At 67.6% G+C, this 54375-nt stretch carries 56 protein-coding genes (1 of these 56 only partly in view); 31 read left to right on the forward strand and 25 right to left on the reverse strand.

The window, feature by feature from the left end:
- Positions 1 to 370: 370 nt before the first annotated feature.
- Both ACSFBL_RS29290 and chrA read right to left on the reverse strand, forming a co-directional pair.
- Positions 371 to 721 (reverse strand): VOC family protein, encoded by a 351-nt coding sequence (locus tag ACSFBL_RS29290; protein ID WP_435519450.1) that lies wholly within the window; start codon positions 719 to 721, stop codon positions 371 to 373.
- A 116-nt stretch (positions 722 to 837) separates the two neighbouring features.
- On the reverse strand, positions 838 to 2163 hold the full coding sequence (gene chrA, locus ACSFBL_RS29295) for a chromate efflux transporter (protein WP_435519451.1): 1326 nt from the start codon (positions 2161 to 2163) through the stop codon (positions 838 to 840).
- 104 nt (positions 2164 to 2267) lie between these two features.
- On the opposite strand from chrA, the gene ACSFBL_RS29300 reads away from it, so the two are divergent.
- The 3 genes from ACSFBL_RS29300 to ACSFBL_RS29310 are packed head-to-tail and all read left to right on the forward strand — an operon-like array spanning position 2268 to position 5729.
- Positions 2268 to 3227, forward strand: a complete 960-nt coding sequence (locus ACSFBL_RS29300) for a LysR family transcriptional regulator (protein ID WP_435519330.1) — start codon at positions 2268 to 2270, stop codon at positions 3225 to 3227.
- Positions 3224 to 3682 (forward strand): DUF2214 family protein, encoded by a 459-nt coding sequence (locus ACSFBL_RS29305; protein WP_435519331.1) that lies wholly within the window; start codon positions 3224 to 3226, stop codon positions 3680 to 3682. Before ACSFBL_RS29300 ends, ACSFBL_RS29305 begins: the two co-directional genes overlap by 4 nt.
- A 7-nt stretch (positions 3683 to 3689) precedes the next feature.
- A complete protein-coding gene (locus ACSFBL_RS29310) occupies positions 3690 to 5729 on the forward strand; it encodes a fused MFS/spermidine synthase (RefSeq protein ID WP_435519332.1) in 2040 nt (679 codons plus the stop codon).
- Positions 5730 to 5946: 217 nt separating this feature from the next.
- Here ACSFBL_RS29310 and ACSFBL_RS29315 read toward each other — a convergent pair whose 3' ends face one another.
- Positions 5947 to 6204: a hypothetical protein gene (locus ACSFBL_RS29315; RefSeq protein WP_435519333.1), complete on the reverse strand. Its 258-nt coding sequence runs from the start codon at positions 6202 to 6204 to the stop codon at positions 5947 to 5949.
- 130 nt (positions 6205 to 6334) lie between these two features.
- Here ACSFBL_RS29315 and argS point away from each other — a divergent pair, with 130 nt between their 5' ends.
- The 6 genes from argS (at position 6335) to ACSFBL_RS29345 (ending at position 12800) form a co-directional block, all read left to right on the forward strand.
- Entirely contained in the window at positions 6335 to 8008 is a 1674-nt protein-coding gene (gene argS / locus ACSFBL_RS29320) for an arginine--tRNA ligase (RefSeq protein WP_435519334.1), read from the forward strand.
- 14 nt (positions 8009 to 8022) lie between these two features.
- Positions 8023 to 8754, forward strand: a complete 732-nt coding sequence (locus ACSFBL_RS29325) for an SPOR domain-containing protein (RefSeq protein WP_435519335.1) — start codon at positions 8023 to 8025, stop codon at positions 8752 to 8754.
- Positions 8755 to 8836: 82 nt separating this feature from the next.
- Positions 8837 to 9484 (forward strand): thiol:disulfide interchange protein DsbA/DsbL, encoded by a 648-nt coding sequence (locus ACSFBL_RS29330; protein WP_435519336.1) that lies wholly within the window; start codon positions 8837 to 8839, stop codon positions 9482 to 9484.
- 127 nt (positions 9485 to 9611) lie between these two features.
- Positions 9612 to 10301: a lipopolysaccharide transport periplasmic protein LptA gene (lptA, locus tag ACSFBL_RS29335; RefSeq protein ID WP_435519337.1), complete on the forward strand. Its 690-nt coding sequence runs from the start codon at positions 9612 to 9614 to the stop codon at positions 10299 to 10301.
- A gap of 14 nt (positions 10302 to 10315) precedes the next feature.
- Entirely contained in the window at positions 10316 to 11092 is a 777-nt protein-coding gene (gene lptB, locus ACSFBL_RS29340; protein WP_435519338.1) for an LPS export ABC transporter ATP-binding protein, read from the forward strand.
- A 121-nt stretch (positions 11093 to 11213) separates the two neighbouring features.
- A complete protein-coding gene (locus ACSFBL_RS29345; RefSeq protein ID WP_435519339.1) occupies positions 11214 to 12800 on the forward strand; it encodes an RNA polymerase factor sigma-54 in 1587 nt (528 codons plus the stop codon).
- 21 nt (positions 12801 to 12821) lie between these two features.
- On the opposite strand, the gene ACSFBL_RS29350 is transcribed toward ACSFBL_RS29345, so the two are convergent.
- Both ACSFBL_RS29350 and ACSFBL_RS29355 read right to left on the reverse strand, forming a co-directional pair.
- Positions 12822 to 14777: a CHAT domain-containing protein gene (locus ACSFBL_RS29350; protein WP_435519340.1), complete on the reverse strand. Its 1956-nt coding sequence runs from the start codon at positions 14775 to 14777 to the stop codon at positions 12822 to 12824.
- Position 14778: 1 nt separating this feature from the next.
- Positions 14779 to 16260: a metallophosphoesterase gene (locus tag ACSFBL_RS29355; protein ID WP_435519341.1), complete on the reverse strand. Its 1482-nt coding sequence runs from the start codon at positions 16258 to 16260 to the stop codon at positions 14779 to 14781.
- 143 nt (positions 16261 to 16403) lie between these two features.
- Between ACSFBL_RS29355 and ACSFBL_RS29360 the strand changes: the two genes are divergently transcribed.
- Together ACSFBL_RS29360 and ACSFBL_RS29365 are read left to right on the forward strand one after the other, a co-directional pair.
- On the forward strand, positions 16404 to 17801 hold the full coding sequence (locus ACSFBL_RS29360; protein WP_435519342.1) for a toll/interleukin-1 receptor domain-containing protein: 1398 nt from the start codon (positions 16404 to 16406) through the stop codon (positions 17799 to 17801).
- A gap of 90 nt (positions 17802 to 17891) precedes the next feature.
- Positions 17892 to 21737: an nSTAND1 domain-containing NTPase gene (locus tag ACSFBL_RS29365; RefSeq protein ID WP_435519343.1), complete on the forward strand. Its 3846-nt coding sequence runs from the start codon at positions 17892 to 17894 to the stop codon at positions 21735 to 21737.
- Positions 21738 to 21780: 43 nt separating this feature from the next.
- Here ACSFBL_RS29365 and ACSFBL_RS29370 read toward each other — a convergent pair whose 3' ends face one another.
- The gene (locus tag ACSFBL_RS29370) at positions 21781 to 23547 is read right to left on the reverse strand and encodes a sensor histidine kinase (protein ID WP_435519344.1); all 1767 of its coding nucleotides are present in this window, start codon (positions 23545 to 23547) and stop codon (positions 21781 to 21783) included.
- Between the two features lie 52 nt (positions 23548 to 23599).
- Between ACSFBL_RS29370 and ACSFBL_RS29375 the strand changes: the two genes are divergently transcribed.
- Positions 23600 to 24856, forward strand: a complete 1257-nt coding sequence (locus tag ACSFBL_RS29375; protein ID WP_435519345.1) for a THUMP domain-containing class I SAM-dependent RNA methyltransferase — start codon at positions 23600 to 23602, stop codon at positions 24854 to 24856.
- Positions 24857 to 24872: 16 nt separating this feature from the next.
- On the opposite strand, the gene ACSFBL_RS29380 is transcribed toward ACSFBL_RS29375, so the two are convergent.
- The gene (locus tag ACSFBL_RS29380) at positions 24873 to 25904 is read right to left on the reverse strand and encodes a methionine synthase (RefSeq protein WP_435519346.1); all 1032 of its coding nucleotides are present in this window, start codon (positions 25902 to 25904) and stop codon (positions 24873 to 24875) included.
- A gap of 117 nt (positions 25905 to 26021) precedes the next feature.
- Between ACSFBL_RS29380 and ACSFBL_RS29385 the strand changes: the two genes are divergently transcribed.
- From ACSFBL_RS29385 to ACSFBL_RS29395, 3 genes are all read left to right on the forward strand, one after another.
- On the forward strand, positions 26022 to 26726 hold the full coding sequence (locus tag ACSFBL_RS29385; protein ID WP_435519347.1) for a glutathione S-transferase N-terminal domain-containing protein: 705 nt from the start codon (positions 26022 to 26024) through the stop codon (positions 26724 to 26726).
- 21 nt (positions 26727 to 26747) lie between these two features.
- Positions 26748 to 27149: a putative toxin-antitoxin system toxin component, PIN family gene (locus ACSFBL_RS29390; RefSeq protein ID WP_435519348.1), complete on the forward strand. Its 402-nt coding sequence runs from the start codon at positions 26748 to 26750 to the stop codon at positions 27147 to 27149.
- A gap of 193 nt (positions 27150 to 27342) precedes the next feature.
- Positions 27343 to 27861 carry a Dps family protein gene (locus tag ACSFBL_RS29395; RefSeq protein ID WP_435519349.1) on the forward strand — a complete coding sequence of 173 codons (519 nt, stop codon included), beginning with the start codon at positions 27343 to 27345 and terminating at the stop codon, positions 27859 to 27861.
- Here the strand turns inward: ACSFBL_RS29395 and ACSFBL_RS29400 are convergent.
- Both ACSFBL_RS29400 and ACSFBL_RS29405 read right to left on the reverse strand, forming a co-directional pair.
- Positions 27858 to 28766 (reverse strand): BUD32 family EKC/KEOPS complex subunit, encoded by a 909-nt coding sequence (locus ACSFBL_RS29400; protein WP_435519350.1) that lies wholly within the window; start codon positions 28764 to 28766, stop codon positions 27858 to 27860. The two genes, ACSFBL_RS29395 and ACSFBL_RS29400, sit on opposite strands and share 4 nt — an antisense overlap.
- A complete protein-coding gene (locus tag ACSFBL_RS29405; RefSeq protein WP_435519351.1) occupies positions 28763 to 30418 on the reverse strand; it encodes an FMN-binding glutamate synthase family protein in 1656 nt (551 codons plus the stop codon). Before ACSFBL_RS29405 ends, ACSFBL_RS29400 begins: the two co-directional genes overlap by 4 nt.
- A 64-nt stretch (positions 30419 to 30482) precedes the next feature.
- On the opposite strand from ACSFBL_RS29405, the gene ACSFBL_RS29410 reads away from it, so the two are divergent.
- Positions 30483 to 31268, forward strand: a complete 786-nt coding sequence (locus tag ACSFBL_RS29410) for a UPF0149 family protein (RefSeq protein ID WP_435519352.1) — start codon at positions 30483 to 30485, stop codon at positions 31266 to 31268.
- Positions 31269 to 31284: 16 nt separating this feature from the next.
- Here ACSFBL_RS29410 and ACSFBL_RS29415 read toward each other — a convergent pair whose 3' ends face one another.
- Positions 31285 to 31797, reverse strand: a complete 513-nt coding sequence (locus ACSFBL_RS29415) for a hypothetical protein (protein WP_435519353.1) — start codon at positions 31795 to 31797, stop codon at positions 31285 to 31287.
- 141 nt (positions 31798 to 31938) lie between these two features.
- Between ACSFBL_RS29415 and ACSFBL_RS29420 the strand changes: the two genes are divergently transcribed.
- The 3 genes from ACSFBL_RS29420 to ACSFBL_RS29430 all read left to right on the forward strand — a co-directional run bounded on the left by ACSFBL_RS29420 (position 31939) and on the right by ACSFBL_RS29430 (position 33531).
- Positions 31939 to 32163, forward strand: a complete 225-nt coding sequence (locus ACSFBL_RS29420) for a hypothetical protein (protein WP_435519354.1) — start codon at positions 31939 to 31941, stop codon at positions 32161 to 32163.
- Positions 32164 to 32368: 205 nt separating this feature from the next.
- Positions 32369 to 32632 carry a hypothetical protein gene (locus ACSFBL_RS29425; RefSeq protein ID WP_435519355.1) on the forward strand — a complete coding sequence of 88 codons (264 nt, stop codon included), beginning with the start codon at positions 32369 to 32371 and terminating at the stop codon, positions 32630 to 32632.
- Positions 32629 to 33531: a zeta toxin family protein gene (locus ACSFBL_RS29430; RefSeq protein ID WP_435519356.1), complete on the forward strand. Its 903-nt coding sequence runs from the start codon at positions 32629 to 32631 to the stop codon at positions 33529 to 33531. Before ACSFBL_RS29425 ends, ACSFBL_RS29430 begins: the two co-directional genes overlap by 4 nt.
- On the opposite strand, the gene nthB is transcribed toward ACSFBL_RS29430, so the two are convergent.
- The 9 genes from nthB to ACSFBL_RS29475 form a co-directional block, all read right to left on the reverse strand.
- On the reverse strand, positions 33510 to 34127 hold the full coding sequence (nthB, locus tag ACSFBL_RS29435) for a nitrile hydratase subunit beta (protein WP_435519357.1): 618 nt from the start codon (positions 34125 to 34127) through the stop codon (positions 33510 to 33512). The genes ACSFBL_RS29430 and nthB overlap by 22 nt on opposite strands.
- Positions 34128 to 34142: 15 nt before the next feature.
- Complete coding sequence (gene nthA / locus ACSFBL_RS29440; RefSeq protein ID WP_435519358.1) at positions 34143 to 34739, reverse strand: nitrile hydratase subunit alpha; 597 nt, start codon at positions 34737 to 34739, stop codon at positions 34143 to 34145.
- Positions 34740 to 34753: 14 nt separating this feature from the next.
- Positions 34754 to 35521 (reverse strand): class II aldolase/adducin family protein, encoded by a 768-nt coding sequence (locus ACSFBL_RS29445; RefSeq protein ID WP_435519359.1) that lies wholly within the window; start codon positions 35519 to 35521, stop codon positions 34754 to 34756.
- Positions 35522 to 35619: 98 nt separating this feature from the next.
- Positions 35620 to 36420: a class D beta-lactamase gene (gene blaOXA / locus ACSFBL_RS29450; protein ID WP_435519360.1), complete on the reverse strand. Its 801-nt coding sequence runs from the start codon at positions 36418 to 36420 to the stop codon at positions 35620 to 35622.
- Between the two features lie 29 nt (positions 36421 to 36449).
- On the reverse strand, positions 36450 to 36758 hold the full coding sequence (locus ACSFBL_RS29455) for a GNAT family N-acetyltransferase (protein ID WP_435519361.1): 309 nt from the start codon (positions 36756 to 36758) through the stop codon (positions 36450 to 36452).
- Between the two features lie 17 nt (positions 36759 to 36775).
- The gene (locus ACSFBL_RS29460; RefSeq protein WP_435519362.1) at positions 36776 to 37261 is read right to left on the reverse strand and encodes a nuclear transport factor 2 family protein; all 486 of its coding nucleotides are present in this window, start codon (positions 37259 to 37261) and stop codon (positions 36776 to 36778) included.
- A gap of 51 nt (positions 37262 to 37312) precedes the next feature.
- On the reverse strand, positions 37313 to 37825 hold the full coding sequence (locus tag ACSFBL_RS29465) for a CinA family protein (protein WP_435519363.1): 513 nt from the start codon (positions 37823 to 37825) through the stop codon (positions 37313 to 37315).
- Between the two features lie 5 nt (positions 37826 to 37830).
- Positions 37831 to 38391 (reverse strand): phosphatidylglycerophosphatase A family protein, encoded by a 561-nt coding sequence (locus ACSFBL_RS29470; protein ID WP_435519364.1) that lies wholly within the window; start codon positions 38389 to 38391, stop codon positions 37831 to 37833.
- A 66-nt stretch (positions 38392 to 38457) separates the two neighbouring features.
- Positions 38458 to 38718 carry a hypothetical protein gene (locus ACSFBL_RS29475; protein ID WP_435519365.1) on the reverse strand — a complete coding sequence of 87 codons (261 nt, stop codon included), beginning with the start codon at positions 38716 to 38718 and terminating at the stop codon, positions 38458 to 38460.
- Between the two features lie 126 nt (positions 38719 to 38844).
- Between ACSFBL_RS29475 and ACSFBL_RS29480 the strand changes: the two genes are divergently transcribed.
- Both ACSFBL_RS29480 and ACSFBL_RS29485 read left to right on the forward strand, forming a co-directional pair.
- On the forward strand, positions 38845 to 39465 hold the full coding sequence (locus ACSFBL_RS29480; RefSeq protein WP_435519366.1) for a response regulator: 621 nt from the start codon (positions 38845 to 38847) through the stop codon (positions 39463 to 39465).
- On the forward strand, positions 39465 to 41273 hold the full coding sequence (locus ACSFBL_RS29485; protein WP_435519367.1) for an ATP-binding response regulator: 1809 nt from the start codon (positions 39465 to 39467) through the stop codon (positions 41271 to 41273). The genes ACSFBL_RS29480 and ACSFBL_RS29485 overlap by 1 nt, the downstream gene beginning before the upstream one ends.
- On the opposite strand, the gene thiL is transcribed toward ACSFBL_RS29485, so the two are convergent.
- The 4 genes from thiL to apaG form a co-directional block, all read right to left on the reverse strand.
- Entirely contained in the window at positions 41270 to 42259 is a 990-nt protein-coding gene (gene thiL / locus ACSFBL_RS29490; RefSeq protein WP_435519368.1) for a thiamine-phosphate kinase, read from the reverse strand. The genes ACSFBL_RS29485 and thiL overlap by 4 nt on opposite strands.
- A 7-nt stretch (positions 42260 to 42266) precedes the next feature.
- Positions 42267 to 43391, reverse strand: a complete 1125-nt coding sequence (locus tag ACSFBL_RS29495) for a YbdK family carboxylate-amine ligase (protein ID WP_435519452.1) — start codon at positions 43389 to 43391, stop codon at positions 42267 to 42269.
- Positions 43392 to 43536: 145 nt separating this feature from the next.
- Positions 43537 to 44805 (reverse strand): cation:proton antiporter, encoded by a 1269-nt coding sequence (locus tag ACSFBL_RS29500; protein WP_435519369.1) that lies wholly within the window; start codon positions 44803 to 44805, stop codon positions 43537 to 43539.
- An 85-nt stretch (positions 44806 to 44890) separates the two neighbouring features.
- Positions 44891 to 45289, reverse strand: coding sequence for a Co2+/Mg2+ efflux protein ApaG (gene apaG / locus ACSFBL_RS29505; RefSeq protein WP_435519370.1), 399 nt, complete (start codon positions 45287 to 45289; stop codon positions 44891 to 44893).
- Positions 45290 to 45451: 162 nt separating this feature from the next.
- On the opposite strand from apaG, the gene rpe reads away from it, so the two are divergent.
- Entirely contained in the window at positions 45452 to 46147 is a 696-nt protein-coding gene (rpe, locus tag ACSFBL_RS29510; protein WP_435519371.1) for a ribulose-phosphate 3-epimerase, read from the forward strand.
- Here the strand turns inward: rpe and ACSFBL_RS29515 are convergent.
- Positions 46137 to 46400 carry a hypothetical protein gene (locus ACSFBL_RS29515; RefSeq protein WP_435519372.1) on the reverse strand — a complete coding sequence of 88 codons (264 nt, stop codon included), beginning with the start codon at positions 46398 to 46400 and terminating at the stop codon, positions 46137 to 46139. The two genes, rpe and ACSFBL_RS29515, sit on opposite strands and share 11 nt — an antisense overlap.
- Before the next feature lie 93 nt (positions 46401 to 46493).
- On the opposite strand from ACSFBL_RS29515, the gene ACSFBL_RS29520 reads away from it, so the two are divergent.
- On the forward strand, positions 46494 to 47492 hold the full coding sequence (locus tag ACSFBL_RS29520) for a M14 family metallopeptidase (RefSeq protein ID WP_435519373.1): 999 nt from the start codon (positions 46494 to 46496) through the stop codon (positions 47490 to 47492).
- A gap of 22 nt (positions 47493 to 47514) precedes the next feature.
- Here the strand turns inward: ACSFBL_RS29520 and ACSFBL_RS29525 are convergent, their stop codons facing one another.
- A complete protein-coding gene (locus tag ACSFBL_RS29525; RefSeq protein ID WP_435519374.1) occupies positions 47515 to 48153 on the reverse strand; it encodes an ABC transporter ATP-binding protein in 639 nt (212 codons plus the stop codon).
- Positions 48154 to 48275: 122 nt separating this feature from the next.
- Here ACSFBL_RS29525 and ACSFBL_RS29530 point away from each other — a divergent pair, with 122 nt between their 5' ends.
- The 8 genes from ACSFBL_RS29530 to ACSFBL_RS29565 form a co-directional block, all read left to right on the forward strand.
- On the forward strand, positions 48276 to 48656 hold the full coding sequence (locus ACSFBL_RS29530) for a DUF6632 domain-containing protein (protein ID WP_435519375.1): 381 nt from the start codon (positions 48276 to 48278) through the stop codon (positions 48654 to 48656).
- 287 nt (positions 48657 to 48943) lie between these two features.
- Positions 48944 to 49261: a hypothetical protein gene (locus ACSFBL_RS29535; protein ID WP_435519376.1), complete on the forward strand. Its 318-nt coding sequence runs from the start codon at positions 48944 to 48946 to the stop codon at positions 49259 to 49261.
- A gap of 211 nt (positions 49262 to 49472) precedes the next feature.
- Positions 49473 to 51212, forward strand: coding sequence for a winged helix-turn-helix domain-containing protein (locus ACSFBL_RS29540; RefSeq protein ID WP_435519377.1), 1740 nt, complete (start codon positions 49473 to 49475; stop codon positions 51210 to 51212).
- Positions 51209 to 52210 (forward strand): dienelactone hydrolase family protein, encoded by a 1002-nt coding sequence (locus tag ACSFBL_RS29545; protein ID WP_435519378.1) that lies wholly within the window; start codon positions 51209 to 51211, stop codon positions 52208 to 52210. Before ACSFBL_RS29540 ends, ACSFBL_RS29545 begins: the two co-directional genes overlap by 4 nt.
- 161 nt (positions 52211 to 52371) lie before the next feature.
- Positions 52372 to 52797 carry a hypothetical protein gene (locus ACSFBL_RS29550; RefSeq protein WP_435519379.1) on the forward strand — a complete coding sequence of 142 codons (426 nt, stop codon included), beginning with the start codon at positions 52372 to 52374 and terminating at the stop codon, positions 52795 to 52797.
- A gap of 39 nt (positions 52798 to 52836) precedes the next feature.
- Positions 52837 to 53307 carry a hypothetical protein gene (locus ACSFBL_RS29555; RefSeq protein WP_435519380.1) on the forward strand — a complete coding sequence of 157 codons (471 nt, stop codon included), beginning with the start codon at positions 52837 to 52839 and terminating at the stop codon, positions 53305 to 53307.
- A 136-nt stretch (positions 53308 to 53443) separates the two neighbouring features.
- Complete coding sequence (locus tag ACSFBL_RS29560; protein WP_435519381.1) at positions 53444 to 53719, forward strand: hypothetical protein; 276 nt, start codon at positions 53444 to 53446, stop codon at positions 53717 to 53719.
- 84 nt (positions 53720 to 53803) lie between these two features.
- Positions 53804 to 54375, forward strand: partial view of a hypothetical protein gene (locus ACSFBL_RS29565; protein WP_435519382.1) — the 5' portion only. The gene runs 349 nt beyond the window's last position; the window shows 572 of its 921 coding nt (coding positions 1-572); the start codon lies at positions 53804 to 53806; its stop codon lies beyond the right edge, outside the window.

Below are 54375 nucleotides of genomic sequence, written 5' to 3' on the forward strand. Positions count from 1 at the left end.
GGGGTCTGCAGGAGCAGTTCATACTCGAAGAGGCTGTTGAGGCCTTCGCAACCTGAGAGGCGAACGGGCTCGAGCGCGGGTGCGCCGAGAAAGACAGGAACGGCGGCGCTGCTGATGCTCAGCGTATGGGACATTCTTTTCACTTCCCTGAAAAAGTCGGTTGTCGATCGCCCGTGACAGTGGCGAGAACCCGGCGGCGCGAGGCCCCGACGTTCGCGGGGGAGCATATCTGATCAGATGAGGAGCGATTCCCTTCCTTCTGGAGGAGGGGCGCGAGCTCGAACTCGCGATGCTGGCGACCGGCGCGTCGCTCAACGTCCTCTCTGAAAGGGGGTGGAGAGCGACACGAAGTGCGCGAGCCTGGGGGTGGTCAAAGGTCTTCGTGCAGGCAGAGGATGTTGCCTTCGGTGTCCTCGAACCACGCGGCCTTTTCGGAGCCGAGTACGCACACATGCTCGACGGTCTTCAGCCCGGGCAGGTCGTAGTCGGCGAAGCGCACGCCACGCTGTTCCAGCGCACGCACGGCCTCCCCGATACGGTCCACACGGAAACTCAGCGCCGTGTGCTCGGCCTTGGTGCCTTCTGGCTTCGGGAACAGGGCGAGCTCGGTCCCGCCGCACTGGTAGATGAATTTGCCATCGGGCTTCGCGCCGAGCGGCTCCAGGCCAAGCGCCTCTTCATAGAAGCGTCGGGCGCGGGGGAGATCCTTCACAGGCAGCATGCAGGTGACGTGGCTGGAGGCAAGTGGGTTCACGACGGTGCTCCGAACAATCCCGACGCTTCCGTTGTAGGCCGTCCGCGGGCGGCCCGCCATGCGCAGGATTGCGTATGCCGCCGTCAGCGCAGCAGGGTGACAGCGAGCCCCGCAGCGCCGCACGCGCCAAGGAGTGGCATCACGCCGACCTTGAAGCGGAACAGCGCCACGGCGGCCGCCACGGCAATGACGGCCGAGACCGCATCGAAGCGTCCTCCGAACCCCTGCGGCCACAGCACGTGGTACGCGAAGAACAGCGCGAGATTCAGGATCACGCCGACAACGGCCGCCGTGATCGCGGACAGCGGCGCGGTGAATCCGAGCTTGCCGTGGGTGGCCTCGACCAATGGTCCGCCGGCAAGGATGAAGACGAACGACGGCAGGAAGGTGAAGAAGGTCACCACCGTCGCCGCGAGCGCGCCGCCAAGGAAGCGTGCGTCCGGCCCGAGCACCTGCTGCAGCCATCCCCCGACGAAGCCGACGAAGGCCACCACCATGATGAGGGGCCCTGGCGTCGTTTCGCCGAGCGCGAGGCCGTCGATCATCTGGGCGCCCGAGAGCCAGTGGTGCTGTTCGACGGCGCCCTGGTAGACGTAGGGCAACACGGCATAAGCGCCGCCGAATGTCAGCAGTGCCGCCTTGGTGAAGAACCAGCCCATCTGCGTCAGCGTGCCCTGCACACCTTGGCTTGCGATCAGGATCGCCATCGGGACTGCCCAAAGTGCGAGGCCGACTGCCAGCAGCTTCGCCAGGCGAGGGCGCGAAAAGCGCGCGTGTGCCGGCGTCGGCGTGTCGTCGTCGATGAGCGAGGGGCCGAAGCTTCTCTGAGCAGGGCCGTTGCCGCCGCCCAGCGCAAACACCCCTGGCGCATGGCGCGCGCCAAAATGGCCGACCAGCGCCGCGGCAAGGACGATGGCCGGAAAGGGCGCGCCGAAGGCAAAGATCGCGATGAAGGCGGCGGCGGCAATGCTCCACATCCACGCGTTCCTCAGGGCGCGCGTGCCGATGCGATGTGCCGCATGCAGCACGAGCGCGGTGACGGCCGGCTTGACGCCGTAGAAGATGCCCGACACCACCGGCACGTCTCCGAATCGAAGGTAGATCCACGACAGGGCGATCAGGACGAAGAGCGAAGGCAGCACGAAGAGCACACCCGCGACGATGCCGCCCCGGGTGCGGTGCATCAACCAGCCGATGTAGGTGGCAAGCTGCTGCGCCTCCGGGCCCGGCAGCAGCATGCAGTAGTTCAGTGCGTGCAGGAAGCGCCGCTCGCTGATCCAGCGCCTGCGCTCGACCAACTCGGTGTGCATGATCGCGATCTGTCCGGCCGGTCCGCCGAAGCTGATGAAGCCCAGCCTGAGCCAGAAACGCAAGGCGTCCTGGAAGCTGACGCTGGCCGGTGGGGCCATCGAATCGGCGAGAGGTTCTGCTTGGACGGTCAAGGCTGGCTCATCGTGGATCGGCGGGGCGAGCACCGCGGATTTCGAGTATGCGCTACGCATAATCCCCGGCCATGGACCGCCTGAAGCAACTCGAATCCTTCGTCGCGATCGCCACGCGCGGCAGCCTCACGGCGGCCGCCAAGGCGGAGGGCGTGGCGCCGGCGATCATCGGCCGGCGGCTGGACGCGCTCGAAGAGCGGCTGGGCGTCAAGCTGCTCCTGCGCACCACGCGCCGCCTCTCGCTCACGCATGAGGGCAGCGCGTTCCTCGAGGATTGCCAGCGCCTGCTGGTCGAGCTGGCGAATGCCGAGGCCAGCGTGAGCGCGGGCGGTGTGAAGGCCAGCGGCCATCTGCGCGTGACCGCTCCGGCAGGCTTCGGCCGGCGGCACGTGGCGCCGCTGGTGCCGCGCTTTCACGAGTTGCATCCCGAAGTCACGATCTCGCTGAACCTGAGCGATCGGCTGGTCGACATGGCGGGCGAGAGCTTCGACTGCGCGGTGCGCGTCGGCGACCTGCCCGACTCGTCGCTAGTGAGCCTGCGGCTGGCCGACAACCGGCGCCGCTGTGTCGCGACGCCGGAGTTCGTCCGCCGGCACGGCGCGCCGCGCCACCCTGGCGAGCTGTCGCGCTTTGCCTGCCTCAGCCTGTCGAGCGATGCCTCGCAGACCCGTGGCTGGGCCTTTCGCGTACCGACTGGCGACGGCGAGCACGAGGTGATTCACCTCAAGCCCACCGGACCGCTCGACTGCTCCGACGGGCAGGTGCTGCACGACTGGTGCCTGGCCGGCCATGGCATCGCCTGGCGCAGCACCTGGGAGGTCGAGGCCGAGATCGACGCCGGCCTGCTGGTGCCGCTGCTCGACGAGTTCGCCGCGCCGCCGAACGGCATCTACGCCGTGTTTCCCCAGCGCAAGCATCTGCCCTTGCGGGTGCGGCTCTGGCTCGATTTCCTGAAGGCTCAGTACGCGCGCCCCGAGTTTTGGGGCGGCACAATCCTTGCGCTCCCGACCACAGAGGAATCTCCACGATGACGCTCGAAGCGATCCTTGCCTATCTGCATCTCCTGGCCATTCTCACGATGGTCGTCTTCGTCGCGAGCGAGGCCGCGCTGTGCCGCGTGGAGTGGCTCAACGCGGCGGTGGTCGAGCGGCTGGCGAAGGTCGACATGGTCTACGGCATCGCCGCGGTCGCGGTGCTCGCCACCGGCGTGGCGCGCACCTGGTGGGGCATGAAGGGCACGGCCTGGTACTGGACGAATCCTCTCTTGCACGTGAAGCTCACGCTCTTCATCATCGTGGGCGTGATCTCGATCTTTCCGACGCTCACCTACTCCCGCTGGCGCAAGGCGCTGCGTTTGAGCGGCTCCCTGCCGGCGGAGGCCGAGATCCGCAAGACGCGGAAGCTGGTGATGATTCAAGCCCACCTGATCGCACTGATACCGCTGGTCGCCGTTTTCCTCGCGCGCGGCTTCGGCGCGAGGAGCTAGCGCTCCCATGCGGCCGGCAATCATCAAGGCGCTGTTTGCCGGCACCATCTTCACCAGCGCCTTCCTGCTCTTTCTCGTCCAGCCGCTGATCGCCAAGCAGATCCTGCCGTGGTTCGGCGGATCGGCGGCGGTGTGGTCGATCTGCATGGTCTTCTTCCAGGTCGTCCTGCTCGCGGGCTACGCATATTCGGACTGGACCACCCGCCGGCTCGGCGCGCGTACACAAGCGCGGCTGCACATCGGCCTGCTGCTGGCGAGCCTGGCCTTCCTGCCGATCGTGACCAGCGCGCGCTGGAAGCCCACCGGCGCCGAAGACCCGACGCTGTGGATCCTCGGGCTGCTGCTCGGAACGATCGGCCTGCCGTATTTCCTGCTGTCGACCACCGGGCCGCTGGTCCAGTCGTGGGTCGCACGCACGCCCTGGGGCGCGCAGGTGTACCGCTACTTCTCGTTGTCCAACTTCGCCTCGCTGGCCTCGCTGCTGAGCTACCCGGTGTTGATCGAGCCGCGCAGCACGGTGGTGCAGCAGGCCTGGGGCTGGTCGCTGGCCTATGGCGTGTTCGCGGCGCTGTGCGCCGGCACCACGCTGTACGTGGCGCGGCACTGGGCAACGCCCGCACGACCGACGGCGAGCAAGACAAGCGTCGACGAGACGCCGACGGCGGCCAGGCCCGGCGTCGGCAATCACCTGATGTGGCTCGCCCTGCCCGCGCTCGGCTCATGGCTGCTGCTCGCCATCACGAACCACATCACGCAGAACGTCGCGGCCATTCCCTTCTTGTGGGTGCTGCCGCTGTCGGTCTACCTGCTGACTTTCGTGCTGACCTTCGAGAGCGATCGCTGGTATCGCCGCGCGGTCTTCGTGCCCCTCGCGGCGGTGATGCTGGCGCTGTGCGCGTTCGGTCTGCAGAACAACCTGGGTACCAATCTGCGGACGGCGCTGCCGATCTACGTCGTCGGCCTGTTCGCGCTCTGCATGTTCCTGCATGGGGAGATGTCACTGCTGCGGCCCGGCAGCGCGTACCTGACGCGCTTCTACCTGATGCTGTCGCTCGGCGGCGCCCTGGGCGGGGTGAGCGTGGGTCTGGTCGCGCCGCATGTGCTGCCCGCGTATTACGAACTCGGCGTCGGCCTCACGCTGTGCGCGCTGATTGCGGCGGTGCTCTGGCGGCAGCGTCGCATCGGCATGGCGGCCTCGCTCGCCTTGGCGGGCGCCTGTGCGTGGTTCCTCGTCCTGCAGGTGGAAGGCGATGCGACGGGCGCGCGACGCATGCAGCGTAACTTCTACGGCACGCTGGTCACGCTCGACATGCTGCGGGGCGATGCGAAGGACCGCGTGCGCCAGATGTACCACGGCTCGGTCAAGCACGGCGAGCAGTACCTGGCGCCCGACCGCCGGCGCGAACCCACCACGTACTACGGGCCCAGCTCCGGCGTCGGACTGGCCATCGCGTCAGCGCCCGTCACATCGCGACGGGTCGGCCTCATCGGCCTGGGAGCAGGCACGCTGGCGACGTACGGCCGTCGCGGCGACGTCTACCGCGTCTACGAGATCAACCCGGAAGTGTTCGATCTGGCCGACAGCGAATTCAGCTTCCTCGCCGACAGCCCCGCCCGCATCGAACGCGTGCTCGGCGACGCACGCCTGGCACTGGAGCGCGAACCGCCGCAGGCCTTCGACGTGCTGGCCGTCGATGCGTTCTCAGGCGATTCGGTCCCGATCCATCTCATCACGAGCGAGGCGATGGACGTCTACCTGCGGCACCTGCGTCCGGAAGGCATCATCGCCTTCCACGTCACCAATCGATTCCTGGCGCTGGCCCCCGTCGTCGAAAAGATCGCCCTCGCCAAGGGCCTTCACGTCGCGCTCATCCACGACGAGCCGACCGCCGAGGGCCTTCGCAACACCGACTGGGTCCTCGTCGCCCGCGACCCAACCAGATTGACCAGCGGCGCCATCAGTCAGGCCAGCACCCGAATCGACCAGATCGCCGGCCTCGAGCCCTGGACCGACGACTACAACAACCTTTTCGGCGTCCTCAAATAGCAATGAGCCGGCGCCAGCCCGGCGCGTCTGTGAAACACCGCGGAACCGGCTCCGCCGGGCCGCAGGTGTTGCCCCCGGCAGGGGGTAGGCGGCTACACGAAGTGAGCAAGCCTGGGGGCGAGCCCAGAAACATCGCGGAACCGGCTCCGCCGGGCCGCAGGTGTTGCCCCCGGTAGGGGGTGGGCGGCTACACGAAGTGAGCAAGCCTGGGGGCGAGCTATGCTGCCTCGCACTTCTTCATGAAGCTGTTCTTGGCGGCACCCGCCAACGGCTTGCCGTTCTTGTCGATCGCTTTCGAGGCGCAGGTAGGTGCCGCGGCAGCCTTGGCGTCCTTCTCGCACTTCTTGACGAAGCTGTTCTTGGCCGCGCCATTCAGCTTCTTGTCCGCGGCCTGCGCGTCACAGGTGGATTGCGCGTGTGCGGCGCCGAACGACAGGGAGGCGCCCAGAGCCAGGAGGGAAAGGAGCTTTTTCATGTTGGATGAATCCTTGAGGAAGGGTTGTGACCGGTTTTCCCCGCCCCGGGGCTGTCCCTCTAACGGCCGACCTTCCCTGTTGGATGACGATGGTTGGGGCTGACGGTTTTGCCCCCGGTAAAATTCGCAAATGCTATTGGTCAAACAGGAGCTGCTCGCGGCGCTCGCGAACACGCTCGAATCCCTCTCGCCCGGCGCCGGCAGCAAAGCCGCTTTCGAGTCGCCCAAGGTCGCGGCGCACGGCGACTTCGCAAGCACCGCGGCGATGCAGCTCGCCAAGCCGCTCCAGCGCAAGCCGCGCGAGCTGGCCGAGGAACTCCGTGCCGCTCTGCAGGCCACACCTGCCTTCGCGCAGTGGGTCGAAGCGGTCGAGATCGCCGGCCCCGGCTTCCTCAATATCCGCCTCAAAACGACCGCCAAGCAACAGGTCGTGCGCGAAGTGCTGGCAGCGGGCGCCGACTTCGGCAAGCAGCCGGCCCGCGACGAGCGCGTGCTGGTCGAGTTCGTCTCCGCCAACCCGACCGGCCCCTTGCACGTCGGCCACGGGCGCCAGGCCGCGCTCGGTGATGCCATCTGCAACCTGCTCGCCACGCAGGGCGACAGCGTCTGGCGCGAGTTCTATTACAACGATGCGGGCGTGCAGATCCAGACGCTCGCGAACAGCACGCAATTGCGCGCCAAGGGCCTCAAGCCGGGCGACGCAGGATGGCCCGAGCAGGCCTACAACGGCGAATACATCGCCGACATCGCCGAGGACTTCAAGGCGAAGAAGACCGTGCGCTCGGACGACCGCGAATACACGGCCAGCGGCGACGTCGACGACATCAACTCGATCCGCCAGTTCGCCGTCGCCTACCTGCGCCACGAGCAGGACCTGGACCTCAAGGCCTTCCAGGTCCGCTTCGACAACTACTACCTCGAGTCCAGCCTCTACACCAGCGGCCGCGTCGACGCGACGGTGCAGAAGCTGATCGACGCCGGCAAGACCTACGAGCAGGACGGCGCGCTGTGGCTGAAGTCGACCGACTATGGCGACGACAAGGACCGCGTCATGCGCAAGGGCGACGGCACCTACACCTACTTCGTGCCCGACGTCGCATACCACATCGCCAAGTGGGAGCGCGGCTTCCACAAGGTGGTCAACATCCAGGGCACCGACCACCACGGCACGATCGCACGCGTTCGCGCGGGCCTGCAGGCGGCCGGTGTCGGCATTCCGGCCGGCTACCCCGACTACGTGCTGCACACGATGGTGCGCGTCATGCGCGGCGGCGAAGAGGTCAAGATCAGCAAGCGCGCCGGCAGCTACGTCACCTTGCGCGACCTCATTGAGTGGACCAGCACCGATGCGGTGCGCTTCTTCCTCCTGAGCCGCAAGCCCGACACCGAATACACCTTCGACATCGACCTGGCGCTCGCGCAGAACAACGACAACCCCGTCTACTACGTGCAGTACGCCCATGCGCGCATCTGCTCGGTGCTGGCGGCCTGGGGCGGCGATGTGGCCACCCTGGCGGACGTCGATCTCTCGCCGGTGCAGAGCGCTGCCTCGCAGGCGCTGTTGCTGCAGCTCGCCAAGTACCCGGCCATGCTGACCGCTGCGGCCAAGGATTTCGCGCCGCACGATGTCACCTTCTACCTGCGCGAACTCGCCGCGAGCTACCACAGCTACTACGACGCAGAGCGCATCCTGGTCGACGAGGAGCCGGTGAAGCTGGCCCGCCTCGCGCTGGTCGCGGCCACCGCGCAGGTGCTGCACAATGGCCTCGCTGTTCTCGGCGTCAGCGCGCCGAAGAAGATGTGATTTCGACCTCCACCATGAAACAAAGACAAAGCGGCAACATCGTCATCGGGTTGATCATCGGTCTGGTGCTCGGGCTCGGCGTGGCGCTCGGCATTGCGGTCTACGTGACCAAAGTGCCGATCCCGTTCATGACCAAGACCCAGCGCGGCGGCGCCGAGCAGGACGAGGCCGAGGCGCGCAAGAACCGCGACTGGGATCCAAATGCACCGCTCGCGGGCAAGTCGGCTGCGCCGGCCCGCGGCGCGGCTCCGGCGCCGACGCCCGCCACGGCCGCGGCGGCGACGCAACCTGCGACCGTCGGTCCGCTCAATCCGCCCTCCGGACCCGTTCCGGTGGTGGTCGCCCCCGGCGCTCGCGGCACCGACACCGCAGCCGCCACGCCGCCGCGCACGGCACGCACCGCGCCCGTTCCGGCCGAGGCCAACGCGACGCCATCGAGCGACCCGCTCGGCGACCTCGCCAGGGCGCGCTCCGGCGCGAGCAGCGGCAGTTCGAGCAGCAGCACCGACCCGTTCATGTACTTCGTGCAGGCTGGCGCCTTTCGCACGTCCGAAGACGCCGAGGCGCAGCGCGCCAAGCTGTCGCTGATGGGCGTGGAAGCCCGCGTGACCGAGCGCGAGCAGGCCGGCCGCACCGTCTATCGCGTGCGCGCAGGTCCGTTCAACAAGAAGGACGATGCCGATCAACTCAAGGAGCGGCTCGACAGCGGCGGCCTCGAATCGGCCCTGGTCCGCGTCCAGCGCTGAACCTTCACCTATCTTTACTTCGCGCCCTCGGGGAACTCCATCCCGAAGCGCGGGCTCTTTCAGCCGACAGGAGAACCTCTTAATGAAACGTCGTGACTTTTCGCTGGCCGCTGCCTCGCTGGGCCTTCTTCCGCTCGTGGCTCCCTTGCACGCCCAGCAACGCCCGCCCAAGGCCGGCACCGACTACATCGTGCTCGGCAAGCCGGCGCCGGTCGACACGCCGGCCGGCAAGGTCGAGGTGGTCGAGTTCTTCTCGTACAACTGCCCGCATTGCGCGGCCTTCGAGCCGCAGCTCGAAGCCTGGGTCAAGAAACTGCCCCCGTACGTCAATTTCAAGCGGATTCCGGTCCCCTTCGTCGGCAACGACACCGAAGCCAAGCAGCGCCTGTACTACACGCTCGAAGCAATGGGCAAGGTCGACGAGTTCCAGCTGAAGATCTTCAATGCGATTCACAAGGAGCGTGTGCCGATGACCGGCGACGCGGCCATCCTCGCGTGGGTCGAAAAGCAGCCGGGCCTCGACGCCAAGAAGTTCGCCGAGCTGTTCAAGTCCTTCTCGGTCTCCGGCAAGGCAAAGCGCGCTGCCCAGCTCACCAGCGACTACCAGGTCGCCGGCGTGCCGGCGCTCGGCGTGGCCGGCCGCTGGTACGTGGACGGCGATACCGCCGGTTCGCTCGACCGTGCCCTGCAGGCCGTCGATTTCCTCATCGGCGAAGCCCACAAGGGTTGAACGCGCCGGGTGGTCCGGCCATCCGTCCGTCCGTACGTGAAGCCCGCTTCGGCGGGCTTTTTTTGTCGGAGCGCGTCCAGACCGAATCCGCCGGCCGCATACAATGCAGAGCAAGTTTCGTGCCTCTATGATCTCGCCACCTTCATCTCCCTTTCGCCAACTCGCCCGTGGACTGCTTCTCGCCTTGACGCTGGCCGGGCTCGCATCGGGCGCGCACGCGGAGAAGGCCGATCGCGCCAAGCCGATGAACATCGAGGCGGACTCGATGCGCTACGACGATCTCAAGCAGACCAGCGTCTTCACGGGCAACGTCGTGGTGACCAAGGGCACGATCGTCATCCGTGGCGACAAGATCGACGTTCGGCAGGATCCCGAGGGCTATCAATACGGCGTCGTGACCGCGGCACCCGGCAAGCTGGCCTATTACAAGCAGAAACGTGACTCGGGTCCTGACGAGTGGATCGAGGGCGAGGGCGAAGTCATCGAATACGACAGCCGTGCCGACAACGTGAAGTTCATCCGCCGCGCGGTGATGCGCCGGCTGATCGGGGCGACACCCAACGACGAGAGCAGCGGACCGCTGATCGTCTACGACCAGAGCAACGACACCTTCTCGGTCAACGGGTCTTCGCTGCCGCCCAACGCCGGCGTGGCGACCCAGCCGGGTGGTCGCGTCAAGGCGATCCTCACCCCCAAGGCCGCGCCGGCTGCACCCGCCGTCGGCGGAAAACCGGCCGCCGCCGCGCCCGCACCCGCCCCCGCACCGGGCACCGGGTTGCGCGCCACCACCACCCTGGGCGGAGAGGCCAAGAAGTGATCGAAACCGCAGGCATGAGCGAGGGCGCAGGCGCGCCGGGCAGCCGCCTCGAGGCGCGCGGGCTCCAGAAGAGCTATGGCAGCCGAAAGGTCGTCAAGGACGTGTCGCTGGGCGTGCAGAAGGGCGAAGTCGTCGGCCTGCTGGGCCCCAACGGCGCCGGCAAGACCACCTCCTTCTACATGATCGTCGGCCTGGTGCGGGCCGATGCCGGCGACATCACCATCGACGGCGAGCCTATCGCGCACATGCCGATCCACCGCCGCGCGCGCATGGGCCTGAGCTACCTTCCCCAGGAGGCATCGATCTTCCGCAAGCTCACGGTCGAGGAGAACGTCCGCGCCGTGCTCGAACTGCAACGCGAGCCCGACGCCAGCGGTCGGCCGGTTTCGCTGTCGAAGCAGCGAATCGAGGAACTCCTCACCGAACTGCTGGCCGACCTGCGGGTGGACCACCTGCGCGATTCGCCCGCCCTGTCCTTGTCCGGCGGCGAGCGTCGCCGGGTCGAAATCGCCCGCGCCCTGGCCACGCAGCCGCGCTTCATCCTGCTCGACGAACCCTTCGCCGGCATCGACCCGATCGCCGTGATCGAGATCCAGCGGATCATCAATTTCCTGAAGGAACGCGGCATCGGCGTGCTGATCACCGACCACAACGTGCGCGAGACGCTGGGCATCTGCGATCACGCTTTCATCATCAGCGACGGGCATGTCCTGGCACAAGGTACGCCGGCCGAGATCGTCGACAACGCCGAGGTGCGACGCGTGTACCTCGGCGAACATTTCCGGATGTGAACATGTTGCTCGCCCCCAGGCTCCGCACTTCGTGCTTCGCCTACCCCCTGCCGGGGGCAGGCCGGCCGCTACGGGCGGCCGGGCGCGGCGGCCTTTTGGGCCAGAGGGTTTCGTTATTTCCATGAAGCAGGGTTTGTCGCTGCGGGTTTCGCAGCATCTCGCTTTGACGCCTCAGCTCCAGCAGTCGATCCGGCTGTTGCAGCTTTCCACGCTTGAGCTGACGCAGGAAGTCGAGCAGATGCTGGACGACAACCCGTTCTTGGAGCGGACGGCCGAAGAGGCTACGCGTGAGGAGTTCGGGCTGGAGACAGCCGATGCGCCTGTTCGCGACGACGACCGGTTTGCCGATGGCGAGGGTGATTTCGCGCCCGGTCCGTCGGCGTCCGCCCCGGAAGTCGCCGTCGCTGCCACCAGCGAAGCCGAAGTCGCCACGGCGGACACGGCCGACGGCGAGCCCGACTGGGAGGGCGACGGCACCATCGACCTCGCGCCCGACGACAGCGAATGGGGCGGCGACGCCCCGGCGCGCGCCAACAACCTCGGCGACGACGAGCGCACGGACGCGGCCGAACTCGCGCGCAGCCAGGAGTCGCTGCAGTCCTTCCTGCACCGGCAGGCACTCGGATTGCGCCTGAGCGAAACCGATCGGGCGGCGCTGCGCTTCCTGATCGAGTCCCTCAACGAGGACGGCTACCTCGAAGACTCGCTGCCCGCCCTGGCGTCGGGCCTCGCGGGCGACGACAACGACCAGTTCGACGACCTCGTGCACCACTTCCAGGTCGCGCTCGGCCTGCTGCAGAGCCTGGAGCCGGCCGGTGTCGGTGCGCGCAGCCTGGGCGAATGCCTGACCATCCAGCTGCGCGCCCTCGCCGACGAGGACGAGAGCGATGACGAGGCGCAGGTGCGCAAGACGGCGATCGCGATCTGCAAGCAGCCGATGGAGCTGCTCGCCCGCCGCGACTTCAAGCGCCTGGCCACGCTGACGCGAAGCAACGAAGAGGAAGTGCGCGCCGCCCTGCAGCTCATCGCCAGGCTGGAGCCCAAGCCGGGGCGCCGCTTCGTTGATGTGGAGCGCAACGTGGTCGTGCCCGACGTGATCGTCACGCGCGTCGGCAATGGCACCAACACCAAGTTCCGCGTGATGCTCAACCCCGAAGTCATGCCGCGCCTGCGCGTGCACGACATCTATGCCGGCGCGCTGAAGCAGCACAAGGGCGAGGGCAGCCAGGCGCTGTCGCAACGCCTGCAGGAGGCACGCTGGTTCATCAAGAACATCCAGCAGCGCTTCGACACCATCCTTCGTGTGTCCAACGCCATCGTCGAGCGGCAGAAGAGCTTCTTTGTGCACGGTGAACTCGCCATGCGCCCGCTGGTGCTGCGCGAGATCGCCGACGAACTCGGGTTGCACGAATCCACCATCAGCCGCGTGACCACCGCCAAGTACATGGCGACGCCTTACGGCACGGTCGAACTCAAGTACTTCTTCGGCTCGGCGCTTGGCACCGAAACGGGCGGCAATGCATCGAGCACCGCCGTGCGCGCACTGATCAAGCAGTTCGTGAGTTCGGAGGACCTGAAGAAACCGCTGTCGGACAGCCAGATCTCCGAGATGCTCAAGGAGCAGGGCATCGAATGCGCGCGGCGTACCGTGGCGAAGTACCGGGAGGCGCTGCGGATCGCGCCGGCCAATTTGCGGAAGGCGCTCTGAGGGCCGTCTGAAGGAGGCGCCTCAAGCCTCGCGCCCTTCCAGCGTTACCAGCGCCGCCTGCGCCAGCCCTTCCCACTGCATGCGCGACCAGTGATCCACATAGCGCCTGAACTGGCGCTGCGTCGAGAGAACCGGAAACGAATCCGTCGACAATTCGCGAATCTGCCTGCAATGCTCGACGATGCGATCCTTGGCGACGCCGGGCTCGAAGGCGTTGCCTCCGTAGACGGCGCTGAGCAGTTCCAGTTCCGCCAGCGTGCCGTGCGCCCACACCCGGTCCGTGATGGCGGCCGTACGCAATTGCCATTGCGCCAGTTGCCAGGCCACCAGCCACCATTTGCCGTACTCGGTGCGCAACGCGGTCAGCGCGCCGTCGTCCGGCGCCAGCGCGGGGATGGCCGCGAGCGAGAGGAACTGCGTCATCACCCAGTGATTGACCGATTCGATCTTCAGTGCCGCCTCGTAGAACTCGCGCGACTTGCGATAGGCCTCCGTGCTGCGGGGCACATTGCCGACGAGCGCGTGGATGATGGCGATGCGCTTCTCGCTGGCCGCGCTCATGCCGAGGCGTTCGGCCTTCTCCTTCGGATTGCGCTGCGCGACCGGCCTGTCGCGCCAGGCCGCCAGGTCGACGCGGATCTGGTCGCTGAGCCGGTCGAGTTCGGCCGCGGTCTCGGCGCTGATGGATGCGGCGCGGCGTGCCGGGTCCTTTTCGTTGGCACGCACCAGGGAGTCCATCCGATCGAACTTGACCTCCATCTTCGACTTGGTCTGCCGGCTGCGGAAGGCGTCCACCTGGGCTTCCAGGTCCGGCGCGACGGCCGCGTACACCACGATGCTGGCCCAGTCGTGGGTGTCCGGCAGGTCGATCCGCAGGCGCTGCCGCAGTTCATGCACGACCCAGCGCGGATCGTTGCCCGCAAGCAGTCCGCTGTAGAGCAGCTCCGCCGCGATGTTCGACGCACGCATCCACAGCGGGAACTGCGAGGCGATCACCCACGGAATGTCCTGCGCGTGCAGTTCGTGCGCGATGCTGCCGCCGGGCGTCAGCACCGAACTGGCGTTGCCTGAATCGCAGGTCGCCAGGCTCACCACGGTAGGCGGTTGCTTCGCCCGACCGTTCGAATTCATGCTCTTGAGCGCCATCGCGAGGCTCTGTCCGTCGACGACGACGTGCTCTTCGGCCTCGCCTTCCTTGCACAGCACGATGCCGTAGCGGCGGTCCGAGCCCGGTAGCGGCGCGCCGTGCGCCAGCAGGTGCACGTGCGTGTAATCCTCGGACTGGCACGCGTCGCTGATGCTGCGCGCCGTGGCATTCGGCAGCACCGTGAGCAATTTGCGCACCTCGACGACGCGCTCGCCGGGCGTATCCCTGGCCTTGACCCAGGGGTCGATGGCACGGCGCAATGCCTCCAAGTGCGCCTGCGCCGGCACGGCCGCGAAGCCGGGCGGCGAGGCAAAGGCGTAGAGGATCTTCGGCGCCCGATTCCATTGCGACTGGAGCGGCCGGCCGCGGCGGATCTCGCGCGTGATGTTGGTGAGCGTGCGCAGCAGCAGCGGCGCGCCGGAGCCCGAGGTGTCGGCCGGCGACATCGTCGCCTCGAAAGGCACCAGGCCCAGTTCGAAAGCCGAAATCAGCAGCCGGATGTTGACCAGGCGGCTGGTATCCCCGCGCGCCGAGCGAAGCTCCGAGACCAGTTCCGGGATCTTGCCGAGCACCCGCGCGATCGCCTCGCCCAGTTCCTGCAGTTCGGCCGCGCGCTGCGATGCCGCGATCGGCGTTCCGTCGATCTCGTAGCGAAGGCGGTTGAGCCGCGTGAGCAACTGCGCATGCTCGAAAGGCAGATGCACGCTCACCGGCCCGTCGGCTCCGCACAGCGCCATGTAGGCGGTCAGCGGCGACAGCAGCTGGTTGTGCGCCGGCCCTGACCGCAGGAACTCCAGGCGAATATCCCGGACGTCGGACGTGTCGCTCATGTCAGCCCCTCGTGTAGCGCTGGATCTCGCGCGGTTCGCCGGTCCCGTCGCCCTCGACATGGGCCAGCGCGCCGACCGTCCCGCCGCCGGGCTCGACGCTGAGCGACACAGCGCTGGTCTGGTCCATGACGAAGGGCTGTCCGTCGAGGCGCGCCTCGTCGATCGTCTTCATGCGCCCGTCGACCAGCACGTTGAACACCTCGGTGAAGGCACCCTCGCTTGCGAGCATGGCCGGCGTGAACTGGAGCAGGCGTATCCACGTCCCGCTGTTGAAGTAGTAGCGCCCCTGGCCCATATCGATGGCGCGCTCCAAGTGCGTATGGCCGGTGACGATGAAGTCGATCGCCGGCCCGACCGCCGCCGTGACCTTGTCGAAGGTGTCGTCGCGGTCGTGGATGTCGAAGGACTTGTCGTCCTTGAGCCAGTCCAGCAGCGCGCGGCGCAGCGCCTCGGCCTGGCTGACGCCGGTCAGCCATCCGGTCAATCGGTCGATGATCAACTGGGGCGACCCCAGCGTGCCGTCGACCTGCGCTGCCGGCGACCTGCTCTTGCCAAGATTGCGCTCGACGTCGAGCAGCATGTCCTCGGCGCTGCCGCCCAGGCCCTGCTTGAGATTCGGCCCCAGCATCTGCTCCAACGTCATGGCGGGCGGGGCCCTGGATTCCGGCGGCGGCACGACGACGTCACCCGACAGCCGCGCATCGACTTGCGCCCCGCCGCGCTTCCATTCGCCGACGATGCCAAAAAGCTGGTTGATCTTGTTCGCCTGCGACGGGTCGAGCACCAGCAGCGTGCCGACCGCCGCCGAGTTCTCGGGCTTGAGCAGGTCGATCCACGCAAAGCGGCGCTTGACCGTGTTCATCACCTCCTTGACCATGCGCGTGCCCGCGTTCGGCTTCCATTCGTCCTGCGGCAGCGAGAGCCCGGCATTCATGCGGCGCGACACCCGGGCCAGGTCTTCGTAGCGGTTGTAGTTCCAGTCGTCGACCTCGTTGCCATGGATGCAGAACACGCGCGAGCGGCCGACCATCGCCGTGTACCCCGCACCCGCCGTCGAGAACTCGATGCGCGCACGCGCCGACAGGTCATCGCCCGCCAGCCGCGACAGCAGCAGCCGTTGCGACGGCGGAAAGGCGATCTCGATGTCGTGATTGCCGATCACGAACACCAGCGTGCGTCCCGGCAGCTTCACGAACGCGGCCAGCGCAGCCCAGACCGGCGCGAACGAAGCGTCGTCCATGATGCGGCGCACCGTCGTTTCCGCATCGTCGATCGCCACGTAGCCGGCCACGTCTTCGGCCAGCGTGTCGAACACGTCGCCGTTGAGCACCAGCGCCACGCGCCCCTGCGGCCGTTGTTGTGCGAGCCGGAGGATGAAGTTCGCCAGCCGCCCCGATTCACGGAGGATCTGAAAGCCGGTGCGTCCTCCCATGTGCAGGTCGGAAATCGCGTGGAGTTCGTCGAAGGTGGGCAAGTCGCTCATGGTCTCGGCGCTTTCTTGCGCCAGTCGTGGCGCCGGCTTGGCAGCATAGGCCGTGGCGCCCCGGCTGCCCTCCGTAGAAGTGTGGAGTTACCTCCGTCGTCGTGGGGATGCGCAAGCGCCCGACATGTGTAACGCTTTGAAGCATGTATCGCGACGACCTTCCTCATGACTCACCCGTCGAGGAGTTCGACGAGTTCTTCTGGGGCGACCTCCTCGACTACATCGCCGAAGGCCGGGTCGTGGCGGTGGTCGACAGCGAGTTGCTCACGGTCACCTGGCAAGGCCGCGACGTCGCATTCGATGCGCTGGTGGCGGACCGGCTGGCCGAACGACTGCACATCGATACGCGCGGCATCCGCGGCATCCACGGCATTCCGCGCCTCGACGACGTCGTGAGTTGCTACCTGGCTTCTCCGCGCGCCCGCAAGGAAGATCTCTACGTTCGCATCGCGCAGGTGGTCAAGGACCTCGATGTCGCGCCGCCTCAGGCCCTGCTCGACCTCGCCGCGGTGCGGGGGCTCGATCTCTTCGTGACACTCGCGTTCGACAGCATGCTGGTGCGCGCCATCGACCTCGTGCGCCACGGGGGCCAGCTGCGCACGCAGGTCGTCGCATTCGCGCCCAACCGGCCGGCCGACCTCCCGACGCCGCGCGAGCGACTCGCGGCACCCACTGTGTTTCACCTGTTGGGGCGGCAGTCCTCGGCGCCCGAATGGGTGATCTGCGACGAGGATCGCCTCGAATTCCTGCACGCGCTGCAAGAGGACGCTCGGCGGCCGAAGCTGCTGTTCGATGCGCTGCGCGAAGACCACCTGCTCCTCATCGGCTGCCGCCTGCCGGACTGGCTGGCGCGCTTCTTCCTGCGCTCGGCCAAGAACGAGCGCCTTTCATCGCGGCGACAGACGGTGGAATACTGGGTCGACCCCCGGGCGGCCAATGACCCCGCACTAAAGGACTTCCTGGATGTCTTCAGTCCCGACACGCACCTGATCAGGTTGGACCCCGCGAACTTCTGCGCCGAGTTGCGTGCACGTTGGGCGCAGCGCCACCCCGAGGGACTTGTGGCACCCCCGCCGCCCGGGCCGAAGGCAGCCAGCATGGAAGGCGCGGTGTTCATCAGCTATTCGAGCAAGGACACAGCGGCCGCGACCCGTCTGGCGAAGGCGCTGGATGCGGCCGGCATCGACGTCTGGTTCGACCACAACGAACTGCAGGCCGGCGACGACTGGGATCGCCGTATTCGCAGGGGCGTGGAGGGCAGCAGCCTGTTCGTTCCGCTGATCTCCGGCGCCACGCAGGACAAGGAGCATCGCCGCGATTTCTTCTGGCGCGAGTGGAACGCCGCCGACGAGCGGGCAAGGGGCCTCGCGCCGGATGAGCCATTTCTCGTCCCTGTCGTGATCGACGACACGCCACCCTATGGCAGCTGCGTGCCGGATCGCTTCCGCTCCGCGCAATGGACGGCGCTGCCCGACGGGCAGGCCACCCCGGTGTTTGTCGATCGCGTCCGCGACCTGTACCGAAAGATTTCCGGCCGCTGACCATGACACACGCCCCCGCAGTTTGCCTGGCATCGGGCCATGGCGGTTTCGAGCGATGCGCAAGGCGCAGTGCACGCTGGAGCAACTGCGATGTGTGAAGCCATCGTCGCCGTTGTTCCGGCCTCCGAGCGGCTGACGCCGACAAACCCGTGGCCGGGCCTTGCACCGTTTGCAGAGTCGGACCGGCTCTTCTTCCGTGGTCGCGAGCGCGAGTCCGACGAGCTCGCTCGCCTGGTCCGGCGCGAAGCGCTGACCGTGCTGTTCGGCCGCTCGGGCCTGGGCAAGACTTCGCTGCTCGGCGCAGGGCTCTTTCCGCGACTGCGCGAAGACCTGTACCTGCCGGTGCAGATCCGATTGGCGCACGGCGCCCACCTGTCGCTGCGCGAGCAGGTCTGGCAGGCGATCGACACGGCCTGCCGGCAGGCTGGCGCAGAAGGCACGATGCCGTTGTTCGACGCGACGTTGTGGGAGCACTTCCATCGGGCGGACGCGGGCTACTGGAACGCCCGCAACCGGGGCCTCGTCCCCGTGCTCGTGTTCGACCAGTTCGAGGAGATCTTCACGCACGGCGCGGTCGACGACCCGACGCGAACGCTCACGACCGACTTCGTGGCCGAGCTCGCGGACCTGATCGAAGACCGCCAACCCGATGCACTGCGGCATGCGCTCGAGGCCGACCCCGCGCTCTCCGAGCGCATCGACTTCCGGCGACGCGGATGCAAGGTCGTGTTGAGCTTTCGCGAGGACTTCCTGGCCGAAATGGAGGGCTTGCGTGGGCGCATTCCCTCCCTGATGCGCAACCGCTACCGCCTGCTGCCGATGGACGGCCTGCAGGCGCGTGATGTGGTGGCCAGTGGCGGCTCGCTGGTCGAGGCCGATGCGGCGGATCGCATCATTGGCCTGGCATGGCGCAACCGTGCAGAGGCGCCCACGCCGGAAGAGTTCGAACGCATGGAAGTCGACCCGGCGCTGCTCAGCGTGATCTGCAGCGAGCTCAACCTGCGCCGCATCGCGCAGGGCAACCCCCGGATCGGGACCGACCTGCTGGCAGGTGCGGAGCGCGAGATCCTGGTCGACTTCTACACCCGCTCGCTGGACGACCTCGACGCGCGCGTGCGGATCTTCGTCGAGGACGAACTCATCACCGAGGGCGGGTTCCGCGACAGCCACGCGCTCGAAAATGCGTTGAAGCTCCCGGGCGTCACGAGCGAGGCGGTCGACCGCCTCGTGGCGCGGCGGTTGCTGCGCGTCGACGACCGGTTCGGTGTGCGCCGACTCGAACTCACGCATGACGTGCTCACGCGCGTCGTCCAGGACAGCCGCGACGCGCGCCAGGCCCGGGAGGCCGAGGCGGCCGCGGCCGAACGCGAACGCCAGGCTCTGGCCGCGCAGCAGCGCAACCGGCGACAGGCGGCTTGGATCGGCGTCGCCGCCGTGCTGGCGCTCGGGCTCGTCATCGGGGCGGGGATCTCGATCCGTAAGGCCATGGTCGCAACGCAGACGCTGGAGGACGCCAGGAAGGACAGCGAGCAAGCCAAGGTGGATGCCGAAGCGGCGACGCAGGCGGCAGTGCAGGCCCGCGAGGCTGCGGATGCCGCCATCGCCAGGTCCGAGCGCGTCGCCGCGGAGTCCAGGCAGCGCGCGGAAAACGACTCGGAGATGCTGAGACAGAGCGCCTTGGCGGCCAGCCGGCAGCAGGCGCAGGCGGACGAGGCCAAAGACCGCGCAGAGCGGCTGAACCGCGAGGCGCTGGCGACCAACCTCATCGTCAATGCGCGATCCGCGCAAGCCTCCTCGACCGGTCAGCCGGACCTGGCCCTTCTGCTCGGCGCCGAAGCCAGCCGGGGCTATCCCGATCGGCTCGATGCGCAGCTCGCGCAACTGAGCCGGCTGATCTCCGCCGACGGGTTGCGCAAGCTGGTACGGGTCGATGGCGCCGTGTCCAAGGCGGCGATCAGCCCCGATGGACGTCGAGGCGCGGTCGGTACCGACCGCGGCGACATCGTCGTGGTCGACCTGTCGACCTGGAACATCGTCCGGCGCTGGAAAGCGCACAACGGCCGGGTATCCGACCTGGCCTTCGATGCGGACGGATCACGCCTCGTTTCCACCGATGGCGGCCAGGCCATGCTCGTCTGGCAGGTAGCCAGTGGCAAGAGGATCGGCCAGATCCTCCGCGACGCAAAGGCCGGAGCGCCGCAGCGCGTGCTGGTCAGCCCGCGCGGCCGCTTCATGGCGATTGCCGTGCAAGGCGGAGCGATCGAGCTGTGGCCCATGCCCGGCCAAGGTGAAGCTGCTCCGATGCGAGCTTCGGGAGCGCCGGGCGAGCGCGACGCCGTGGTCTGCATGTCGTTCGACGGGGATGAGAGCACCCTGCTCTACGGCGTCGCGGGCGGAGTGAAGGCGATGAGGCTCCCGGATGGCGACGAGGTCCCCGTGCCGCGAACAGTGCAAGCCGTCCTGGCGCGCTCCGCCGATTGCCGCTTCGACGCGGAACTCGGCCAGGACGCCCAGGGCAAGCCGATCGTGCAGCTTCGCGACGCCATCGGCGGAACGATCGCCGGCTCCCTGGGGGCGGGCAATGCCGACACGCCGGTCAAGTTCTCGCGAGGCGGCAGATTCGTTGCCGTGCGACACGGCGACACGACCACCGTGTGGGGCACCGAACCGCTGCGCGAAGTGGGTCGCGTTCGCCACGAAGACGATCCACGTCAGCTTCATGCCATGGAGATCGATGCCGACGGCCGGTGGCTGGCCAGGAGCCTCGAGAAGGGCGACGTCACGGTGCAATCGACGGCAGACGGCGCGATGCGTGTCAGGACCCGGCTGCCGCAGGCCGTCGACGCCTTCGCTTTCTCGCCTTCGGGTGACGCCGTCGCCGGCGTGAGCTACGGGCAAGAGCGGGCGCATCCGATCTGGCGGCTCGCTGCGCCCTCGGTCCTGCGTTCCGAAGACGGGGAGCACAAGGCCGACGAAATCGAGTTCAACCGCGCAGGCACCTTCCTGGCCACCGTCGAGCCGAACAGGCCGGCCGGGCATCTCTGGGCGGTCGGCAGCGCGCGGCACCTGCGTACCGACGCCGACAGGATGGCCGCGGAGTTCAGTCCCGACGGGTCGCGGCAGGCGATCCTGCGGGCCGTCGGTGGCATCGACGTGCTCGACACGCGCGACGGCCGTGTCCTCCTGCGCTTGCCCAAGCCTGCGACAGGAGAGATCGGTCGCTTCGCCATCAGCAAGGACAACCTGCGCATCGCGCTAGCGCAGACTGACGGCACGATCCACATCCACGAGATCCGTGCGGCGAGCCGCGAGAAGGTGATCCCGGGCCAGCGCAAGGTCGAAGCGATCGCGTTCAGTCCCGACGGCAGGGCGCTCGCCATCGGGGACGCCGACGGCGTGGTGCGCCTGTATCGATTCGATGCGCGCGTCCAGGGTGCTCCGTTTCCGGATCCTCACAATGGTCGCGTGCTCGAGGTGGTGTTCAGCCCTGACGGAACACGCCTCGCGACGGGGGGCGAAGACAACAAGGCGATCCTGCGCGATGTGGCCAATGGCCAGACGGTTGCCAGCTTCCACCACGAGTGGGATGTCGACAGGCTTGTGTTCATCGAAGGCGGCGAGGCGCTGGTCAGCGGCAAGGCAAAGGGCGGACGCGATGTGTGGGACGTTCGCCAGGGCCGGCGCCTGGCCCGGCTGCGCGACCCGGACGGCGCGGTGACCAGCGTGGACATCAGCCCGACAGGGCGGCGCGTGGCGCTGCTGCATGCGGACGACACCGTGACGCTGCGGAGCTGGGATACCGAGACCATGTTCAAGGACGCGTGCGACATGGCCGGCCGCAATCTCACCTGCTCCGAGTGGCGGCAGTTCATGCCCGACCAGTCGTACCGCAAGACGTGCCCCGCCTATCCGGCCCCCGTGCCAGCCTGCCGATAGTCGAGAACACGGCGCGGGCGTGCCCGCAGCAAATGCCTTTCGCTCAGCCCTGTGCCTGCAGCAGCACGCTGCGCAGCGCGGCCGGCTGGACCGGCTTGCGCAGCGCCTGCCAGCCGCGCTCGCGGGCGAGTTGCTGCATGGCGTCGTCGATGTCGGCGGACACCAGCGCGATCGCGAGGTCCGGCCTGAGGCGCTGCACCTCGGTGGCCAGCGCAATGCCGTCCATCTCGCCGGGCAGGCGGATGTCGCAGAGCGCGACATCGACCGTCGACAGGTCGGCCTGCGCCAGTGTTTCCGCTGCGCTGGCGTAGACCCGCGGGCTCGCGCCCCACAACCGCAGCAGCGCGGCGAGGCTGTCGGCCACGACGGCGTTGTCTTCCACCACCAGAACGGCGAGGCCGGGGCGCAGCGCCGCGCCGAGCTGCTTGCCGGGGGCCAGTTCGGCAGCCGGCGCGGCCGCCAACGGCACGCCACGCGGTGCGGCCGGCAGCACGAAGCCGAACACCGACCCGCGCCCCGGCGCCGAGCGCAGCGTGATCAGGATGCCCAGCCGCTGGGCCAGGCGCCGGACGATGGCGAGTCCCAGCCCGTGGCCACGCTGCAGGTTGCGCTCGATGTTGCCGACCTGCTCGAAGTCGCCGAACACGCGTTCCTGCGCCTCGGGCGCAATGCCGATGCCGGCATCCCGCACCTCGATGCGCCAGCCCTCGCTGCGCCGCCTGCACGCCAGCAGCACACGGCCGTGGGGCGTGAACTTCAATGCGTTGTCCACCAGGTTGCCGAGGATGCGCCGCAACGTGACCGGGTCTGTCCACGCCGCCGCGTCCGCCGGGCAGCGCACCCGCACACGGCCGCTGCCGGCCTGACGCGCGAACTCGTTCAGCAGTGGTGCGAGCGCGACGGCCGACGGCGTGATGGGATCGGCGGCGGCCTCGATGCGACCGATCTCCAGCAACTGGTTGGTGAGGGCCTCCAGCGCCTGCTGCGCCCGCGACAGCGCGGCGACAGTGTTCTGCACTGTAAGCCTGTCCTCCCCGCTGTCGAGCTGGTGGCGCAGCACCTCGGCCTGCAGCCCCATGGCCATCACCGGCTGGCGCAGGTCGTGGTTGGCGGCCGAGAAGAAGCGCAGGCGCTCGGCTTGGGCCTGCTGCGATTCGCGCAGGCCGGTCAGCGCCTGTTCGCGCAAGCTGCTCTCGTTGTGGCGCAGACCGATGTTCTCCTCGAGCTGGCGCGAACGCTCGGCCACCAGCTTCCACACCATTGCCAGCAGGCCGATGCCGAGCACCGACAGGACCACCATGGCGGTCGACCCGAAAGTGATCCCCATCACGATCACCGGGCCCAGCAGCAGCGAAATGGCGAGTTGCATCGCCGGCGTGTAGTACGACACCGAGAAGACCGACGACAAGGTCATCGCCATGACCACCAGGCCGAGCATCAGTTGCACCGTGCTGTCGGCCGGGTTGAAGAGCAGGATGCCGGCCGCCCCGTGCGCGCCCTCGTGCACCGCGATGCGCAGTGTGTGAAGGCGCAGTGCGCGCGGCAGGTTCCCGGGCGTGAGTGGGTCGGGCAGGTGCTGCGGAAAGAAGCCTCGATAGGCCGTGGTCACGGCGATCAGTGCGATCCAGATGCCGGCATACAGCGGCGAGTACTGCCACGCGAACAGGGCGGCCACGCCGCAGTCGAGCAGGAATTGCACGAGCAGCACCGGCCCGCTGGGCTGGGCGCTGAGCCTGAGCACCTCGCAATGGATGGCAAACCGATCGGCTTCGGAAGCCTCAGGATGGTCGGGTGCGGGCGAGGAGCTCATCGGCGAAACGCACTATAGAGCAGCTACAGACGGTCGCGGCGACAATCGCAGGGTGAACGATCTCTCCCTTTTCCTCCCTTGCGCCGCCGGCGTCGAGGATTTCCTGGCGCAGGAAGTGCATGCGCTGACCGGACGCGTGGGGCAGGACCTGCTCACCCTGCGCGGCGGCGTACGCGTGCGCGCCGACTGGCGCGACGCGCTCAAGCTCAATCTCCACAGCCGGCTGGCGCAGCGCGTGCTGATCGAACTGGCCCAGGCGCCCTACCGCAGCGAGAACGATCTCTACGCCATCGCCAGCGGCGTGGCCTGGGAGATCTGGTTTACGCCGAAGCAGACTTTCAAGATCGAGACCACCGCACAGCACAGTCCGCTGCAGAGCCTCAACTTCGCGACGCTGCGCATCAAGGACGCGATCGCCGACCGCTTTCGCGCCAAGGCGGGCGGCGTGCGACCCAGCATCGAGACCCAGTGGCCCGACACGCGCGTGTTCGCGCACCTCACCACCGACCTCTGCACGCTCTACATCGACACCTCCGGCGAGCCGCTCTTCAAGCGCGGCTGGCGACAGGACAAGGGCGAGGCGCCGCTGAAGGAAACGCTCGCCGCCGCCATGCTGGCCGCGAGCGGCTGGTGGAACCCTGAAACGGGCGAGGTGTCGGCCCAGCCGCTGTACGACCCCTGCTGCGGCAGCGGCACCATCGCCATCGAGGCCGCGCAGATCGCGGGCGGCATCGCGGCCGGCTCGCAGCGGCGCTTCGGCTTCGAGAAACTGCTGCCGTTTCAGCCGCACGTCTGGGAAACGCTGAAGGCCGAAGCCACGCCCAAGTCCGACGCAGGCGCGAAGGCACCGGCGATCTTCGGCTCGGATGTCTCGCACCGCATGGTCGACTTCGCCGAGCGCAATGCCGAACGTGCCGGCGTCGCGCAGGCCGTGCAGTTCCGCGGCGGCGACGCGCTGCAGCGCATGCCGCCGGTCGAGTCCGGCGTCATCGTGCTCAATCCGCCCTACGGCGAGCGCATCGAGGTCGGCGGCGTCGCGCGCGGTCGACGCGCCGACGACGCACCTGTCGCCGCACGCGGACGAGAGGAAGCGCAGACCGAGGACGGCGGCGAGTTCTTCGTGCAACTCGCGAGCCACTGGAAAAAGAACTACGCCGGCTGGACCGCCTGGGTGCTCACGCCCGACCTGCAACTGCCCAAGCGCATGCGCCTGAAGGAATCGCGCCGCGTGCCGATGTGGAACGGGCCGATCGAGTGCCGGCTGTTCCGCTTCGACATGGTGGCGGGCTCGGCACGCGCCCGGCCCTGACCCCTCGCCGGGCCGCTCAGCCGTAGCGCTGGCGCGCCAGCGCGGCGCCTTCGGCCAGCGCCTGCAGCTTCTTCAGCGCCACTTCCCGGTCCATCGGCGCCAGCCCGCAATTGGTGCATGACAGCAGCCGTAGCTTTGGCACGTACTGCAGCGCCTGCCCAATGGTGTCCGCGATCTGCTCGGGCGTCTCGATGATGTCGCTCGCCACGTCGATCACGCCGACCATCACGTCCTTGCCGTCGAGCAGGCTCATCAGGTGCGGCGGCACGTGCGAGTGGAAGCACTCCAGGCTCACCTGGTCGATGCTGCTCTTCGCGAGCGCCGGGAACACCTCTTCGTACTGCCGCCACTCCTCGCCGAGCGTCGCCTTCCAGTCGACGTTGGCCTTGATCCCGTAGCCATAGCAGATGTGGACGGCCGTGGTGCAGGTCAGTCCTCGGGCGGCGCGTTCCAGCGCCTGCACGCCCCAGTCGGCGGCGTCCTTCATGTAGACATTGAAGGCGGGCTCGTCGAACTGGATGATGTCCACGCCGTCGGCGCGCAGCGCATGAGCCTCCTGGTTCAGCAGGTCCGCGAAGGCCATGGCCATCTTCACCCGGTCGCCGTAGAAGCGGTCGGCCACGGTGTCGACGATGGTCATCGGCCCAGGCAGCGTGAACTTGATCCGGCGCGTGGTGTGGGCGCGCAGCAGGCGCGCCTCGGTCGCGTGCACCCGGCCCTTGAGCCGCAGTTCCGACACCACCTGCGGCACCATCGCGTCGTAGCGGTTGTTGCGGATGCCCATCTTCACCTTGTGCTCGAAGTCGATGCCTTCGACCTGCTCCAGGAATCCGTGCACGAAATGCTGGCGCGACTGTTCGCCGTCGCCGATCACGTCGAGGCCGGCGTCTTCCTGCGCCTTGATCCACAGCAGCGTGGCGTCGGCCTTGGCCTGCGCCAGTTCGGCGCCTTCCGATTTCCATTGCGGCCAGAGCTTGTTTGTTTCGGCCAGCCACGCCGGCTTGGGCAGGCTGCCCGCGATGGTCGAGCTGAAGAGGGGGCGGGTCATGTGGAGGTCTCCGGAAAATCAGGGCGTAGCGTACGCGAACGAGCAAGCTCCGCCCACCTGGGACAGAATGCACGCCCACCGGATTCCAACACTTCCAAACCGACCACGCATCACCTCATGACCGACCTGTCCGCTTTCCTGATCACGAAGAAATGGCCCGCCCTGCATCCGGACCGGCTGCAGCTCTATTCGCTGCCCACGCCCAATGGCGTCAAGGTGTCGATCATGCTGGAGGAGACGGGCCTGCCCTACGAGCCGCATCTCGTCAGCTTCGAGAAGCAGGACCAGATGTCGCCGGAGTTCCTCTCGATCAATCCCAACAACAAGATCCCGGCCATCCTCGATCCCAACGGTCCGGACGGCAAGCCGCTGGCGCTGTTCGAGTCGGGCGCCATCCTGGTCTATCTGGCGGGCAAGACCGGCAAGCTCATGCCCAAGGACACGGCGGGCCGCTACGAGACGCTCCAGTGGGTGATGTTCCAGATGGGCGGCATCGGGCCGATGTTCGGCCAGCTCGGCTTCTTCAACAAGTTCGCCGGCAAGGCCTACGAGGACAAGCGCCCGCGCGATCGCTACGTCGCCGAATCGCGGCGCCTGCTCCACGTGCTGGAGCAGCGCCTGAAGGACCGTGCCTGGATCATGGGCGACGATTTCGGCATCGCCGATATCGCGACCTTCCCGTGGGTGCGCAACCTGGTCGGCTTCTACGAAGCAGGCGATCTCGTCGGCATCAACGACTTTCCGAACGTCAACCGCGTGCTCGCGGCCTTCGTCGCGCGGCCTGCGGTGGTGAGAGGCCTGAACATTCCGGCCCGGGGCTGAGGGGGCCCGAGAGCATCCGGCATGGGCGTCGTCATCGACACCAACATCGTCCTGGACCTGCTGGTGTTCGACGATCCCGGGCGCGCGCCGCTGGCGGCTGCGCTGGCGGCGGGCGAGTTCGACTGGCTCGCGACGGGCGCCATGCGCGACGAACTCGCGCGCGTGCTGGGCTATCCCCTGATCGTCGAAAGACTCGCGGCCAAGGGGCGAGGCGCCGGCGATGTGCTCGCCGCCTTCGACGCAAAGGCGCAGGTGGTCGAGCGCGTGCCGGGGCGTGCGTCGTGCGTCTGCCGCGATCCCGACGACCAGATCTTCATCGACCTCGCCGTCGCGCACCGTGCGCGGCTGCTGAGCAAGGACCGGGCCGTCCTCTCGATGCGCAAGCGCCTTGCCGCGCTGGGCGTCGCCGTCTCGCGGGAATAGCGTTCGGGACCGGTCGCCGGTAGCTCCACCGTCTAACCCGAAGGAGGGGCATCGGGCCTGACCTCATGACGGGTTACCTCCGGTGCGCTCGCCCGGACACTGGTGGGCTCGAACAGGATTTACACCGGACCGGGCCGACCTGAGGTACACCACGTCCTCGCGCTACAAATTCCACAACCCAGGAGTGCATGAAATGGCAGATACGAAGAACGCCAAGAAGCGCCGCATGGCGCCGCTGAAGACGCCCAGTCCCCTCGGCGAAGACGCGACCCGCGACATCTCGGCCGAGCTGAACGCGTTGCTGGCCGACACCTTCGCGCTGTACCTCAAGACCAAGAACTTCCACTGGCACATGTCCGGCCCGTACTTCCGCGACTACCACCTGCTGCTCGACGACCAGGCCGACCAGATCTACGCGACCATGGACCCCATCGCCGAACGCGTGCGCAAGATCGGCGGCACGACGCTCCGCTCCACAGGGCACATCACGCGCCTGCAGCGCCTGTCGGACAACGATGCCGACTTCGTGACGCCTGCGGACATGCTGGCGGAACTGCGCGAAGACAACCAGCGGCTCGCCGGCTTCATGCGCGAGACCCATTCGCTGTGCGACGAACACGGCGACGTTGCCACCGCCAGCCTGCTGGAGGTGTGGATCGACGAGTCCGAGCGGCGGACCTGGTTCCTGTTCGAGTCGGGCCGGCAGACCTAGCGCGGCTCGCTGCCGTACCAGCGCGCCAGCAGGCTGGCGACGGCACGCACCCGCTGCGTGTCGCGCCCCCAGCGCCGCCCCGAGGGCAGGTGCCGCAGCCATCGCATGCGGCGGGCCGCCACGGCGAGTCGCTCGCGCACCTCGTCGCTCGCATCGGCCAGCACGCCGTGCCAGTGCGCGGCGGCCGCGTGCGGCGATGCGGCATCGACCAGCATCGCCGTGGAGTGGAGGTAGCTGAGCCAGTCGCGCGCCTGGCATTCGGCCAGCGGCAGCGTCTCGCCGGGGTCGTCCTCGAAATCGATGTAGCCGATCGTGCCGTCCGGGCACTGCACCATGTTGCGGTCGAAGGCCTGGCTCAGGTAGGCGTCGCGCGCATGCACGGTGGCGATGGCGTCGAGGCCGTCATGCCACACCGCGAGCAGCGCTGCCGGCCCGGCTGCGGCGGCCTGGTCGAGCCGCTCCTGCAGCACCACGGCCGGCCGGCCGCTCTCGCCGAGGTCGGAAATCAGCAGGCCGTCCACCTGCTGCGCCAGCACCGCGGGCACGCGCAGACCCGCATCGCCCAGCGCCTTCAGCCGGCGCGCCTCGATCTCGATCGCGGCCTCGCCGCCCGGGTTGGGCACCGGCGACAGCACGTCGAGCCGCAAGGTGCCGGCAATCGCCGCCAGCAGGTGGTAGCGCATCTTGCCGTGCCGCGGCCCGGCCTTCTTGAGCCACACGCGCTCGTTGCCGAAACGGTGGCTCGCGACCGGCCGGGTCTGCTGCGGCAGCGTAACGCGCAGGAAGTCCGCATAGTCCGCGGGCTGCGGCGGCGGAGCGTCCGGCTCGAGGGGCGCAGGGGCGGAAGCCAGGCCCTTGCGCATTTGCACGCGGGTGGAGGACCCGCCCCGTCTCACTGGATTCATACGGACAGGTTCAGGGGCTGAAAGCTCTGCGCGCTGGCGAGCGGCCAGTAGGTGCGGAACACGTTGTGCTGCGCGTCCAGCGGACCGAGCAGCGCACCGGGCTTCACCTGCATCACCAGGTTGCTCAGCAGGCGGACCTCGGTGTCCGAGATGCGGCGCACGATGTGGTGCGCGGTGATCTGCTGCGGATGGTCGAGCCCGGCGGCCTGCACCAGTTCCTGCAAGGCATGCAGCGTGCTGCGGTGGAAGTTGCGCACGCGATCGGCCTTGGTCGGCACCACCAGCGCCTGCTGGCGCACCGGGTCCTGCGTCGTGACGCCGGTCGGGCAGTGGCCGGTGTGGCAGCTCTGCGCCTGGATGCAGCCCAGCGACATCATGAAACCGCGTGCCGCGTTGCACCAGTCGGCGCCCAGCGCCATCATCCGCGCCAGGTCGAAGGCGGTGATCACCTTGCCGGCGCAGCCGATCTTGATGCGGTCACGCAGGCCGACGCCGACCAGCGTGTTGTGCACCAGGAGCAGGCCTTCCTGCAGCGGCGCGCCCACGTGGTCGCTGAATTCGACCGGCGCCGCGCCTGTGCCGCCCTCGGCCCCGTCGACCACGATGAAGTCGGGCGTGAGGCCGGTTTCCTGCATCGCCTTGACGATGGCGAACCACTCCCACGGATGGCCGAGGCAGAACTTGAAGCCGCAAGGCTTGCCGCCCGACAGCACCCGCAGGCGGGCGATGAAATGCATCATCTCGATCGGCGTCGAGAAGGCGCTGTGCGACGAGGGCGAGATGCAGTCCACCCCCACCGGCACGCCGCGCGCGGCAGCAATTTCGACCGTGACCTTCGGTGCCGGCAGCACGCCGCCATGGCCGGGTTTCGCGCCCTGGCTCAGCTTGACCTCGATCATCTTCACCTGCGGGTCGCGCGCGTTGGCGATGAAGCGCTCCTCGCTGAAGCAGCCGTCGTCGTTGCGGCAGCCGAAATAGCCCGAACCGATCTCCCAGATCAGATCGCCGCCGTGCACGCGATGGTGAACCGAGATCGAGCCTTCGCCCGTGTCGTGCGCAAAACCGCCGAGCTTCGCGCCCTGGTTGAGCGCCATGATGGCATTGGCCGACAGCGCGCCGAAGCTCATCGCCGAGATGTTGAACACGCTGGCGCTGTAGGGCTGGGTGCAAATCTCCCCGGCGGGCGAGGCCGGGTTCGGCGTGCCGCCGATGACGATGCGGAAGTCGTGGTCGGCCAGTTTGGTCGGCCGCATCGAGTGGTTGATCCACTCGTAGCCTGAAATCGTGACGTCGAGTTGCGTGCCGAAGGGGCGGTTGTCAGGGTCGCCCTTGCTGCGCTGGTACACCAGCGAGCGCTGCGCGCGTGAGAACGGGGCGGCTTCGGAGTCGCTCTCGATGAAGTACTGCCGCATCTCCGGGCGGATGTATTCAAACAGGAAGCGCAGGTGGCCGATCACCGGGTAGTTGCGCAGGATCGCGTGGCGCGTCTGCCGCAAGTCGTGCACGCCGGTCGCGCTGAGAACCGCGAAGACCACGAGGGCGATCCATCCCGTCCAGAGGTGCGGCATGAGCAGAACGGCCGCCAGGCTGGCGGCCAGGCCGGCGACGCACATCGCAAACGCGGTGTAACGCGCCGGAAACGGCGGATTCATCAGGGTAGAAATAAAGGGTCTCCGGGAACCTTGCTGCATCATAGAGGGCTGCCCCAGCAATGCCATGACAACCCCAGCCGACACCCCAACCCCCACCCAGCCCGATCAGACACCGCTCGGCCCCGACGATTTCGACGCCCTCGACCACGCGCTCGACGCCATGCGCGAGCATGACGACGAGACCCCGCAGTGGGAATTCTGCGAAGGCTTCATGGCCGCCTTGGTTTGCACGCGCCGTCCGATCGACCCTGCCGAATACTGGCCCGTGCTGCTCGGCGACGGCTTCGTGCCGGCGCAGCACATGGAATTCGTCTGGCGCTGGAAGCGGCGCTGGCGCGAGATCGAGACGGGCCTCGACGCCGACGTGCAGTCCCTGGACGACGAACGCACCTGGCAACCCGAGGTGCTCGACACCCGCGGCGCGATCGCCGCCCTGCCCGAGGAAGAGCGCAGCGAAATGGAGGGCGAGGCCATCCCGTCCTTCGCGCAGGTCTGGGCGCTGGGCTTCATGTTCGCGGTCGAGAACTGGCCCGAGGACTGGGCAGCGCCGCGCGACAAGGAAGCCGCGCAGATGCTCGACGAGGCCCTCGACGCGATCGTGACGCTCACCGAGGACGACAAGGGCAAGCCCGTGCTGTCGATGTACGCGGAGGACGGCCCGCCCAGCGTGAGCCAGGAGCGCGTCGATGATTTCGGCGCCGCGATCTGGGCGGTCTACGACCTGCGCCAGCTCTGGCGCAGCATGGGGTCGCGCGTCGAGACGATCCGCAAGGAAGCGACGCCGGGCCGCAACGACCCCTGCCCCTGCGGCTCAGGCAAGAAATACAAGAAGTGCCACGGGGCCGGCTGAGGCCGCGGGCCGTCGGTCACCAGCGCCGCCAGCGGTCGAATTCCAGGTCGTCGCCGACGTTGTAGTGGTCCACCCGGCCGGTCGGATCGATGTAGATGTAGAGAAAGCGGCGGTTGTTGATGTGCAGGTACCGCCAGGACCAGACCCCGCCGTTGAACGAGGTCACTTGCGTCTGCTGGTACGGCGGGCCATAGGTGAAGAGCACGTCCTCCACGCGCCATTCGCCCGGCTTGATCGTGCTGCCGAACAGGCCTTCGTCGAGTTCCTGCCGCACCGAGTAGACATGGCCCGACGCATCGATGTCCACGTTGCTCACCTGGAATCCCATCGGCCCGCGCGAGTACTGGTAGCGCTCGCCGGTGGGCGTGCGGTAGATGGCGGTGGGCGAGCCGAGCTGCTGGAGGACCTGGTTGCGATCCACGCCCAACGGCAGGTTCGATGGGTCGCTCGCGCAGCCCGCCAGCAAGGCAGCGCACGCGAGCGCGATGGCCGCTGCTGTCTTTACCGGGATGCCGACGGCTTTTTGCATGATGGTCTCACTGTGCGTGCCGGCCGTCGCCTCGGCTGTCGGACGAGTGGCTCCCTGGGTGTCAGAAGTCGGTCGGGCGATGACTTGCCGCGCGGGTAGAGTCGCGACTCCGCCGCCCGGCTCGCAAGATTGTGTTTCCCCATGCATCGATCTACCGCCCTGTTGATCCTGACCGTCGCGGCGCTGGCCGCAGGCTGTGTGTCGCGAACCGCTCCGCGCGTCACCTGGCTCGGCGACGGCGTCTTCAAGTCGCCCACCGCGCAGGACGCGGAGGCTTACTGCCGAAACTTCGGCGCCCCCATGCGCTACCTGAACCACAAGGGGCCCGGCGAGCCGACGGGAGAAGTCACCTACCGGTGCGACTAGGCGCCCCGGGTGTCCGTCGCGACGGCTTCCCACGTCGCAAGATCCTTCAGCAGGCACCCAAACTCCGGGCCTTCATCGACGCGGCCCGTTCGGAAGCGATTTGAGCGATCATCAGCGCATGGCAAGAGCAAGAAGTCCAGCAGAACGCGACGGCACCGACGGTGAATTCGTCCGGGGTCGATCAGTCGCGACCCTGGGGCGTGGCATGGCGCTGGTGAAGGTGGGCAAGTCCGTCAAGACCCCCGTGCGCCCCGAGGACGAGACCACCGTGCTGGTGCAGAAGGCGGCGCGCGCACTCAACAAGCCCGGCATCGACCGCTCGGTCGTCTTCCGTGGCCCTAACGCCGCGAAGATCTACTCCTACGCCGCCTACTCGAAGGATCCGACCAAGGTCGTGCGCGAGGCCGCCGACGGCACGCGCGTGATCGGCCGGCTCGTGGACGGCAAGTTCCGCGCCGAAAAAGCGTGAGCCGCCGGCCTCCGAGCCTCGAAGCACTCATCCGGCAGACCCAGGGGCCGCGGCCCGTCGCCTTCGTCCTCGCCGGCCACAACGGCTCCGGCAAATCGACCATGTGGTACACGCGCCTGGCCGGATCGCTGCGGATTCCGCTCGTGAATGCCGACCGCATGATGATGTCGATCCTGCCCGATCCGGACCCCGAGACCGGCCGTATCCCGGCGTGGGCGCAGCACCTGCGCGACGAGGACGAGCGCTGGCAGATCCTCTCGCAGGAAGGCGTGCGCGTCTTCAAGCGGCTGGTCATGGACCAGCGCATGCCCTTCGCCTTCGAGACCGTCTTCTCGCATTGGAAGGCGCTGCCGGATGGCACCCACGAATCCAAGGCCGACGACATCCGCGCCATGCAGAAGGCCGGCTACTACGTCGTGCTGCTGTTCGTGGGGCTGACCTCGGCCGATTTCTCCGTGCTGCGCGTGAGCACCCGCAAGCAGCAGGGCGGCCACGACGTCGATCACGCCAAGCTCGTCTCCCGGTTCCCCCGGACGCAAGCAGCCGTCGGCCACGCAGCGCCATTGGCAGACATGACGCTGATGTTCGACAACAGCCGGGAAGAAGAGAACGCCTTCACGCTGGTGCGTGCCCAGAAACGGAGATCGGTGCTGTTCGATGCGCGCGATCCGCAGTTCAAGGTCGATCCGGAGCTGCGGGCGGTGAGCGATCCGTGGCTCGAAAAGGTCGTCGGGCCGTTCAGGTCGAAGCGGGCCGCTCGGCCGAGCGCCCCACCGCCCGCGGCCAAGGTGAAAGCGCAGACCAAGGTCAAGGTGAAAGTGAAGATGAAAGGGCCGCCAGCCCTGGCGACGCGTTCACCGCGCAAGCGGCCGGCTTCCTACAAGGCACGTTCCAGGTAGCTCTGGAACACGCCGACGTGCACCAGCGCCGAGTCGGCGGAATTCGGCCAGAGGTCTTCGGTGCGGAAGCGCACGTCGTACGTGGGCTCGTCCTGCGCCTCCACGCCGTGGGCATGCGCGTCGGGAAAAGGGTAGGCCGGCGACTCGCCCACGACGACGCCCGTCTTGCCGCGGATATAGCCCGGCATCCGCACGTGACCCGGCACGTGGTCGTCCCGCACCCGCACGCGGTCGCCGATGCTGAAGCGCTCGCGGCTCGGCACGTTGGTTCGCCCGGGCGCACTCGCCGTCGCGAGCGGAACGCTTCCTTCCGCGCGCTGATCCAGTTCCTCCCGGGACACGACGCCCTTCTCGACGCAGAGCGTCGCCAGGCTCGTGAACGATCGCTCGTAGTAGCTGGCCGTGAGGTAGTGCCGCGGCTCCATGCGTTCGATCGCATGGCGGTACTCGTCCATGTTGAAGATGCCGAGGCGCACGGCATGCGCATACAGCGAGTTCGCGCGCACCTCCCAATCGGCGTGGAACGCCTTGGCATCGAGCGTGTAGTGCACGCGCCCGAATCCTTGCCTGCCTCCCAGATCGTGCATGCCGTCCATGCGTCGCCTCCTTTGCTAGAGCCTTGCGACGCCGATCAGGGCGTCGCGGGTCACGATGCCGGCCAACTGCGCCTCGGACCATCCTTCGGTTCCGGGCGGGCGCGTAGGCAGCACCATGTAGCGCGTGTCGGCGGTCGTGTCCCAGACACGGATCTCGGTGTCCGGCGGAAGATCGAGCCCCATCTCCTTGAGCACGGTGCGCGACTCGCGCACCACGCGCGCGCGGTATTCCAGATCCTTGTACCAGTCCGGTGGCAGGCCGATGATCGTGAAGGCCGTGCAGGAGCACAGCGTGCAGCAGATGACGTTCTGGACCTTGGACGTGTTCTCCAGCACGATCAGGTGCCGGTGATGCTTCGGCATCGGGATGCCGAGTTCGGCAACCGCGGCGCGGCCGTTCGCGAGCAGGCGTTCGCGGAAGGCCGGATCGACCCAGGCCTTGGCGACGACACGCGCGCCGTTCTGCGGCACCCATTCCTCCAGCGCGAGATGGCTCAGCTCGTCGACGGCCTCGCTGGCCTTCATGCCGCGCGCGTCGAGCGCCGCCTGCATCGCATCGATCCTCTGCGCCATGGGCGCCGTGCGTTGGATGACCGTTTCGTCTTGGGCCATGATGAAAGCTCCTCTCAGTTCACGAGCTCGGGGTCGCTCAGGATGATGTCGTCCCAGAGCGTCTGGAACGACAGCCAGCCGAAGCCGGGCGAGCCCAGCACCGACGCGAGCCAGCGTGCATCCTCTGTCTGCCAGAGCGTCGGTTTGCCCGCCGCCTCCGCGATGAGCTGCGCTTCGCAGCATCGGTTCATCAGCACGAACCACCAGGCGGCCTCGTCGATGCTCTGGCCGGTCGTGAAGATGCCGTGCCCGCCATGGATCGCGACGCGCTTGTCACCGAAAGCCGCGGCGAAACGGGCCGCTGCCTCGGGCTCGCGCACCACGCGCGGTTCCCGGATCAGCGCCTGGTTCTCGAAAAAGATGCAGGCATCCTGCGTGATCGGGTCGAGCAGCCGCTCGAACGCCGACCAGGTCGACGCATGCAACGCATGCGCGTGGCAGACGGCCTTGACCTCCGGGCGGGCCTGATGGAGTGCGGTGTGCAACAGCAGCCCGACGGGATTGACCATGGCGTTGCCGCGCACCACCTTGCCTTCATGGACCTGCACCAGGTCCGAGACCTTGACCTGGTTCATCGCGACACCGACCGGATTGACCCAGAAGTGGTCCGGCAACTCCGGGTCACGCAGCGTGATGTGGCCCAGCAGCCCCTCGGAAAACCCGCGCCGGCCGAAGATGCGGCAGGCGCCGGCCAGGCGCTGCAGTTGGTGGGTTCGCTCCGCTTCCTTGCTGTCGAATGTCGGGGGAACCCGGGAGGCAAAGCTCTGTACGCCGATCTGCACGATGGGTCTCCTGGATTCCGGCCGACCGCCGGATGGTGGCTCGCAACGTTAGCACCTGCGCGCGACAGGGCGCAAGATCGCGTGCCGGGTCTTTCGGGTTACGGCGTCGGGGGGAGCGCGTTGATGGCGCGCAGGGCCTCGCGCGTGATGCTCTGCCGCTTCGGAAGGTCGTCGAGCCTGTTCGGCGTGTCGATGTTCAGGGCGAAGAAGACGGGGCCGGTGGGCCACTCGACCCAGCCCACCCACCAGCCGATCTTTCCGGACCAGCCCGTCTTGGCGCGCAGGATCCAGTCCGCGCCCGCTTCGTTGACCATCACGTCCTTCACGAGCCGCTGGTGCTCGACCTTGAAGGGCAGTTGGTTGCGGTACAGCCGCTGCAGGAAGGCGATCTGCTCGAAGGCTGAAATGGCCAGGTCGCCCTCGACCCAGAATGGCTTATCGCCCGTGGCGACGGCATTGCCGTAGCCGATCTTGCGCATGTAGGCGGTCTCGCGCGCATCGCCGAGTTGCCTGGCGAAGCCCTCGTACACCCATACCGTGGAGTTCCGCATCGCGGAGCGCAGGTTCTGGTCCGCATTCCATGCGGGTTGCGAACGCTTCACGCCATCCCACGGAATCACCTGGAATTCGTCGCGCAGCAGGCCGGCATCGAGCGCGAACAGGCTGTGCGGAATCTTGAAGGTGGAGGCCGGCGAATAGCGTCGCCCGGCGCGCGCCGTGTCGTAGACGTGGGCCGTTTCGGACTTGCCCCGGGCGTCCAGCACCACGATGCTGCCTTGCGCGTCGGCCGCGGTGAAAAACCGTGACCACTCGGCCATGTCCTGGCGCTGCGGTTCGGCCAGCGCAACTTGAGAAAGCCCTGCGGCGAGGGCGGAGAGCATGAGATTTCTGCGATTCATCGCAGAAAGTCTAAATGCCTCGCGACGCTTCAGATCTTGAACGCCCTCTGCACGTCGGCCCGCACCAGGTCGGCGTAGTCCCTGTGCTTGCGGATCCAGCCAGCGATGAACTGGCACACCGGGATCACGTGCTTGCCCTGGCTGCGCGCCTCGTCGAGCACGTGCCGCGCGATGGCGGACCCGACACCCTTGCCCTCGTACTCGGGCATCACTTCGGTGTGGGTGAACATGACGGCTTCGCTCAGCAGGTTGTACTCGCAGTAGCCCGCGAGCTTCCCGTCGATGGCGGCCTCATAGCGATGCTGTTCGGGCTTGTTGGTGATCGTGATGTCGGTCATTCGATTTCCGTGTGCGTTCAGGTTGTTCGGGCCAGGAAGGTCGCGAGGTTTGCCGCGGCCGTCGCGCGAACCTTCTTCTTCAGCATCGGCGACCAGCCCAGCAACAGGCCCGGCGTGCCCAGGGCCTGACGCGACCAGCGCCAGAAATCGAAGCGGTCGCGTTGCGTGGCGATGAGCCCTTCGGGGGTGAAGGTGAAGCGCGAGTCGATCGCGTTGTCGACGATGCGCCCGGTCGCGCTGAAGAGATAGTGCGCGTCCCAGTGCGCTTGGCCGGTCGTGGCGTCGGCCTGCACATCGCGGTAGCTCAGCTTCCAGACCGCGGCGCCCTTGGCCCGCGTGCCGGTGCAAAGCATCTTCCACATGCCGCCGATCTCGCGCGCGCCGCGCAAGGCGAAGGCCTCGTCGTCGAAGCGCGCATCCGGGGCGTAGCAGGCGGCCATGGTGTCCGCATCGAGGGCGGCGAAGGCGTCGTAGAAGCGGCGGATGGTCTGTTCGTTGCGCATGGGGTCTTTCGCGATGCGGCATCGTAGCCGAGCATGCCCCGGCGTCGCGTCTCAGGACTTGACCAGTTCGAGCAGCGTCTGGAGCGCGTAGTGCACCGTCGCCGCGCGCACCGCCGCGCGATCGCCGTCGAAGCGCCGTCGTTCGGTGCGCACCTGCCCGTTCGCGGACCAGCCGAACCACACGGTGCCGACGGGCTTCTCGGGCGAGCCACCGGTGGGCCCCGCCACGCCGGTCACGGCCACTGCGACCTGCGCCCTGGAGCGCGCGACGGCCCCTTGCGCCATGGCGCGCGCGACTTCCTCGCTGACCGCGCCGTAAGCTTCGATCAAGGCCGCGTCGACGCCGAGCAGTTCCGTCTTGGCCTCGTTCGAATAGGTGACGAGGCCGCGCTCGAACCAGTTGCTGGAGCCCGAGAGATCGGTGCACGCCCCGGCGATCAGGCCGCCGGTGCAGCTTTCGGCGGTGGCCATCATCAGGCCCTTCCGCTGCAGCGCCTCGGCGAGCTGCAGCACGAGCGCCGGGGTGTCGTGCCCGGAACCGGGAGTGAAAGAAGCGTCGTTCATTGTGTTCACCATGCGCGCCATGCGGCGATCACCAGCAGCGTACAGAACGCCGCGACCAGGTCGTCGAACAGGATGCCGAAGCCCGCGACGCGCCATCGCGCAGGCTCGCTGCCGGTATCGGGCAGCTTGAACGCGCGGTCGGCCCAGCCCACCGGTCCCGGCTTGACCGCATCGAAGAAACGGAAGAGGGCAAAGGCGATGAGCTGCGCCAGCAGCCCGCCGGGCGTCACGAGCCAGAGCACGATCCAGAAGGCGACCACTTCGTCCCAGACGATGCTGCCGGGGTCGGCGACATTCATGTGCCGGGCCGTGACGGTGCACGCCCACCAGCCGACCGGCAAGGACGCCAGGATCACCCAGCCGACCGCGGCATTGGAGAGCCACAGTTGCATGACGAGGAAGGCGACCCAGGCCCACAGCGTGCCCACGGTGCCGGGCGCATGGCGCGGAAGGCCCGAGCCGAAGCCCAGGGCGATGAGGTGCGCCGGGTGCGCGAGCAGGAAGCGCACGGTCGGGCGGAACGGCAAGGGTGGCGGCACGGCGCCGGAAGAGGGAGCGACTGGCATGACGCGACAGTGTCGCGCATCCGGCGCGGTACATGCCAGTGTTCCGGCCAGCGTCCAGGCCAGCGCTCAGGCCGGCTGGTAGTGCTGCTCGATGCGCTGCGCCACCGCCTTCGGGTTGCTGCGCAACGCTTCGGTGTCGCAGGCGCCCAGGAACATGCCCTCGAAATTGATCTCGACCCGCGGGAAGTAGTGGTCCAGCGATGCGCCTGCGTCGAACAGGCATTGCGCCAGCGACGCGAAGGTGCAGCCCGCATCCTGCGCGTCGGCGCCCTTGGCATTGACGCGGTACACATAGGCATCCGTTCCGATGCGTTGGATTTCGATCAAGGGCTTCATTCGGCGCGAGACGGGAGTTGGGTCCAGACAGATGTGGCGATTGAATGGTCGCTGCAAGCGCCGGGCGGGTAAATAGTCCATTTGGACCGACCGGACTTCGCGCAGAATATTTGCCTGATGCTCCCCGCCCGAATCCTTCTCATCGACGACCATGCGCTGTTCCGTTGCGGTCTCCGCATGGTGCTCACTTCCGGCATTCCCGAGCTGGAAGTGGCCGAGGCGGCGTCGCTGGAGGAGGCCATGCGCAGCCCGATGGTCGAGCCGGCACTGGTTCTGCTGGACATCCAGCTCCACGGGCTCAACGGCCTCGAAGGCATCGCGCTGGTCAAGCGCAAGTGGCCGGAGGCCGCGGTGGTGATCCTGTCGTCTGACGCCGGACCGCACAACGTGCGCATGGCACGGGAGCGCGGCGCGGCGGCTTTCGTCTCCAAGGCGGATTCGGCGGACAACATCCTCTCGGTCATCGAGCAACTGCGCCGGGGGCTGCCGATCGTGTCGACCGACCATGCTTCGGCACCGGCCGGCAACGGCGATGGCGCGCGGCAACTGCTGACGCCGCGCCAGTTCGAAGTGCTCGACCTGCTGTGCCAGGGCCTGCCCAACAAGGTGATCGGCCGGCGCCTCAACCTGTCGGAGAACACCGTGCGCGGCCACGTGCAGGCCGTGCTCGCGGCCCTGCAGGTGTCGAGCCGTTCGGAAGCCGGCTTCGCGGCCCGCCGCAGGGGTCTCGTCGCCTGATGAAGAATCCGCTGCGCCTCGCCGATGGGCGCACGCTTGTCGAGCAATTGCGATTGCTGCTCGGCAACACGGGCAGTTCGGTCGTCCCGGCCATCCTGGTCGCGCTGCTGCTCGTATGGGTGCTGTCCAACGAGCACAACGCGCTCGGCCTGCGCGCCTGGGCCGGCACGGTGATCCTGATCAAGCTCTACTGCGCACGGGAAGCGCGCCGCATCCTGAAGACGGAGATTTCGTTCGATCGCGCACGCGCGCTCGTCTGGCGGCAGATCGCGCTGAACGCCATCGATGCCGCCGCGTGGGGCTCGCTCGCATGGGTCACGCTTGGCACCACCACCGTCGCAGGCAGCATCCTGGTGGTGGCCGTGCTCGCCGGTATTGCCGGCAGTTCGATGTCGTCGCTCGCGCCGGTGCTGCCGGTCTTCATCGCGTTCGGCGCGGTCGAGCTGGTCGTGCTGGCGACCAAGCTGTGGACGCTTGGCGATCCGGCCTACAACGCGCTGGGCGTGGCGGGCGCGCTGTACGTCGTCACCCTGCTCGGCCAGGCCCGCAACAGTGCCCGCGCCGCGCGCGCGGCCATCGACCTGCGCTTCGAGAATGTCGAGCTGATCGAACGCCTGCGGGTCGAGACCGAGCACGCGCAGGCCGCGCACCAGACCGCCGAGGAGGCCAACCTCGCCAAGTCCAGGTTCCTGGCCGCCGCGAGCCATGACCTTCGCCAGCCCATCCATGCGCAGGGGCTGTTCCTGGAGGTGCTGGCGCGCAGCAAGCTCTCCGCCGCGCAGTACGACGCGCTGGCCAACGCGCGCGCCACCTGGCAGGCCTCCGCCGAGATGCTCGATACGCTGCTCGACTTTTCCCGCATCGAGGCCGGCGTGGTCGAGCCGCAGATGCAGGCCTTCCATCTGCAGCCGCTCCTCAACAAGATCGAAAACGAACTTGCACCGCAGGCCGATGCCAAGGGCATCGTCTACCGCTCGCGCGAGACGCACGTCGCGGTGCGGTCGGATCCGGCGCTGGTGGCGCTGATCCTGCGCAACCTGGTCTCGAATGCCATCCGCTATACCGAGAACGGCGGTGTGCTCGTGGCCTGCCGCGCGCGAGGCGGTCAGGTGCTTCTCGAAGTGTGGGACACGGGCATCGGCATCGAGCCGTCCCAGCACGAAGACATCTTTCGCGAGTTCCATCAACTCGGCAACGCCGAGCGTGATCGCCGCAAGGGCCTCGGGCTCGGGCTGGCGATCGCGCAAGGGCTGGCGCGTGCGCTGGGCCACGCGCTGACGCTGGTATCGAGGCCGCGGCGCGGCAGCGTCTTCAGGCTCAGCCTGCCGGTGGCGCAGGTGGGCGTTGCGCCGGGCGGGGTCGAGGTGGTGCCGGGGCATGCGCGGGTCTTCGACGTGCGCGTCCTGGTCATCGACGACGACGAGGCCGTGCGCTCCGGCATGCGGCAACTGCTCAGCGCCTGGGGTTGCGTGTGCGACGTGGCCGATTCCATCGAGGACGCGCAGGCACGGGCGCGTGCGAATCCTCCGGGCCTGGTCATCAGCGACTACCGGCTGCGCGAGCTGCGCACGGGCGCCGAGGCGATCGCCGCATTGCGCGCGGAGTTCGGCCAGAACCTGCCCGCGCTCCTGATCACCGGCGACACGGCGCCGCAGCGCCTGCGCGAAGCGCGCGCGACCGGCGTGCCGCTGCTGCACAAGCCGGTGTCGCCCAACCAGCTCTACCACGGGCTGATGTGCGTGCTGAACGAAGTCGAGATCGATTCGTCGTTTGCGCTGCTGGAAGCCGCACCGGTGCCGGCGGCCTAGTTTCGGGCGAAGTGGTCGAAGGACGCGAAGCGCTGCGCCACGGGTGTGCCTTGCGCATCGACGATGCGCAGGCCGGCTTGTGATTCGATGCGGCCGATCCGCGTGACCGGCGTGTCGGTCGCGCGACCCGCCTGCTCGACGGCGCTGCGCGCCGACTCGGGCGCCGTGAACGCCAGTTCGTAGTCATCGCCGCCTGCCAGCGTGCAGGCGCGGCGGCCCTCCGAGTCCAGTCCCGCTGACGCGCCTTGCGGATGTGCGGCCAGCGCAAGCCGATCTGCAACCGCATCGGCATCGAGTCGCGCTCCGACGTCGCTCGCGCTCAGCACATGCCCGAGGTCGCCCACCAGCCCATCGCTGACATCGATGGCGGCCGTGGCGACGCCACGCAGCGCCAGCCCCAGCGCCACGCGCGGCGTCGGCTGCTCCATGCGCGAACGTGCCAGCTCGAAAAGCGCTGCGGGCAGCGACAGCGTGCCGCGAAACACTTCCAGCGCCAGACGCGCATCGCCGAGCGTGCCGCTGACCCAGACATCGTCGCCCGCCCTGGCGCCCGAGCGCAGCAGTGCCGCACCCGTAGGAACCTCACCAAACACCGTGATGCAGATGTTGAGCGGCCCGCGCGTCGTGTCGCCGCCGACCAGTTCGCAGTCATGCGCATCGGCCAGCGCGAAAAGGCCGCGCGAGAACCCTTCGAGCCAGGCCTCGTCGATCGCGGGCAGCGACAGCGCGAGTGTGAAGGCCAACGGCTTCGCACCGCAGGCCGCGAGATCGCTCAAGTTGACCGCCAGCGCCTTGTGCCCGAGCTTCGCAGGATCGACGGTGGACAGGAAGTGTCGTCCCTCGACCAGCATGTCCGACGACACCGCGAGTTGCATGCCCGGCGCAGGCGCCAGCAACGCACAGTCGTCGCCCACCCCCAGCGGCGAGCGTTTAGCGGGCCGCGTGAAATAGCGCGCGATCAGGTCGAATTCGCCGGCGACGCTCATGGTGCCCTCACACCTCCGAGCTGCGGAAGCGCAGCGCGGCCTGCCGCACGACCTCGGCCAGCAGGCGCTCCTTGCCCTGCTTTTCGCGCAACCAGCGCGCGTCGTTGCGATTGGCCTCGACGCTGGTGCGCAACTCGCCGAGCGCCTCGGTGGCATTGAGTGCCTCGCTGTGCCATTCGAGCTGCGTCATCGTCATCAGGATGTGATCGCGCAGCGGCATGTGCTCGCCGCTCGCGGGATCCACATACACCGCGTCGAGGCCGAAGCGGCAGGCCTGAAAGCGGTTGTAGGTGTAGACCAGGTAGTCGTCCTCCGTCGGCGTGAAGGGCTGCTCCTGCAGGAACCAGGCCGCGAGCGACTGCACGTAGCCGGCCAGCGCGGCGGCGCGCTCCACGGTGAGCGGCGTGTCGAAGACGCGGATCTCGATCGTGCCGAACTCGGGCTTGGGACGGATGTCCCAGTAGAAGTCCTTCATGCTGCGGACCACGCCGGTGCGGGTCATGCGCATGAAGTAGTTCTCGAACTCCTTCCACGACAAGGTGAACGGCGCACGGCCCGACAGCGGGAACGCGAACACCGAGTTGAGCCGCGCCGAGTCGAACTGCGTGTCCTGCCCCTGCACGAAGGGCGAGGATGCCGACAGCGCGATGAAATGCGGGATGTAGCGCGACATGCGGTGCAGCATCAGCAAGGCCGCGTCGGCGTCGGGGCAGCCGATGTGCACGTGCTGGCCGAAGATGGTGAACTGCTTCGACAGATAGCCGTACAGCTCCGACAGCTCCCTGAAGCGCGGCTTGTCGTAGATGCGCCGCTCGTGCCATTGCTGGAAGGCATGCGTGCCGCCGCCGACCACCGCGATGTTGAGCTTGTCCGCGTTTTTCACCAGCGCATCGCGGATCGGCGTGAGCTGCGCGATCACGTCCTGCGCCGAGTGGCACACGTCGGTCGAGATCTCGATCATGCTGGACGTCATCTCCGGCACCACGCTGCCGGGCAGCGGTGTCTGCGCCATCAGCCGCAGCATGTCCTCGGCATAGGGTGCGAGGTCGTAGTCGTGGGTGTTGACGAGTTGCAGTTCGAGCTCGACGCCGAGCGACAGCGCAACCGACTTGTTGAAGCGCTCCAGCGGCACGATGCGGCTCGCCGGCGTCGAAGGCGAACCATCGGCTTGCAGGTCCAGCGGGCGTGTGCTCATGTCGACCCCCACACTCGGCACTGCGTGTCCTCGCTGCCCCCCGAGGGGGTGCGAGCTTGCTTGGGGCGGCCCGGCGCTGTGCTCATCGCTGCGTGTCCTCCACGGAACTGAATGCGTCGGGCAACCATGGCTTGGAACTCTCGCCGGCGGCATGGATGGCGACGGTGGCGATCACCGCGCCGAGCACTTCCATCAGCAGGATGGCCGGCAGGGCGATCTGCGTGATCATCGCACCCAACAGCGGCGATGCGCTGACGAATGCGGACGTGATCAGCATCGCGATCGACGACAGCGGCGACATGGCGCAGCCGACCCAGAAAGCCTGCTTCCAGCTGGCGCCGCTGCCCGGGTTAGCGATGGCCACACCCGCGACCTTGGTCACGGCGCGCACGCCGATCATCGTCAGCACCACGCTGGCCACTGGCAGGCTCCAGTCGGCCTGCGCAGCGACGATGGACACCAGCACGAACATCAGCATCGTCAACAGCGTGGCGGCGGTGCCGAGCTGGCGCGGCCAGGTCCAGGGCTTGGGGTTGAGCGCCTTCAGCAGGATGCCGCCGATCAGCGCCGCGAGCGGTGCCGAGCCGCCGAAGTGCGCCGCGAGCGCCGCGCCCGCCGCAATGATCGCCAGCAGCAGGATGGAGGTGTTCTCGCTGGTGGGGCTCATTACGCGCAACGCCGAGCGCAGCGACAGCGCCATCAACGCGCCCACCACGAAAGACATGCCAAGCACCACGCCCACGGGATACAGCTTCTCGAACAGGCCCTGCGGCGCGCGCTCGATCAGCCCCGCCTGCGCGTAGCCGAGCGCCAGCGCATAGAAGGTATTGAGCGTTGCGAGCGTCATCGCGCGCTCGGTCACCGGGCCCGATGCGCGCGTGTCGATCACCACGCGGCTCAGCACCGCCGGCGAGGCGACGATCGCCATCAGCGCGATCGGATTGGCCACCGGATCGGGAATGCCGATCCAGTGCAGCGCCCAGAACACGCCGAAATAGGTCAGCGTGGATTCGAGCAGGCTCTGCACCAGCACCATCGGGTTGTGGCGGAACCAGCGCAGCGGCAACCGCCCGCCCGCCTCGAAGAGCACGATGGCCACGCCCAGTTCGAGCAGAAAGAGGCTGATGCCCTGCAAGGGCCAGATCGCACCTTCGAAACCGGCGAAGCCGACCACGGTGCCGACCATGGAATAGCCGATCACCTTGGGCAGGCCCATGTAGCGCCGCACCAGGTGGCCGGCGGCCGCGGCGGTGGCGAGCAGCAGCGACCAGAGCACGGTCGGCAATCCGGCCGAGGGTCGTACCCACTCGGCCCAGAAGCCCAGCAGATCGTTAGGAAGAAAAGACGTCATTAATCAGGCGATTCAAACAAACAAGGGGCCCGCCAACCCTTCCAGAGCGCGCAAGGCGTTCATGATTCCAGGAGAAAAGGCGGACTCAGTGCAGCACGCGCGAGGAGGGCATGCCTCCCGCATCGGCTTCCAGGACGAACATGGGAATCGGCACGTCGAAGCGCTCGCCCTGTTCGGTCACGATGAAGAAACTCCCGTGCATGGTACCGCTCGGCGCCTTGAGGCGGCAGCCGCTGGTGTAGCGGAACGATTCGCCCGGCGCGATCAGGGGCTGTTGCCCGATCACGCCGAGCCCCTGGACCTCCTGCGTCTGCCCGCCGCCATCGTTGATGAACCAGTGGCGGGCGATCAGTTGCGCGGCGACCTTGCCGTGGTTGGTGACTGTGACCGCGTAGGCAAAGGTATAGACGCTGTCTCCGGGGGAAGACTGGTCAGGCAGGTATCGAGGCTCGACCTGCACGGTCATCGGAATGCTGCTGGTCATCGCAGGGATGGTAGTCCATTGCTGGACGTTGCCCCCACGCTCCGTCACTGCGTGTACTCGCTGCCTCCCGAGGGGGCCGCAGGCCGCCTTGGGGCGGCCCGGCGCCGGCCTGGTCGCCCCTCCATAGCCTCGCTGGGCGTGCTCCTGCGACAATCCGGAACCATGAGCAGCCCATTCCGCATCGCCCCCTCCATCCTCTCGGCCGACTTCGCCCGCCTTGGCGCCGAAGTGAGCGACGTGATCGCGGCCGGCGCCGACTGGATCCATTTCGACGTCATGGACAACCACTACGTGCCGAACCTGACTTTCGGCCCGATGGTCTGCCAGGCGCTCAAGCCGCACGCACAGAAGCCGGACGGCACGCCCGTGCCCATCGACGTGCACCTGATGATCCAGCCTGTCGATGCGTTGGCGGCCGCCTTCGCGCAGGCCGGCGCCGACTTCATCAGCTTTCACCCGGACGCCTCGCCGCACCTGCACCGCAGCATCCAGGCCATCAAGGCCGCAGGCTGCAAGGCCGGGCTGGTCTTCAATCCCGGCACCGGGCTCGAAGCGCTCGACTGGGTGATCGACGAGATCGACCTCATCCTCATCATGAGCGTGAACCCGGGCTTCGGCGGCCAGAGCTTCATCGATTCGGCGCTGCGCAAAATCGAGCTCGCGCGCAAGCGCATCGAGGACACCGGACGCGACATCCGGCTCGAAGTCGACGGTGGCATCAAGGTCGACAACATCGCCCGCGTGGCCAGCGCCGGCGCCGACACCTTCGTGGCCGGCAGCGCGATCTTCAACGCGCCGGACTACGCCAGCGTCGTCACCGCGATGCGCGAGCAGCTCGACGCCTCGCTCAAGGCTTGACCTTTTCGTTGTAGACGCGGTCGGCTTCCGGCCCGCGGTCGGTGTCGACCACGCCGCGCTCCACGTCGTTGAAAGCCTGCTTGCCGACGCGGGTTGCCGCGCCGCCCTGGGTCTGCTGGCTGTCCGATGACTGGTCGCGTTCGTGGGGAAGGCGCGGCGCGGATTCGCCGCCCTGCTCGACCTTGGTCTTGCCGCCTTCGGTGTCCTTCATCGGATCGTTCTTACCGGGGGCGGGGGTCTTGCGGCTGGCCATGGCGTGCTCCTGTTTCATGCTGCAAGTTGTGGCACGGCATGGCGGCAAACACGGTAGGACCGGCCTTCGGCCCGTTGTAGGATGGCCGGCGAGATGACAAGCCCCAGACCCGAGCCCACCGCCAGCGACACCCTTCGGATCCACGGTTTCTCGGCCCTCGAGCCCGGACCGCGACTGATCGTGCTGGGTGGTGTGCATGGGGACGAGACCTGCGGGACCGTCGGCATCGAGCGCGCTGTCGCCGAACTGGATTCGGGCGCGCTGCAACTGCTGCGGGGGCAGCTCACGATGGTCCCTGTCGCCAATCCGCTCGCCCGGCGATTGATGCGACGCGAGGGGGAGCGGAATCTCAACCGATCGTTCCAGCCGACGCAGGCGGGAGCGAATCCGGCGGACTACGAAGCACGCATCACCGATCTGCTGTGCCCGCTGCTAGAGCGCCACGAAGTGCTGCTCGACCTGCACTCCTTCCAGAGCGCCGGCGAGGCCTTCGCGATGATCGGGCCGCGCGACAACAGCGGGACGCTCGAACCGTTTTCGCGCGCCTTCGAGGAAGGCCAACTCGCGCTTCACCTTGGCACTTCGCGCGTGGTGGAGGGATGGCTCGACATCTATGCGGCCGGCCTTGCGCAACGGGCCGGCGGGCGCGCGGCCGACGATGCGGAACTGGCCTTCGGGTGGGGCACCAACGAATACATGCGCAGTCGGGGCGGCTACGGGGTGACGCTCGAATGCGGGCAGCACGAGGATCCGGCCGCGCCTGGCGTCGCGTATACAGCCATTCTTTCTGCGCTGCGCCTGCTCAACATGATCGCGCCTGATCCGGATGCGGCGCCGCCGTCGCCGCCGTCCCTGCTGCGGCTGGTCAGCGTGACCGATCGACAGCATGAGGACGATCAGTTCGTCCGGGAGTGGGCGACCTTCGATCCCGTCGCGCAGGGCGAGCCCATCGGCGTGCGAGAGGATGGCAGCGTGCTGCATGCGGACCGCGACGGGTTCATCGTGTTTCCGAATGCCGAAGCGCTCGCGGGGACCGAGTGGTTCTATTTCGCCGTGGCCAGTGATCGGGATCTGACGCGGTCCAACCGCTAGCGCGGGGGCCCGCGTGCCGCGTTCAGCGAAGCGGCAACTCGATCGAAGCGGAAAGTGGGACCGAATCGATACGCACAGCACTTGCGACGACGATGGCGCGATCGGGCCGTTCGGCAAGGTCAGCAAGCGTGCGCCACAGGAGGCGAATCGATGCGGCATCGAGCGCGGCCGTCGGTTCATCGAGCAAGGTGAGTGCGCGTCCCGACGCGAGCGCGGCCGCCAACCAGACCTTGCGCTTCGACCCCGTGGAAAGCATGTACATCGGCTTTTCGAGATGCGGGGTCAATGAGAATCCCTCGGCAAGCGCCCGCCACCTGGCCTCGTCGAAGCGCGCATCGCCAGCGCCGAGAGACGCCGTGCACTGAAGCGCGGTGACCTTGTCGAACGCGTCGGTCGTCGGGTCGACGAAGAACACGTTTCGTCGATAAGCCTCGCGCTCGCCGTCGAGGCGTACACCTGCCAAAGTCAGCCGACCTTCAACGGGCAAGCTTCCCGCGATCGCACGAAGGATGGTCGACTTTCCGCTGCCGGCGTCGCCGTACAGCAGCGTGACCCCGGCGCCGATGGACGCGCACCATCCCGCGGCAATCGCCGGCTGCCCCGGGTACGCGAAGCCCAGGTCCTTGACGCCGAGAAGGGGAGCGGGTGTCGTGGATTTCATGCCGCAACCCTACAGCAACCGAACGCAATGGCCGCTCGGAGGCGCGCTATCGAACTGGCCTTGTCAGGACTCCCAATCGGACGTTGAATGCTGGGCGACGATGGCTTCACCCGGGAGCGAGCATGGAAATCAAAGACCGCATCGGCGCCCTGCGCGTTGTATTGGTTCTCTCAGGCCTCGCGTGCCTTTCGCTGTATCCGCTGATGATCGTCTGGCCCTCGGGTTGGGCGTGGCACGTGGGGCACTCCGACTACCCGCTGATGATCGTGGGCATCTACGCCACGCTCGGCGTGTTTCTCATCCGCGCTGCCCGCGACCCGCGCGAACATCTCAGTCTGATCTGGTTCGCCGTCTGGTCGAGCGTCGTGCATGCGGCGATCATGGCCGTCCAGGCGATCACCCAGCCGGGACAGATGGGACATCTGCTGGGCGACGTGCTAGCGCTCCTGTTGGTCGCGGTGGTGCTCGCGGTGCTGGTGCCGAGGCGAAACACGAGCCCTTGACCTCGTCTCGACCAGACCCCGTGGCTATACTCCGCCCGTCACGTCAAACAAAGGCGTGATCGGGTTTGGAAGCCCGAAGCCAGCATACAGGGACGCAAGCCGCAGTCCTCCGCAGCGAGTCTGCGGCTTCGTCGTTCGTGCCACCATTTTTGGCGGCTCGAACGGGGAGCCGCAAGGCTCGCCGGTTCTCCCTGGAGCTGCCCGGTCTTCCAACCCGTTCGAGCTGCCGCCCTCGTTTGGAAGCGGGCGCGGCGGTTGTAGCAAACCGCAGCTTCAGGAGAACCTTCGTGGTCCACCCTTCTTGCGCGCCCGCGCGCCCCCCAGACGTTCCCCCCGCCGACGACAACGCGCTCCATCCCACAGGTGCCACCGTCACTCTGGCCGCGAAGGCCACAGCCGAACTCGATGCACTGAGAGAGGCCTATCACGCCACCGCGTGCATCAGCAACTTCATGCTTCACGTGCTGGAAGTGCCCAAGTCCGAACGCTACGTCAGCCGCAGCGAGGTCGAAGCACTTGTCGCATTGGTCGAAGCAGAACTCCAGCGCCGCATGCACGCCGCGAAGGCGACCGTCGCATCGATGCAGGTGCCTCCACGGACCTGACTTGAGCGCGGAGTGATCGAAGCGACGCGGGCGACCGGCTGGCCCGGTCGCGCGCAACGTTCACCGAAAAGTCGCGCTGCCATCGTCGAACGGTCGTCCAACGATCGGCGGTGTTGCGCGGCGGGCGGGCGCGAAACGACAAAAAAAGAACAGAATGCGCTCCAGCGGCCGCGCACGAATGGCCGAGGCGTCGATGCCAGTGAGGTGGAGGGTGAGCGATCCAACAGCGAATCCGGGCTCAGCCACGTCGTCCCGCGCCTTGCCCGGTGACGAAGAGGTCGTGTCGTTCGCGGGCTTCGTCTTCGAGCCCGCGAGGCAGGAACTTCGCAAGGGCGACGCCGTCCTCCTGCTGTCGCCCAAGCCCCTGGCGCTCCTGCGCTACTTCCTCGCGCATGCAGGCCGCGTCCTCGGCAAGGACGAACTGATCCAGGCACTCTGGGGCACCGTAGTCGTGACCGACGACTCGCTCGTCCAGTGCGTCAAGGACCTGCGGACCGCCCTGGGCGACAAGGACCAGCGCATCATCAAGACGCTGCCGAGGCGCGGGTACATGTTCGATGTGCCGGTGACGCCGGTCCCTTCGGCCTCCGTCGCGCCGGGCACGCCCGATCCGCCTCGCACGGCGCGGCCGCGATGGTGGCGATGGGCGGGCGTCAGCGTGCTGGCGCTTGCCACGCTCGTTGCGGCCGGCGCCGCCTGGCGCTGGCGCGCCCAACCGTCGATGAACATCGACGAGGAAATCATGAGCCGGCGGGCGATCGCCGTCCTTGCCTTCAACGACAGGCGCGGCAGGGCGGCGGGTTCATCGCTGGGCGACGACATGGCGGACGCGATCGGCGCCCATCTCGTACGCACTGGCGCCCGGGTCATCGGGCGCGCGGCAACCGTTCACCAGGATCCGGCTGCGCCGGAGTTCGAGCACATCGGCCGGGAACAGGGCGTCCGGTTCGTGCTGGGCGGACGGGTGACGCGCGACGGCGACCTGATCCGGGTGGACACCAATCTGACCGAGATCGCCTCGGGTGCGGTCTACCGCCTGCACGACGCCGAATTCAGGAGCGACGACGAAGCCATGCGTTCCAGCTACGGTCAAGAGGTGGCGAATGCCCTGCGGGCGCGGTATTACGAGATCGAGACCGCGCGGGCCAGGCTCCCGGGCCATGAGAGGGACCCGGTGGACGCCATCGCGCTGGGCATGCGCGACCTGGACCAGGGGAGCACCAGGGGGGATCTCGAGCGGGCCCGGCAACGATTCGAATTTGCGGCAAGCGCCGATCCCAACTCGGTCGAGGCGTCCCTTGGCCTGGGGGCGGTGCACCTGCTGGAGTTCTATTCGCTCCAGAGCGAATCGCCGCGTGAGGAACTGGACATCGCCGAGAAGGCGCTGCGGCAAGCGCTGGACCTGGCGCCTGACAACCCCCAGATCCTCGCGGCGTGGGCGGAAATGCTGATGCTTCGCGGCCGGCCCGATGAAGCGTTCTGGGTATGGCGAAAGACGCTGGAGATCAGCCCCCACGACCAGAACGGCCACCTGCGCCTGGCGAACGCGCTCATCAGGCAGGGCCGCTTCACGGAGGCCCGGCAGCACATCGACAAGGTCACGGACCTGCGGCCCTACCAGACACGACGGCAGCAGTTTCTCAACCAGGTCCTGGCCGATGCGGCGTTTGCGCAGGGGCGCGACGACGAAGCCTATGAAATCCTGAAGAAGTGGTCGGCCGAGTATCCGAACAACGGCAAGCCCTACCTCATGCTCGCCGCGATCGATGCGCTGCACGGACGGGACGCCGCCGCGGCAGCGAACATGGCCAGGCATCGCCAGATGCTGCCTTCGAGCAACATCGCCTACGTCGTTCTCGCCTACCCGTCGAACGACCCCGCTTTTCTCGCGCAGCGTGCGAGGCTGGTGGATGGCCTTCGAAAGGCGGGACTTCCGGAGGGCGGCAAATGAAGATCATTCGGGCCATCTTGGTGGTGAGCGCGGTGCTTGTCGCCGTCCTCGCACACGCACAGCCACAACTGCAGCCCTATCCGCCGTCGTTGTCGTCGCCATTGTTTGCCCGAGACATCTACACGACGCCCAAAGGTGGTGAGACGGTGAGCTTTCGATCTCCCCAGGCCGGCGCGACGGATCTCCTGGTCCCCGCCATTCTCTTCAAGCCAGCCGGCGCTCCCTTGGGTGCCGTGGTCATCGTCAACTCGCCGAACGGGTGGAGCGATGCCCGCGAAGGCCACTACGCCCGATCCCTGAGTTCTGCCGGGTATGCCGCGCTGGCCGTCGATACCTATGGCCCGCGCGGCATCACGAGCACGCAAGCCGACAACGCGCAACTCAGCACCTCTGCGCAGATGCGGGACGCCTTCGCCGCGCGGAAATACCTGATCTCGATCGGCTATCCGGCCGACCGGGTGGCCATCATGGGGACGGGGCGTGGCGGAACCATCGCGCTTCTCGCTGCCGACCGAACGTTCCTCCAGGATGAAAAGGAGCGCTTCGCCCTGGCTATGGCCGTCAGCGCGGGATGCCTCTTTCACCCGCGCGAACCTCGACCCGCATCGAGAATATTCATGGCACTTGCGGAGAAGGACGACATCACCGGCGTCCAGCCATGCCAGAGGCTGGCGAACGAGTACACGGCGGCAGGCGGCCAGATCGTCGTCAAGGTCTACAGCGACGCGTCGAATGGCTTCGACGGACACCCGGCCATCGTGCGGATGATTCACGATCCGGTCGTCGAAACCTTCGTGAACTGCTATGTGTCGGTCGAGCCGGACGGGCGATCGACCTACAACGGCAAGACCTTCGCGGAAAACGACTCCGGCTCGCTGATCCTGGAAATGCGCAAGACCTGCATCCGGCACGGTGGGTCGGGATGGACCAATGTCACGCGCAAGGCCAACGTCACGCTCGACCTGATCGAGTTCCTGGACGCCAACTTCCGGCATTGAGCACGGCGGCTGTCGGCGAATCATCGTCGCCGATCGGCCTGAACTCGTCGACTGATCGGCGTGCGCACATGGCGCATCGCGCCGCGGCACTTACCTTGACCGGGTCGGCAACCAGGCGCTCCTGCAGGGCCCGATGTCTTGATCCAGCAAAGGCCATCACCATGAAAACACTGTCCTGCCTCGTGGGTACTGTCATCCTCGTGTTCGCCAGCAGCGGTCTGCGTGCCCAGAACGCGCCGCCTGGAAGAAGCAGCGCGGAGGTGGAGGCCGAGGCCATCGCGGCGGCCCATGCCCCTGACCAGAACGGCGCCGCCGGCACGCGCGGGTTCGGTCCCTTCACATCGACCGTCGATTCCGAAAAGGTGCGCCGGGAAGCCATCGAGACGGCCAATGCGCCCGACCAGAACGGCGCGGCCGGCACGCGCGGCTTCGGCGAATTCAAGGGGGCGACGGACCCGGCGGCCGTGGCCGCGGGTGCCAGGGAAGCCGCGGCTGCGCCCGACCAGAACGTGTCGAGCGGGTCCAAGTTCAACAGCAAGGTGATCTCGACCGTGCCCAACCCCGCGAGCATGAGCGCGGGCAAGTAACGCCATTGAAGACTTCGACCTACTTCATCGGAGATGAACATGACAAGACGCTTGCTTCGGACATGGGCCAGTGCCGCGATGGCATTGGGTGCACTGGCATGGTCGGCGCCCGGCATGGCACACGACGACGACGCCACAAGATCGCCGGTGTGCCAGTTGCGCACCTTGCGGGGGCTGTATGTCTTCGCGGCCGACGGCTTCACCATCCCTGCGAACGTCGCCTTGCCGAAGGCGATCGTCGAATTCATCGGCTTCAACGGCGATGGCACGCTGACATCGCCGGGGGGCGCCACGCGAAGCATCAACGGCGCAATCGGCCAGTTCCCGGGCGGCGGCGTTGGCACCTATACGCTCGGGAACGATTGCAGGGGCAGCCTGAGTTTCGTCGGCGGGCCCAACTTCGACATCTTCGTGTCTCCCCAAGGGGATGAACTGTGGATGATCCAGACCGACGCGGGCAATGTCTTGCAGGGCAAGGTGAGCAGGGTCTGGCCGGATCGCGGCAGATAGTCGGCGTGCGGGCGTGGGGACGTTGAGGAGCCGGCCGGCCGTCGCTCCACCCCGATCAGGCAAATTCGATCGCGTTGCATGGCCTGCGGCGATGGGGAAATATGCGCCTCCCTGAAAACCCGGAGCGCATATGCACATGACCCTGCATCACCCTGAAGCCACTCCCGAGCAGTTGGCGCGCGGCCTTGCAGCCGCCGTGGATGTCTTCCAGCGCGCGGGCGTCGACCCGCGCAGCGCGCTGGAAGCGATCGACAAGGAAGACGCGTGGGACGGCAGCGGCTTCGACGACCAGTACGCGTTGACGCCCGCCGACCTGCACGTGCTCGAAGTACTGGCGAATGCCCAGGTGGCGGCCAACAAGGCGTTGGGAAGCCTGCCCGGCAATCCCGCCCAGATCGAGTTCGAGTTTTGAGCCTACATCCGGGAGCGGCGAACGGCTTGGACTTCAAAGGCGGCCCTGTTCACAATCGGAGGCCATGGACAACGGACTTCCAAGATGAATCCTCCCGCCGAAGATGCCGCGCTGGCGTTGCTGAATGAGCGTCGCGGGCTGCTGCGCGGCATGGGTTCGTTTGCTGCGGTGAGCTTGGCATCCGGCAGTGCGTCGCTCACGTCCTGCGGCGGTGGCGGTGGCGGCGGCGGGACGACACTGGCTGCCCTTGGCGCCGCTCCGGCCGCTCCCGCTGCACCCCCCGCTCCCCCGCCTGCCGAGGCGTCATCCTCGTCGCCACCCGCCCCATCCGCGGCGACGCCTGCACCCCCACCGGCATCCGCGGCACCGGCGCTCGGCGCCCACGCGCTCGCCTTCAACCGTGATGGCGTCACCTCCGCATCGCTGTCGACGCCCGCCATGACGACGCAAGCGAGCGGCAGTACTCTGCTGGCCTGCGTCGGGCGAGGCTTGCTTGCCTCCGCCGCACCGACGGACAACGCGGGCAATGCCTTCGCCCAGCTCGGTGTGCCGCACATCTACACCTTGTGGCCCAACTCGGGCACGGGCTTGTATGGCTGCGAGAAGGCGGTGGGCAAGGTCGGCCACGTGGTCACCGTGGCCAAGCCCAAGGCTAC

This window comes from Variovorax glacialis (assembly GCF_051216375.1).
Lineage (GTDB): Bacteria > Pseudomonadota > Gammaproteobacteria > Burkholderiales > Burkholderiaceae_C > Variovorax.

Excerpts from the sequence above, each read along its gene's own strand:
- ACSFBL_RS29290 (WP_435519450.1), bottom strand. The coding sequence starts at position 721 with ATGCTGCCTGTGAAGGATCTCCCCCGCGCCCGACGCTTCTATGAAGAG.
- chrA (WP_435519451.1), bottom strand. The coding sequence starts at position 2,163 with ATGGCCCCACCGGCCAGCGTCAGCTTCCAGGACGCCTTGCGTTTCTGG.
- ACSFBL_RS29300 (WP_435519330.1), top strand. The coding sequence starts at position 2,268 with ATGGACCGCCTGAAGCAACTCGAATCCTTCGTCGCGATCGCCACGCGC.
- ACSFBL_RS29305 (WP_435519331.1), top strand. The coding sequence starts at position 3,224 with ATGACGCTCGAAGCGATCCTTGCCTATCTGCATCTCCTGGCCATTCTC.
- ACSFBL_RS29310 (WP_435519332.1), top strand. The coding sequence starts at position 3,690 with ATGCGGCCGGCAATCATCAAGGCGCTGTTTGCCGGCACCATCTTCACC.
- ACSFBL_RS29315 (WP_435519333.1), bottom strand. The coding sequence starts at position 6,204 with ATGAAAAAGCTCCTTTCCCTCCTGGCTCTGGGCGCCTCCCTGTCGTTC.
- argS (WP_435519334.1), top strand. The coding sequence starts at position 6,335 with ATGCTATTGGTCAAACAGGAGCTGCTCGCGGCGCTCGCGAACACGCTC.
- ACSFBL_RS29325 (WP_435519335.1), top strand. The coding sequence starts at position 8,023 with ATGAAACAAAGACAAAGCGGCAACATCGTCATCGGGTTGATCATCGGT.
- ACSFBL_RS29330 (WP_435519336.1), top strand. The coding sequence starts at position 8,837 with ATGAAACGTCGTGACTTTTCGCTGGCCGCTGCCTCGCTGGGCCTTCTT.
- lptA (WP_435519337.1), top strand. The coding sequence starts at position 9,612 with ATGATCTCGCCACCTTCATCTCCCTTTCGCCAACTCGCCCGTGGACTG.
- lptB (WP_435519338.1), top strand. The coding sequence starts at position 10,316 with ATGAGCGAGGGCGCAGGCGCGCCGGGCAGCCGCCTCGAGGCGCGCGGG.
- ACSFBL_RS29345 (WP_435519339.1), top strand. The coding sequence starts at position 11,214 with ATGAAGCAGGGTTTGTCGCTGCGGGTTTCGCAGCATCTCGCTTTGACG.
- ACSFBL_RS29350 (WP_435519340.1), bottom strand. The coding sequence starts at position 14,777 with ATGAGCGACACGTCCGACGTCCGGGATATTCGCCTGGAGTTCCTGCGG.
- ACSFBL_RS29355 (WP_435519341.1), bottom strand. The coding sequence starts at position 16,260 with ATGAGCGACTTGCCCACCTTCGACGAACTCCACGCGATTTCCGACCTG.
- ACSFBL_RS29360 (WP_435519342.1), top strand. The coding sequence starts at position 16,404 with ATGTATCGCGACGACCTTCCTCATGACTCACCCGTCGAGGAGTTCGAC.
- ACSFBL_RS29365 (WP_435519343.1), top strand. The coding sequence starts at position 17,892 with ATGTGTGAAGCCATCGTCGCCGTTGTTCCGGCCTCCGAGCGGCTGACG.
- ACSFBL_RS29370 (WP_435519344.1), bottom strand. The coding sequence starts at position 23,547 with ATGAGCTCCTCGCCCGCACCCGACCATCCTGAGGCTTCCGAAGCCGAT.
- ACSFBL_RS29380 (WP_435519346.1), bottom strand. The coding sequence starts at position 25,904 with ATGACCCGCCCCCTCTTCAGCTCGACCATCGCGGGCAGCCTGCCCAAG.
- ACSFBL_RS29385 (WP_435519347.1), top strand. The coding sequence starts at position 26,022 with ATGACCGACCTGTCCGCTTTCCTGATCACGAAGAAATGGCCCGCCCTG.
- ACSFBL_RS29390 (WP_435519348.1), top strand. The coding sequence starts at position 26,748 with ATGGGCGTCGTCATCGACACCAACATCGTCCTGGACCTGCTGGTGTTC.
- ACSFBL_RS29395 (WP_435519349.1), top strand. The coding sequence starts at position 27,343 with ATGGCAGATACGAAGAACGCCAAGAAGCGCCGCATGGCGCCGCTGAAG.
- ACSFBL_RS29400 (WP_435519350.1), bottom strand. The coding sequence starts at position 28,766 with ATGAATCCAGTGAGACGGGGCGGGTCCTCCACCCGCGTGCAAATGCGC.
- ACSFBL_RS29405 (WP_435519351.1), bottom strand. The coding sequence starts at position 30,418 with ATGAATCCGCCGTTTCCGGCGCGTTACACCGCGTTTGCGATGTGCGTC.
- ACSFBL_RS29410 (WP_435519352.1), top strand. The coding sequence starts at position 30,483 with ATGACAACCCCAGCCGACACCCCAACCCCCACCCAGCCCGATCAGACA.
- ACSFBL_RS29415 (WP_435519353.1), bottom strand. The coding sequence starts at position 31,797 with ATGCAAAAAGCCGTCGGCATCCCGGTAAAGACAGCAGCGGCCATCGCG.
- ACSFBL_RS29420 (WP_435519354.1), top strand. The coding sequence starts at position 31,939 with ATGCATCGATCTACCGCCCTGTTGATCCTGACCGTCGCGGCGCTGGCC.
- ACSFBL_RS29425 (WP_435519355.1), top strand. The coding sequence starts at position 32,369 with ATGGCGCTGGTGAAGGTGGGCAAGTCCGTCAAGACCCCCGTGCGCCCC.
- nthB (WP_435519357.1), bottom strand. The coding sequence starts at position 34,127 with ATGGACGGCATGCACGATCTGGGAGGCAGGCAAGGATTCGGGCGCGTG.
- nthA (WP_435519358.1), bottom strand. The coding sequence starts at position 34,739 with ATGGCCCAAGACGAAACGGTCATCCAACGCACGGCGCCCATGGCGCAG.
- blaOXA (WP_435519360.1), bottom strand. The coding sequence starts at position 36,420 with ATGAATCGCAGAAATCTCATGCTCTCCGCCCTCGCCGCAGGGCTTTCT.
- ACSFBL_RS29455 (WP_435519361.1), bottom strand. The coding sequence starts at position 36,758 with ATGACCGACATCACGATCACCAACAAGCCCGAACAGCATCGCTATGAG.
- ACSFBL_RS29460 (WP_435519362.1), bottom strand. The coding sequence starts at position 37,261 with ATGCGCAACGAACAGACCATCCGCCGCTTCTACGACGCCTTCGCCGCC.
- ACSFBL_RS29465 (WP_435519363.1), bottom strand. The coding sequence starts at position 37,825 with ATGAACGACGCTTCTTTCACTCCCGGTTCCGGGCACGACACCCCGGCG.
- ACSFBL_RS29470 (WP_435519364.1), bottom strand. The coding sequence starts at position 38,391 with ATGCCAGTCGCTCCCTCTTCCGGCGCCGTGCCGCCACCCTTGCCGTTC.
- ACSFBL_RS29480 (WP_435519366.1), top strand. The coding sequence starts at position 38,845 with ATGCTCCCCGCCCGAATCCTTCTCATCGACGACCATGCGCTGTTCCGT.
- ACSFBL_RS29485 (WP_435519367.1), top strand. The coding sequence starts at position 39,465 with ATGAAGAATCCGCTGCGCCTCGCCGATGGGCGCACGCTTGTCGAGCAA.
- thiL (WP_435519368.1), bottom strand. The coding sequence starts at position 42,259 with ATGAGCGTCGCCGGCGAATTCGACCTGATCGCGCGCTATTTCACGCGG.
- ACSFBL_RS29500 (WP_435519369.1), bottom strand. The coding sequence starts at position 44,805 with ATGACGTCTTTTCTTCCTAACGATCTGCTGGGCTTCTGGGCCGAGTGG.
- apaG (WP_435519370.1), bottom strand. The coding sequence starts at position 45,289 with ATGACCAGCAGCATTCCGATGACCGTGCAGGTCGAGCCTCGATACCTG.
- rpe (WP_435519371.1), top strand. The coding sequence starts at position 45,452 with ATGAGCAGCCCATTCCGCATCGCCCCCTCCATCCTCTCGGCCGACTTC.
- ACSFBL_RS29515 (WP_435519372.1), bottom strand. The coding sequence starts at position 46,400 with ATGGCCAGCCGCAAGACCCCCGCCCCCGGTAAGAACGATCCGATGAAG.
- ACSFBL_RS29520 (WP_435519373.1), top strand. The coding sequence starts at position 46,494 with ATGACAAGCCCCAGACCCGAGCCCACCGCCAGCGACACCCTTCGGATC.
- ACSFBL_RS29525 (WP_435519374.1), bottom strand. The coding sequence starts at position 48,153 with ATGAAATCCACGACACCCGCTCCCCTTCTCGGCGTCAAGGACCTGGGC.
- ACSFBL_RS29530 (WP_435519375.1), top strand. The coding sequence starts at position 48,276 with ATGGAAATCAAAGACCGCATCGGCGCCCTGCGCGTTGTATTGGTTCTC.
- ACSFBL_RS29545 (WP_435519378.1), top strand. The coding sequence starts at position 51,209 with ATGAAGATCATTCGGGCCATCTTGGTGGTGAGCGCGGTGCTTGTCGCC.
- ACSFBL_RS29550 (WP_435519379.1), top strand. The coding sequence starts at position 52,372 with ATGAAAACACTGTCCTGCCTCGTGGGTACTGTCATCCTCGTGTTCGCC.
- ACSFBL_RS29555 (WP_435519380.1), top strand. The coding sequence starts at position 52,837 with ATGACAAGACGCTTGCTTCGGACATGGGCCAGTGCCGCGATGGCATTG.
- ACSFBL_RS29560 (WP_435519381.1), top strand. The coding sequence starts at position 53,444 with ATGACCCTGCATCACCCTGAAGCCACTCCCGAGCAGTTGGCGCGCGGC.